The organism is Serratia sp. Res13-Sevr-LER1-36-b, assembly GCF_015673035.1.
Classification (GTDB): Bacteria; Pseudomonadota; Gammaproteobacteria; order Enterobacterales; family Enterobacteriaceae; genus Chania; species Chania fonticola_C.
The window spans coordinates 1-57,671 of sequence record NZ_JADACK010000044.1; the positions used below are offsets into that span (position 1 = coordinate 1).

48 protein-coding genes (1 of these 48 running past the window's edge) are annotated in these 57,671 nt (G+C 54.6%); 15 read left to right on the plus strand and 33 right to left on the minus strand.

The annotated features are described in order from the left end of the window. Positions 1-68: 68 nt before the first annotated feature. Entirely contained in the window at positions 69-632 is a 564-nt protein-coding gene (gene gmhB, locus IMQ33_RS23880) for a D-glycero-beta-D-manno-heptose 1,7-bisphosphate 7-phosphatase (RefSeq protein ID WP_065685548.1), read from the minus strand. A gap of 186 nt (positions 633-818) precedes the next feature. Between gmhB and metN the strand changes: the two genes are divergently transcribed. The 7 genes from metN (at position 819) to IMQ33_RS23915 (ending at position 7,403) form a co-directional block, all read left to right on the plus strand. Then, positions 819-1,850, plus strand: coding sequence for a methionine ABC transporter ATP-binding protein MetN (gene metN / locus IMQ33_RS23885; RefSeq protein ID WP_021806092.1), 1,032 nt, complete (start codon positions 819-821; stop codon positions 1,848-1,850). Beyond that, positions 1,843-2,496 carry a methionine ABC transporter permease MetI gene (locus tag IMQ33_RS23890; RefSeq protein WP_021179942.1) on the plus strand — a complete coding sequence of 218 codons (654 nt, stop codon included), beginning with the start codon at positions 1,843-1,845 and terminating at the stop codon, positions 2,494-2,496. Before metN ends, IMQ33_RS23890 begins: the two co-directional genes overlap by 8 nt. Positions 2,497-2,594: 98 nt before the next feature. Next, entirely contained in the window at positions 2,595-3,410 is an 816-nt protein-coding gene (locus IMQ33_RS23895; protein WP_024485561.1) for a MetQ/NlpA family lipoprotein, read from the plus strand. A 117-nt stretch (positions 3,411-3,527) separates the two neighbouring features. After that, on the plus strand, positions 3,528-3,932 hold the full coding sequence (gene rcsF, locus IMQ33_RS23900; protein WP_024485562.1) for an Rcs stress response system protein RcsF: 405 nt from the start codon (positions 3,528-3,530) through the stop codon (positions 3,930-3,932). Then, positions 3,929-4,636 carry a tRNA (N6-threonylcarbamoyladenosine(37)-N6)-methyltransferase TrmO gene (gene tsaA / locus IMQ33_RS23905; RefSeq protein WP_065685547.1) on the plus strand — a complete coding sequence of 236 codons (708 nt, stop codon included), beginning with the start codon at positions 3,929-3,931 and terminating at the stop codon, positions 4,634-4,636. The genes rcsF and tsaA overlap by 4 nt, the downstream gene beginning before the upstream one ends. Before the next feature lie 122 nt (positions 4,637-4,758). Then, positions 4,759-6,477 (plus strand): proline--tRNA ligase, encoded by a 1,719-nt coding sequence (gene proS / locus IMQ33_RS23910; protein ID WP_024485564.1) that lies wholly within the window; start codon positions 4,759-4,761, stop codon positions 6,475-6,477. Positions 6,478-6,542: 65 nt separating this feature from the next. Further along, complete coding sequence (locus IMQ33_RS23915) at positions 6,543-7,403, plus strand: YaeF family permuted papain-like enzyme (protein WP_196062803.1); 861 nt, start codon at positions 6,543-6,545, stop codon at positions 7,401-7,403. A 119-nt stretch (positions 7,404-7,522) separates the two neighbouring features. Here IMQ33_RS23915 and nlpE read toward each other — a convergent pair whose 3' ends face one another. The 3 genes from nlpE to IMQ33_RS23930 are packed head-to-tail and all read right to left on the minus strand — an operon-like array spanning position 7,523 to position 9,213. Then, positions 7,523-8,206 (minus strand): envelope stress response activation lipoprotein NlpE, encoded by a 684-nt coding sequence (nlpE, locus tag IMQ33_RS23920; RefSeq protein ID WP_024529523.1) that lies wholly within the window; start codon positions 8,204-8,206, stop codon positions 7,523-7,525. A 41-nt stretch (positions 8,207-8,247) separates the two neighbouring features. Beyond that, positions 8,248-8,661: an alternative ribosome rescue aminoacyl-tRNA hydrolase ArfB gene (gene arfB / locus IMQ33_RS23925; RefSeq protein ID WP_024485567.1), complete on the minus strand. Its 414-nt coding sequence runs from the start codon at positions 8,659-8,661 to the stop codon at positions 8,248-8,250. Between the two features lie 3 nt (positions 8,662-8,664). Beyond that, positions 8,665-9,213, minus strand: a complete 549-nt coding sequence (locus IMQ33_RS23930; protein ID WP_065685544.1) for a YaeQ family protein — start codon at positions 9,211-9,213, stop codon at positions 8,665-8,667. Between the two features lie 214 nt (positions 9,214-9,427). On the opposite strand from IMQ33_RS23930, the gene IMQ33_RS23935 reads away from it, so the two are divergent. Continuing rightward, the gene (locus IMQ33_RS23935; RefSeq protein WP_024529521.1) at positions 9,428-9,628 is read left to right on the plus strand and encodes a YaeP family protein; all 201 of its coding nucleotides are present in this window, start codon (positions 9,428-9,430) and stop codon (positions 9,626-9,628) included. Further along, positions 9,621-9,878, plus strand: a complete 258-nt coding sequence (rof, locus tag IMQ33_RS23940; RefSeq protein WP_223499701.1) for a Rho-binding antiterminator — start codon at positions 9,621-9,623, stop codon at positions 9,876-9,878. The genes IMQ33_RS23935 and rof overlap by 8 nt, the downstream gene beginning before the upstream one ends. Before the next feature lie 51 nt (positions 9,879-9,929). Here rof and IMQ33_RS23945 read toward each other — a convergent pair whose 3' ends face one another. The 25 genes from IMQ33_RS23945 to rpsB all read right to left on the minus strand — a co-directional run bounded on the left by IMQ33_RS23945 (position 9,930) and on the right by rpsB (position 41,508). Further along, a complete protein-coding gene (locus IMQ33_RS23945; RefSeq protein ID WP_098929934.1) occupies positions 9,930-10,244 on the minus strand; it encodes a cytochrome c in 315 nt (104 codons plus the stop codon). Between the two features lie 10 nt (positions 10,245-10,254). After that, on the minus strand, positions 10,255-11,580 hold the full coding sequence (gene tilS, locus IMQ33_RS23950) for a tRNA lysidine(34) synthetase TilS (protein ID WP_186529050.1): 1,326 nt from the start codon (positions 11,578-11,580) through the stop codon (positions 10,255-10,257). A gap of 56 nt (positions 11,581-11,636) precedes the next feature. Then, a complete protein-coding gene (gene dtpD / locus IMQ33_RS23955) occupies positions 11,637-13,097 on the minus strand; it encodes a dipeptide permease DtpD (RefSeq protein ID WP_065684176.1) in 1,461 nt (486 codons plus the stop codon). 59 nt (positions 13,098-13,156) lie between these two features. Then, entirely contained in the window at positions 13,157-15,295 is a 2,139-nt protein-coding gene (cadA, locus tag IMQ33_RS23960) for a lysine decarboxylase CadA (RefSeq protein WP_021806099.1), read from the minus strand. 96 nt (positions 15,296-15,391) lie between these two features. After that, positions 15,392-16,738: a cadaverine/lysine antiporter gene (cadB, locus tag IMQ33_RS23965; protein WP_024485571.1), complete on the minus strand. Its 1,347-nt coding sequence runs from the start codon at positions 16,736-16,738 to the stop codon at positions 15,392-15,394. Positions 16,739-17,152: 414 nt separating this feature from the next. Then, entirely contained in the window at positions 17,153-18,703 is a 1,551-nt protein-coding gene (gene cadC, locus IMQ33_RS23970; protein WP_186581101.1) for a lysine decarboxylation/transport transcriptional activator CadC, read from the minus strand. Positions 18,704-18,792: 89 nt separating this feature from the next. After that, positions 18,793-19,182 carry a VOC family protein gene (locus tag IMQ33_RS23975; RefSeq protein ID WP_098929928.1) on the minus strand — a complete coding sequence of 130 codons (390 nt, stop codon included), beginning with the start codon at positions 19,180-19,182 and terminating at the stop codon, positions 18,793-18,795. Positions 19,183-19,359: 177 nt separating this feature from the next. Further along, positions 19,360-21,498, minus strand: a complete 2,139-nt coding sequence (locus tag IMQ33_RS23980; protein WP_173408833.1) for a lysine decarboxylase LdcC — start codon at positions 21,496-21,498, stop codon at positions 19,360-19,362. A 112-nt stretch (positions 21,499-21,610) separates the two neighbouring features. Further along, on the minus strand, positions 21,611-22,570 hold the full coding sequence (gene accA / locus IMQ33_RS23985) for an acetyl-CoA carboxylase carboxyl transferase subunit alpha (protein ID WP_021806103.1): 960 nt from the start codon (positions 22,568-22,570) through the stop codon (positions 21,611-21,613). Between the two features lie 12 nt (positions 22,571-22,582). Further along, positions 22,583-26,071, minus strand: a complete 3,489-nt coding sequence (gene dnaE / locus IMQ33_RS23990; RefSeq protein ID WP_065684172.1) for a DNA polymerase III subunit alpha — start codon at positions 26,069-26,071, stop codon at positions 22,583-22,585. Positions 26,072-26,223: 152 nt separating this feature from the next. Beyond that, a complete protein-coding gene (rnhB, locus tag IMQ33_RS23995; protein WP_161712819.1) occupies positions 26,224-26,832 on the minus strand; it encodes a ribonuclease HII in 609 nt (202 codons plus the stop codon). Beyond that, positions 26,829-27,977 (minus strand): lipid-A-disaccharide synthase, encoded by a 1,149-nt coding sequence (gene lpxB / locus IMQ33_RS24000; protein ID WP_024529512.1) that lies wholly within the window; start codon positions 27,975-27,977, stop codon positions 26,829-26,831. The genes rnhB and lpxB overlap by 4 nt, the downstream gene beginning before the upstream one ends. A gap of 3 nt (positions 27,978-27,980) precedes the next feature. Continuing rightward, the gene (gene lpxA, locus IMQ33_RS24005) at positions 27,981-28,769 is read right to left on the minus strand and encodes an acyl-ACP--UDP-N-acetylglucosamine O-acyltransferase (protein ID WP_021179920.1); all 789 of its coding nucleotides are present in this window, start codon (positions 28,767-28,769) and stop codon (positions 27,981-27,983) included. Between the two features lie 3 nt (positions 28,770-28,772). Then, positions 28,773-29,228, minus strand: coding sequence for a 3-hydroxyacyl-ACP dehydratase FabZ (fabZ, locus tag IMQ33_RS24010; protein WP_021179919.1), 456 nt, complete (start codon positions 29,226-29,228; stop codon positions 28,773-28,775). 161 nt (positions 29,229-29,389) lie between these two features. Continuing rightward, complete coding sequence (gene lpxD / locus IMQ33_RS24015) at positions 29,390-30,412, minus strand: UDP-3-O-(3-hydroxymyristoyl)glucosamine N-acyltransferase (RefSeq protein WP_065684171.1); 1,023 nt, start codon at positions 30,410-30,412, stop codon at positions 29,390-29,392. Positions 30,413-30,416: 4 nt separating this feature from the next. Then, complete coding sequence (gene skp / locus IMQ33_RS24020) at positions 30,417-30,914, minus strand: molecular chaperone Skp (RefSeq protein ID WP_098929925.1); 498 nt, start codon at positions 30,912-30,914, stop codon at positions 30,417-30,419. Positions 30,915-31,077: 163 nt separating this feature from the next. After that, complete coding sequence (gene bamA / locus IMQ33_RS24025; RefSeq protein WP_065684169.1) at positions 31,078-33,501, minus strand: outer membrane protein assembly factor BamA; 2,424 nt, start codon at positions 33,499-33,501, stop codon at positions 31,078-31,080. Positions 33,502-33,536: 35 nt separating this feature from the next. After that, entirely contained in the window at positions 33,537-34,892 is a 1,356-nt protein-coding gene (rseP, locus tag IMQ33_RS24030; protein ID WP_065684168.1) for a sigma E protease regulator RseP, read from the minus strand. A 32-nt stretch (positions 34,893-34,924) separates the two neighbouring features. Next, the gene (gene cdsA / locus IMQ33_RS24035) at positions 34,925-35,773 is read right to left on the minus strand and encodes a phosphatidate cytidylyltransferase (RefSeq protein WP_065684167.1); all 849 of its coding nucleotides are present in this window, start codon (positions 35,771-35,773) and stop codon (positions 34,925-34,927) included. 9 nt (positions 35,774-35,782) lie between these two features. Continuing rightward, positions 35,783-36,541 carry a (2E,6E)-farnesyl-diphosphate-specific ditrans,polycis-undecaprenyl-diphosphate synthase gene (ispU, locus tag IMQ33_RS24040; protein ID WP_021179913.1) on the minus strand — a complete coding sequence of 253 codons (759 nt, stop codon included), beginning with the start codon at positions 36,539-36,541 and terminating at the stop codon, positions 35,783-35,785. A 370-nt stretch (positions 36,542-36,911) separates the two neighbouring features. Continuing rightward, on the minus strand, positions 36,912-38,108 hold the full coding sequence (gene ispC / locus IMQ33_RS24045; protein WP_065684165.1) for a 1-deoxy-D-xylulose-5-phosphate reductoisomerase: 1,197 nt from the start codon (positions 38,106-38,108) through the stop codon (positions 36,912-36,914). Positions 38,109-38,266: 158 nt separating this feature from the next. Next, positions 38,267-38,824 carry a ribosome recycling factor gene (frr, locus tag IMQ33_RS24050; RefSeq protein WP_024484316.1) on the minus strand — a complete coding sequence of 186 codons (558 nt, stop codon included), beginning with the start codon at positions 38,822-38,824 and terminating at the stop codon, positions 38,267-38,269. A gap of 126 nt (positions 38,825-38,950) precedes the next feature. Further along, entirely contained in the window at positions 38,951-39,676 is a 726-nt protein-coding gene (pyrH, locus tag IMQ33_RS24055; RefSeq protein ID WP_021179910.1) for a UMP kinase, read from the minus strand. 134 nt (positions 39,677-39,810) lie between these two features. Continuing rightward, positions 39,811-40,665: a translation elongation factor Ts gene (tsf, locus tag IMQ33_RS24060; RefSeq protein ID WP_021179909.1), complete on the minus strand. Its 855-nt coding sequence runs from the start codon at positions 40,663-40,665 to the stop codon at positions 39,811-39,813. Between the two features lie 117 nt (positions 40,666-40,782). After that, positions 40,783-41,508, minus strand: a complete 726-nt coding sequence (gene rpsB / locus IMQ33_RS24065; RefSeq protein WP_021179908.1) for a 30S ribosomal protein S2 — start codon at positions 41,506-41,508, stop codon at positions 40,783-40,785. A 360-nt stretch (positions 41,509-41,868) separates the two neighbouring features. Between rpsB and map the strand changes: the two genes are divergently transcribed. The 4 genes from map (at position 41,869) to IMQ33_RS24085 (ending at position 46,830) form a co-directional block, all read left to right on the plus strand. Next, complete coding sequence (gene map / locus IMQ33_RS24070) at positions 41,869-42,663, plus strand: type I methionyl aminopeptidase (RefSeq protein ID WP_021179907.1); 795 nt, start codon at positions 41,869-41,871, stop codon at positions 42,661-42,663. Positions 42,664-42,723: 60 nt separating this feature from the next. Next, the gene (glnD, locus tag IMQ33_RS24075; RefSeq protein ID WP_065684164.1) at positions 42,724-45,387 is read left to right on the plus strand and encodes a bifunctional uridylyltransferase/uridylyl-removing protein GlnD; all 2,664 of its coding nucleotides are present in this window, start codon (positions 42,724-42,726) and stop codon (positions 45,385-45,387) included. Positions 45,388-45,429: 42 nt separating this feature from the next. After that, positions 45,430-46,254, plus strand: coding sequence for a 2,3,4,5-tetrahydropyridine-2,6-dicarboxylate N-succinyltransferase (gene dapD / locus IMQ33_RS24080; protein ID WP_021179905.1), 825 nt, complete (start codon positions 45,430-45,432; stop codon positions 46,252-46,254). Positions 46,255-46,440: 186 nt separating this feature from the next. After that, positions 46,441-46,830 (plus strand): DUF3461 family protein, encoded by a 390-nt coding sequence (locus IMQ33_RS24085; RefSeq protein ID WP_021179904.1) that lies wholly within the window; start codon positions 46,441-46,443, stop codon positions 46,828-46,830. Between the two features lie 251 nt (positions 46,831-47,081). Here IMQ33_RS24085 and IMQ33_RS24090 read toward each other — a convergent pair whose 3' ends face one another. Beyond that, entirely contained in the window at positions 47,082-47,531 is a 450-nt protein-coding gene (locus IMQ33_RS24090) for a flavodoxin (protein WP_196062804.1), read from the minus strand. A 33-nt stretch (positions 47,532-47,564) separates the two neighbouring features. Next, positions 47,565-48,323 carry a tRNA pseudouridine(65) synthase TruC gene (gene truC, locus IMQ33_RS24095; RefSeq protein WP_196062805.1) on the minus strand — a complete coding sequence of 253 codons (759 nt, stop codon included), beginning with the start codon at positions 48,321-48,323 and terminating at the stop codon, positions 47,565-47,567. 218 nt (positions 48,324-48,541) lie between these two features. Between truC and IMQ33_RS24100 the strand changes: the two genes are divergently transcribed. Both IMQ33_RS24100 and IMQ33_RS24105 read left to right on the plus strand, forming a co-directional pair. Further along, entirely contained in the window at positions 48,542-49,621 is a 1,080-nt protein-coding gene (locus tag IMQ33_RS24100; protein ID WP_370573041.1) for a linear amide C-N hydrolase, read from the plus strand. Between the two features lie 285 nt (positions 49,622-49,906). Continuing rightward, positions 49,907-51,226 (plus strand): alpha/beta fold hydrolase, encoded by a 1,320-nt coding sequence (locus tag IMQ33_RS24105; protein WP_196062806.1) that lies wholly within the window; start codon positions 49,907-49,909, stop codon positions 51,224-51,226. Positions 51,227-51,401: 175 nt separating this feature from the next. Here IMQ33_RS24105 and pbpC read toward each other — a convergent pair whose 3' ends face one another. Together pbpC and IMQ33_RS24115 are read right to left on the minus strand one after the other, a co-directional pair. Beyond that, positions 51,402-53,765 (minus strand): penicillin-binding protein 1C, encoded by a 2,364-nt coding sequence (pbpC, locus tag IMQ33_RS24110; RefSeq protein WP_174332938.1) that lies wholly within the window; start codon positions 53,763-53,765, stop codon positions 51,402-51,404. Between the two features lie 55 nt (positions 53,766-53,820). Beyond that, on the minus strand, positions 53,821-57,671 hold the 3' portion of the coding sequence (locus tag IMQ33_RS24115) for an MG2 domain-containing protein (RefSeq protein ID WP_196062807.1). It continues 2,146 nt past the right edge of the window; only the last 3,851 of its 5,997 coding nucleotides appear in the window; its start codon lies beyond the right edge, outside the window; the stop codon is at positions 53,821-53,823.

Sequence of the window (57,671 nt, forward strand, 5' to 3'; positions counted from 1 at the left end):
TGGTTCAGAATGACAAGAGTTAATATGCACTTTTCTTCCGACCGCTCACTATTCATGCATAACGCTGCTTAAACCCGCTTTTTAATCGCTGCAGGCAGCTCTTGCAGGCTGTTTAGCACCCAATCTGCCGCTTTTTCGCCTTCTTCCGTCACTGGCTTGCCGGTGCGCACCAATACTTTAGTGCCTACCCCTGCCGCCGCGGCTGCCTGCATGTCCTCGATTTTGTCGCCAACCATATAAGAAGCGGCCAAATCAATATTCAGTTCTTTCTGCGCCTGTAGCAACATGCCCGGTTGCGGTTTGCGGCAATCACAAACCTGGCGATACTCTTCTATTACTGCTTCAGGATGATGTGGGCAGAAATAGATGCCGTCCAGATCGACATCGCGGTCGGCCATCGACCAGTCCATCCATTCTGTCAGACGCATAAACTGCTCTTCGCTGAATTTACCACGGGCAATGCCAGACTGGTTGGTGACCAGCACCAGCGCGAAGCCCATGCTTTTCAGTTCACGACAGGCGTCAATCACGCCATCGATAAACTGGAAATCATCTATTTCATGGACGTAGCCATGATCGATATTAATCGTGCCGTCACGATCTAAGAAAATTGCTGGAACGCGTTGTGTCACCGGTATGCTCCTGAAAGCCTGAAAACCGCCACAGTATCGCATGTTTTCGCCGAGACTGAGAATGATGAAGAATAGCGTTAACGTTGACTTGGACGTCTAGACGCCTTAACATCTGATCCAGACCTTGGCGCTGATCAAGGTCTCTCTTTATTAAGCCATGGCAACCAAGCTAAAAATAAGAAGAATATGATTAAACTTTCCAACATCACCAAAGTGTTCCAGCAGGGGTCGCGTTCCATTAGCGCACTCTCTGACGTGACTCTTCACGTTCCTGCCGGACAGATTTATGGCGTCATCGGTGCCTCCGGCGCCGGTAAGAGTACGCTGATCCGCTGCGCCAACATGCTTGAGCGCCCAACGTCAGGTACTGTTCTGGTTGATGGCCAGGATCTTACCTCCCTGTCTGAAGGTGAGCTGACGCGCGCACGCCGCCAGATCGGCATGATCTTCCAACACTTTAATCTGCTCTCTTCACGTACGGTCTTCGGTAACGTTGCCCTACCATTAGAGTTGGACAATACGCCACGGGCGGAAATCAAAAAACGCGTGGTCGAGCTGCTAGAGCTGGTTGGTCTGTCTGACAAGCACGATGCCTACCCTGCCAATCTGTCAGGCGGCCAAAAGCAGCGTGTGGCCATCGCCCGTGCGCTGGCTAGCAATCCTAAAGTGCTGCTGTGCGACGAAGCGACCAGTGCGCTGGATCCAGCCACCACCCGTTCCATTCTTGAACTGCTGAAAGACATCAACCGCCGTTTGGGGCTGACCATCCTGCTGATCACCCATGAAATGGACGTAGTGAAACGTATCTGCGATCAGGTCGCGGTGATCAGTCAGGGTCAATTGATTGAGAAAGACAGCGTCAGCGAAGTGTTCTCACATCCGAAGACACCACTGGCACAGCAGTTTATCCAGGCTACGCTGCATCTGGATATCCCGGACGACTACGCCGCGCGCCTGGTGCCTGAGCGTACCGGAGGCCGTCAACCGCTGTTACGCCTGGAATTTACCGGCCGCTCGGTCGATGCACCGTTACTGTCAGAAGCGGCTCGTCGCTTTAACGTGAACAACAATATTATCAGCGCACAGATGGATTACGCTGGCGGCGTGAAGTTCGGCGTGATGCTGGCTGAACTGCACGGCTCCGATGAAGATGCACAGGCAACGATTAAGTTCCTACAAGAAAATCAGGTAAAAGTAGAGGTTCTGGGTTATGTCTGAGGCAATGATGTGGTTAATGGCACGTGGCGTGTGGGAAACCGTTACGATGACCTTTGTCTCCGGCTTCTTTGGCTTTGTTCTTGGCTTACCGGTTGGCGTACTGTTATATGTGACCCGCCCCGGGCAAATCATTGCCAACAATACCGTCTATAAGGTGTTGTCCGGATTGGTGAACATTTTCCGTTCCATCCCGTTCATTATCTTGCTGGTCTGGATGATCCCGTTCACTCGCATGATCGTTGGCACCTCTATCGGTTTGCAGGCGGCTATCGTTCCACTGACCGTAGGCGCGGCACCCTTTATAGCCCGTATGGTAGAAAACGCCCTGTTGGAAATTCCGTCAGGCCTGGTTGAAGCCGCTCGTGCCATGGGTGCGACCCCAATGCAAATCATCACCAAAGTGCTGCTGCCTGAAGCGCTGCCAGGTTTGGTGAATGCCGCTACCATCACGCTGATCACCCTGGTGGGCTATTCTGCAATGGGCGGTGCCGTCGGTGCCGGTGGCTTAGGTCAAATTGGTTATCAGTATGGTTATATTGGTTATAACGCTACCGTGATGAATACGGTATTAATATTACTGGTGGTGCTGGTGTATCTGATCCAGTTTGGTGGCGACCGTATCGTGAAGGCCGTTACCCACAAATAGCTTTACCCACGCGCTGACATCTACTCGATAGCTTTGCTACATCTGGCAGGATAAAGAGTAAGGCGTATTTCATATGCGAGTCTAATTGAGGAAGGGATATGTCGTTAAAATTTAAATCCATCGCAACAATCGGCGCACTGATCGGTACTCTGGCTCTGGCCGGTTGTGGCCAGGATGAAAAAGATCCAAACCATATCAAAGTGGGCGTTATTGTTGGTGCTGAACAGCAAGTGGCTGAAGTGGCACAAAAAGTCGCAAAAGATAAGTATGGCCTGGACGTTGAGCTGGTCACCTTCAACGACTACGTGTTGCCAAACGAAGCCCTGAGCAAAGGCGATATCGATGTCAACGCCTTCCAGCACAAGCCTTACCTGGATCAGCAGATCAAGGATCGTGGTTATAAGCTGGTTACGGTGGGTAACACCTTCGTGTACCCGATCGCCGGTTACTCCAAAAAGATCAAATCCATTGATGAGCTGCAAGAAGGTTCACAGGTAGCACTGCCTAACGATCCAACCAACCTGGGCCGTTCACTGTTGCTGCTGGAAAAACAGGGTCTGATCAAGCTGAAAGACGGTGTTGGCCTGCTGCCAACCGTGCTGGACGTGACCGAGAACCCGAAAAACCTGAAGCTGGTTGAGCTGGAAGCACCACAGCTGCCACGTTCACTGGACGATCAGCAAATCGCGCTGGCCATCATCAACACCACTTACGCCAGCCAGATTGGTTTGACGCCGGCCAAAGACGGCCTGTTTGTTGAAGATAAAGACTCACCTTACGTCAACATCATGGTTGCCCGTGAAGATAACAAAGACGCGGAAAACGTGAAGAAATTCGTTCAGGCTTACCAGTCTGACGAAGTTAACGAAGCGGCCAACAAGATCTTTAACGGTGGCGCAGTAAAAGGCTGGTAATCGTTCAATAGCCATTTTATTCCGATAATTGCAAGACGGGCTACGGCCCGTCTTGTTATTTGCGCCAGAGATTGATTCAATAGCGCCACTTTGATTATAAAATGGCAGGGACTCTCAATGCGTGTTTTACCTCTCTGTTTGTTAGCGCTCGCGCTGACTGGATGCTCAACGCAGCACACGGCTCCATCCACAACAAACAGCACAACAACTACGGCCGCTCCCGCTCCGGTAAAAGCCACACCAGCAGCCCGCCCGGCCCCGGTAAAACTGTACAAGAGTGCAGAAGAACTGGTCGGCAAGCCTTTCCGCGATTTAGGTGAGGTTTCTGGCGAATCCTGTCAGACCACGGTTCAGGACTCACCGCCAAATCTGAATACCGCACGTAAGCGTATGCAGACCCGAGCTTCCTACATGAAGGCCAATGCGGTGCTACTGCATGACTGCCAGATTGTCAGCGGCGTCGCCGGTTGTTACCAGCAGGCCATCTGCCAAGGCTCTGCGCTTAACGTCTCAGCCAAATGACCGATTTTGTTTTTGAGCAGATCGGCACCATCCGTTCTCCGTATAAAGAGAAATTCGCGGTTCCCCGTCAGCCAGGGCTAGTTGAAGACGGCGGCGGTGAACTGTTGCTGTTGCCGCCTTACAATCAGCCCGAAGCGGTACGTGGCCTCAGCGAGTTCAGCCATCTGTGGGTGATGTTTGTGTTTCATCAAACCATGGAAGGAGGATGGCGTCCTACCGTGCGGCCTCCTCGTCTGGGCGGCAATGCGCGTATGGGCGTGTTCGCCACCCGTTCGACCTTTCGCCCTAACCCGTTGGGTATGTCCTTGATCGAACTGAAAGGCATACGGACTCAAGGGGGCGAGGTGGTACTGGAGCTGGGCAGCCTGGATTTGGTTGACGGTACGCCGGTGGTCGATATCAAACCCTATTTGCCGTTTGCCGAAAGCCATCCGCAAGCGCGAGCCGGGTTTGCTCAGGCGGCTCCTGCTGGTGATATGCCGGTGTATTTCTCGCCCGAAGCGGAACAACAGCTGCAGCAACATGTGCGGCGCTATCCCAACCTGCGCCGTTTTATCACTCAGGTTCTGGCGCAAGATCCTCGCCCCGCCTATCGAAAAGAAGAAGCCAGCGGGCGCGAATATGCGGTATGGTTATTGGAGTTCAACGTGCGCTGGCGGATCGTTGATAGTCAAAGCGAAGTGTTGTCGCTCGACGCCCGTTAAAATTCCGCCCGCTCTCTTTTGACAACCGGCTTGCGCTGGTAAACTAAGCCACTTTTTGAAAATTTTGGCGGCCAACCCTGGCAGCCCGATGCAATTTGCAGTTCTAACGGAACCAAAACACCATGCGTACAAGCCAATATCTGCTCTCCACACTGAAGGAGACACCTGCCGACGCCGAAGTGATCAGCCACCAGCTGATGCTACGCGCCGGGATGATCCGCAAGCTGGCCTCCGGTCTTTACACCTGGTTGCCGACCGGCCTGCGCGTTCTGAAGAAGGTTGAAAACATCGTTCGCGAAGAAATGAACAATGCTAACGCGATCGAAGTTTCCATGCCGGTTGTTCAGCCCGCAGACCTCTGGCTGGAAAGCGGCCGCTGGGAGCAATATGGCCCGGAATTGCTGCGCTTTGTCGATCGCGGCGAGCGTCCCTTTGTGCTTGGTCCAACCCATGAAGAAGTGATCACCGATCTGATCCGCAACGAAATCAGCTCCTACAAGCAGCTGCCGCTGAATTTCTTCCAGATCCAGACCAAATTCCGTGACGAGGTTCGTCCACGTTTTGGCGTGATGCGCTCGCGTGAATTCCTGATGAAGGATGCCTATTCCTTCCACACCACCCAGGAATCTTTGCAGGTTACCTACGACGCGATGTACGAGGCCTACAGCAAGATCTTTAACCGCATGGGTCTGGATTTCCGTCCGGTGCTGGCCGATACCGGTTCTATCGGTGGCAGCGCTTCACATGAGTTCCAGGTGCTGGCAGACAGCGGTGAAGACGATATCGTGTTCTCAACCGGTTCCGACTATGCTGCCAACATCGAGCTGGCCGAAGCGGTTGCCCCTGCACAGCCACGTGCTGCGGCAACGGAAGAACTGCGTATCATCGATACGCCGAACGCCAAAACCATCGCCGAGCTGGTAGAGCAATTCCAACTGCCAGTAGAGAAAACGGTGAAGACCCTGATGGTGCACGCCCGTGAAGAGAGTGGCCACAAGCTGGTTGCCCTGCTGGTGCGCGGCGATCACGAGCTAAATGAAATCAAAGCCGAGAAACTGCCACAGGTCGCGGTTCCACTGACTTTCGCCACGGAAGAAGAAATCCGTGCAATCGTCGGCGCAGGCCCAGGATCCCTTGGTCCAGTCAATTTGCCGATCCCAGTGGTTGTCGATCGCAGCGTAGCCGCTATGAGCGACTTCGGCGCGGGTGCCAACATCGATGGTAAACACTACTTTGGCATCAACTGGGAGCGTGATCTGCCGCTGCCACAGAGCGCCGATATCCGTAACGTGGTGGAAGGCGATGCCAGCCCAGACGGGAAAGGTACGCTGCTGATCAAGCGCGGTATCGAAGTGGGCCACATCTTCCAGCTGGGTACCAAGTATTCGGAAGCGATGAAAGCCACCGTTCAGGGTGAAGATGGCCGTAATCAGGTGCTGACCATGGGTTGCTACGGCATCGGCGTGACGCGCGTGGTGGCTGCTGCCATCGAACAGAATCACGATGACCGTGGCATTATCTGGCCAGACGCAATTGCCCCGTTCCAGGTAGCGATTCTGCCAATGAACATGCACAAGTCATTCCGCGTGCAGGCACTGGCTGAAGAATTGTACGATACCCTGCGTTCACATGGCATCGACGTGATCCTGGACGATCGTAAAGAGCGCCCAGGCGTGATGTTTGCCGATATGGAACTGATCGGCGTACCTCACTCCATCGTGATCGGCGATCGTAACCTCGACAGCGAAGAAATTGAGTATAAAAATCGCCGTGTTGGCGAGAAGCAGATGATCAAAACCGGCGAAATCGTTGATTTCCTGCTGGGCCAGATCCAACGCTAATCGCTAGACAAAGCCCCCCAGATGGGGGGCTTTATTGATGGATGTTGTTGTTAAAGGATTAACTTATGCCATTACGCAGCCCCTCGGCTACCCGCCTGTTTGCTTTGCTTTCGGTGTTTTTGACCGGTTGCACCATGGATGTAGGCTTATCCGACCGTGAAAAACACTCCATCAATCCCGTCAACGTTCAGTTCCAATCGTTAAGCTCCGCCCCTGGAAAAACTCTGCGAGAAATCAATCAGGCCGATCTGCAAGAGGGAGACCTGCTGTTCTCCTCAACTATCGGTTTGAAATCACTCGGGATCCGTATCTTGAGTACTTCGTCAGTCAGCCATGTGGCCGTGTATATTGGCGAAGGCCAGGTTGCCGAAGCGGTAGGGGAAGGCGTGCAGATTATCAGCCTGAAAGACGCGCTGACCCATAGCGACAAGATGTTTGCTTTGCGCATCCCCGATCTGACACCGGAACAGGCTAGCCAAATCCGCCAATTCGCCAGCAAAAAAGCCGGCAGCCGGTATAACTATCTGGGCATTGCCGAGATGGTGCCCTTTATGATGACCAAGCAGCTGTGTTCGCTGAACCCCTTCTCTGCCGATTTCCGCCAGCAATGTGTCAAAGGCCTGGCCGCAGCCCAGCTCAAGGCGCCGACCGGTGCCGAGTCGTCGTATTTCTGTTCGGAGTTTGTCATTGCCGCGTTTGAAAACGCGGGGCATCCGTTGACGTTGGCCGCCCCAGGCTGGGTCAGTCCGGGCGATTTACTGCATATGCGGGAAGGGGATATTGCCACGCTGGCACCTAGCAAAGCGCTGGTTTACGTTGGCCATATCAAGCCGGGGATCTATTTACGCTCGCGGGCGTTGGCAAAAAATCAGGCCCCTCACCCTAACCCTCTCCCACAGGAAGAGGGAACCGATCGAGTTCGCTGATTATTCTGCGTAATACCTTATCTTTTTGTTCCTACTCCCTACATTCCGAAGCCGCACGAACTCATCAAGAACTCCGGGCAGCTCCCTCTCCCTGTGGGAGAGGGTTGGGGTGAGGGGGATCAGTTACAGCTCTTGCTGCTGTCGAAAGTGATCTTGCCACCGGGTTCCGGGATCAGCGCTTTTTGCATCTGCCCTTCTTCCATGGAAGGCTGCACGCTGAAATGCCCGTTCAACATCAGGAATACTGGTTCGCCCGGCGCCCGCTGAGCCTTCAGATAGCCCTGCTCCAGCGCGATATTATTCGCTACCGGGAAGGTTTTGCCAGTGGCACAATCCTTAAATACCGCCGCGTCGGCCATATAGGTATACAACCCGGTCAACGGCATCGGCGTTTTCGGCAAGGCCTTGGTCACCGGCGACAGCACATAATTAAGCTGGGAGACAATCGGTGCTCCACTGCGGTCCAGCATTCTCAATTGCTTACCTTCCGGGTGGAAATAACGTTTTTCACCGTTGCTTTCGGTCAGCACCAGCTTGTCTGCCGTACGCGCCCATGTGCCGTAGCTGGCAAAGGTTTGATCGCCATCTTTAGCGCCACGATAGGTTTCCTGCAACACAAAGGTGCCGTCCTCATCGAGGAACAGCGATGTGTCCAGCCCGGAGCAGTCCGCACAAGGCAATAAGCCCTGATAGCTCTGCTGCATCGGCTGAAGCGCTTGTTCTTTTGGCTGGTATTGATTGTTACATCCCAGCAATGAAAGGGCTCCTGCCGCTAAAAACAGGGCGATAGTTATTTGCTTCAAGTTATTCTCCTGTTGTCATCCATTGATATCCACGGCGTAGGCTAAGGCTGAACCTTGCCGCGCAGTGCCTTGGTGGCACCTTTGCGCACCTTGCCTTCAAGACGGCGTAATTTGGCCCCTTTGCTGGGTTTGGTTGCCCTACGCGTCTTTTCGACCACCATCGCCTGCTGGATCAGCGCCACCAGCCGGGCCAGTGCCGCTTCACGATTCATTTCCTGGCTGCGATATTCCTGCGCTTTGATAATCACCACCCCATCACCGGTCACTAAATGATGATTAAGCGCCAACAGCCGTTCTTTATAGTACTCTGGCAGGCTGGATGCCCGGATGTCAAAGCGCAAATGGATAGCCGTTGAGGTTTTATTCACATGCTGACCACCCGCACCCTGCGCACGGATCGCCGTTAATTCTATTTCGTTGTCCGGTATGGCTACGTTTCTTGACAGTTCCAGCACCGGTTATTCCTGCGCCTGCTGCCATTCGGCAAATTGAATTTCCAGACTATTCTGAAGGTCTGACAGCCAGATGGTCCCTTCCTGCAGCGTGGCCTGTAGCGTCATATTGCGGCTGGCTAAGGCGGTCAAGCGGGACAGTTGTTCATCATCGAGAAAACGAATACTCAGGTTCTTGTGGTTGGCGACTTTGCTCTGCATAGACTGCCACCAGACATGCCCGGCGCGATCACCATAGGCGTAAAGCACCACCCTAGGTGACTGATTGCAGGCCTTTTTGATGCGTTTCTCGTCCGGCAGCCCCAGCTCTATCCACATTTCCAGCCCGTTATGGTCGTTGCGCCGCCAGATTTCCGGCTCGTCTTCCGCACTCAGCCCCTTGGTAAACACCAGGCGCTCATCGGCATGGCAGATCCAGGCCAGCAGGCGCAGCATCATGCGCTGTTCGGTTTCTGAAGGATGCTGGGCCAGGGTGAGTGTGGTATCACAGTAAAAGTGACGATCCATATCAGCGATATTGAGCGTGGCTTTATAAATTGTTGCTTTCAGCGCCATGGGTAACCTCATTATTAACAGGCCACATTGTACTTGATCAGGGCAGCCCGCAGCCAGCACGGGGAGCATCAGGAGTGGACTAATGCCCAAAAAGAGGAACTAATAACTCCCTAACACCTGTGCTATAGTCCTTTAGATAGGATTTAACCCCGAGTGTCTGTGCCTTATTGCAGCCTGCGTGGCGATAATGCAGAGATCCTAAAGGGAGGCCATTGTGCAACAATACTGTGAGTTAGTACGACGTTTTTACGCTCAGATCGGCAGTGGAGATCTAGGCTACGTGCCGGATGCACTAGCATGTGTGTTAAAGGCATTGGACGAGGTTGCCGCGAATAGCGAGCTACCGTCCTCCGTTAGGGAACAGGCGGCATTTGCCGCCGCTAACTTATTGGTGAGCGACCATGTTGATGAATGATGAGTACCAATCCATCAATTGCGATGACTATGAAAGCCTGGAACTCGCCTGTCAGCATAACTACATTCTGAAGCTAGAGTTACGCGACGGAGAGAAGTTCGAAGGCATTGCCACCGAGTTGAAATTTACCAAGGGCGTTGAGTACCTGATTGTCGATCAGGCCGGAAGTGCTCTCAGCTTGCGTCTGGATCATATCCTCAGTTTCAGTCATCCGGAAATCGGTACCGTGGTTGTCAGCCTGTCAGACTGACTTTGCGGTAACGCCATCTCCACAGGGCAGCCCACGGGCTGCCCTCGTCATTTAAGGCCTCAGGCTGGCGTAATAGGCCGCCAGGTCGGCAATATCCTCATCCGACAGACCCGAGACATAGGCCTTCATCACTTCCGCCTGCCCGCCAGAGCGCTCCCCTTTCTTGTAAGCCTGCAAAGAGTGCTCCAGGTACATTTGATTCTGCCCGGCCAGGTTCGGGTACATAGGTACCGAAACCTTGCCTTCCGCGCCGTGGCAGGCCATGCAACTGGCCGATTTATTCTTCCCTGCTGCCGCATCGCCCGCCGCCATGGCGGAAAAACTCAGCACGCTGGCCATCACTACCATTACGCTCACCAATTTCATTGCCCACTCCTCACAGCAGATTGTTATTATTTTTTTTCCAGCCAAGCCGCCAGGCCGGTTGCCCCGCAGACGCTTGCCCTTCCTCAGTAATAAATACGCCCACGGCAGCGATTAACTGCTCATCATAATAGAGCAACGGGATACGTTCACGCTGCCACGGTGGAATAGCCAACTCTTGCCACAGTTTTTTGATCGGACGTGAACCGGCACGGCCAACAATCCGCGCCCTGCCCTTGGCGGTAAAGCGCACGCTGACCGACTCATGCTCTAAAGGGGCGCGTACCAGGCATTCACCTTCGCCCACGTACAGAGTACCCAGTCCGTCTGGTAACGCCAGTGGAGCCTCATTAGGCCAGGGCAATCGTGTGCCGCTCAGATCAGCCATCAGCGGTAGCAGGTACAAGCGCTGGCGAAAACGGCGGACCTGGTAGTTCCCGAGTTGCAGCTGCGGTTCGGCATCTTCCCGGCTTAATGCCACTTCCTGCCATAGCCGATGCAAACCATCTCGCGCTGGCATGGTGACGCCAAACAGCCCAATCCAGCGCCGTAGCAAAGCATAGCGCCTGGCAGCAGAGCTGGTAGCCAATTCGGCGATAGCGAGCGAGTTTTCGCCATCCAGCAGTTGGGTTAATTGCTCGGCCAGCAGCTCATCAAGCAGTTGCTCCTGCTCGGCACATAATTCAGCGCTGCGTGCGGTGGCGGCAGCAAAATGCGGCCAACGTTGATTCACTATCGGCAAAACGTTCAGACGCAAGAAGTTGCGATCGAAGCGGGGATCCTGATTGCTGTCATCCTCGATCCACTGCAGTTGATGCTGGTGTGCGTAGGCTTCTAACTGCTGGCGCGATATTCCCAACAGCGGGCGCAATAAGGGATTGTTACCCAAACGGGTTTGTGCGGCCATGGCAGACAATCCCGCAGGGCCGCTGCCCCGTTTTAAGGCCAGCAAGAAGGTTTCACATTGATCGTCAAGATGCTGCGCCGTCAGCAAAGTCTCGTCTACGGCCAACGTTTCTGCGAAAGCAGCATAGCGGGCCGAACGGGCCGCTGCCTCAATACCGCCAGGCCGTCCCTCAAGCAGTACACGTTGCACTACCAGCGGAACCTGCCAAAGTTCACATTGCTGCTGGCAGTGTGCCACCCAATTATCGGCAAAACGGCTCAGGCCATGGTGTACATGCACCGCGCGCAGGGCAATGTCCGGTTGCTGCTGGCGTAACAGCACCAGCAGGTGCAGCAGTACGCTGGAATCCAGACCGCCGCTGAACGCCAGCAGCAGTTGGCGCTCAGCCCCTAGATGGTCGGCAATCTGTGTCAGGAGGTGGTGGGTCTTCATCAATTGAGCTTAGTGACATCTACATAACTGCACGTTAACCAGCCCACCGCCATCAATCAAGCATTAACCGCGCTATCATTGCGCCGGGTCATTCCCCACCACAGCACCAGAGCCGCCAGCACCAAGGCCGCACAGCCTGCGGCTCCCCAGCCAATCTGGGTAAAAACCTTGCCGTAAGCTTCAATCATCGCATTACCCAGTTGGCTTTCAGTGGTCTGGTTGGCAATCAGGCCCGCGAGATAATTAGCCACCGAGCCCGTCGCCAGCATATAAATACCGGTCAGCACGCCGGTGACACCAGGAATATCCAAGCGGGTGATTTGGGCCATCGCCACCGGATCGATAAACAGTTCGGCAAATCCCATCACCGCCAGCCCGGCTACCATCATCCCCATCGATGCCTGACCATGCAATTGCCCCCAGCGCGCATTTAATGCCATCAGCATAAAGCCCACGGCAATCAGCAGCAGGCCAAAGGCAAACTTGCACCAGATGCGCACGGTCTGAGCGTTTCCCTGGCTGCTACGCATCAGCCAGGCCAGCAACACGCCGCCGAGCATCACAGCAAAGGCGTTTATCGACTGGAACAGCGCCGTAGGCACCGACCAAGAGAACCATTGCCGGTCAACAAAGTGATCGATAAACAGGCTGATCGAACTGCCGCCCTGTTGGGCAAAGGCCCAAAACAGCGTCCCCAGCAGCATCAAGATGATGATTTGCCATAACGCTCGCCGTTGCTCACCACTCACCCGCCAGAGGATACGCATGACGATCACCACTGCAGCGGCGCACACCACGCCAAGCAGATACCCGGCCCAGTTGTGAATGAACAACAGCGCGAAAAACAGCGGAGCACACAGTACCCCAGCCACCAGCCAGAACCAATGCGGCAAACATAGCGTAGTGGACTGTATCAGCGGGATATTCACCCCGCGCGTATGCCGAAAGTGCTTGTTCCCCGACAGGAAAATCATCAGCCCGGCAAACATCCCTATCCCCGCCAACGCAAAGCCGACGTGCCAGCCATAGCGTTCAGCAGCCAACCCACAGGCGATCGGAGCCAGGATCGAGCCAACGTTCCCCGCGGCATACAGCAGAGAAAACCCGCCTTCCCGCCGTGGATCCTGCGCCTGGTACAGCTCTCCCAGCAGACAACTGATATTGGATTTAAACAGGCCATAGCCGCAGATGATGATGCCCAGCGCCAGATAAAGGGAGTTGGCCGACACCGCCCCCAGCCCCAATACGATATGGCCCAAGGTCATCAAGGCCGCCCCGGCAATCACCGAGACGCGGTTGCCCAACAGGCGATCGGCCAGCAGGCCGCCCAGAATGGGGGTGACATAAACCAAAGAGGCATAAGCGCTGAAAAGGGTGATGGCGTGGCTATCGGAGTAGCCTAGCTGGTGGGTCAGGTAGAGGATCAGTAACGCGCGCATGCCGTAAAAACTAAAATACTCCCAGATTTGGATCGCAACGACATAGTAGATAGCGCGCGGCTGTGAGGGTGTTTTCATGGTGTACTCCCATCAGGATAACCAAGGGGAAAGCGTCTGTGCTTTCCCCTGTGATGCCATTATTCCGCTTTCAACACTTTCACCGTGTAGCGGCCATCCGGCTGGCGGTAAGCCCCGTGAATATCGGTCTCAAAGCCCGGATAATGCGCGCCGATTTCACACAGCATTTGCAGGAACTCGAGCACTGGGCGGCTTTCTTCGGTCAGCATTTCACCCGGCATCACCAACGGCACGCCTGGAGGATATGGCAAGATCATATTGGCATTGACCTTGCCGACCATATCCTCCAGATAGACTTCTTCCACTTCGCCGTGCAGTTCTTTCTGGAAGGCGTGGTAAGGGTTCATCACCATGGTTGGCAGCACTTCAAACGCACGGTACATCAGGTCCGGCAGGTTGTGATGCTCGACCAGGCGATGGATGTTCTGCGCCAGATCCTGGATGCGCATGTTTTCATAGAACTCAGGCGCTTCCTGATACAGCGATGGCAGCATGTTTTTCACTCGCAGGTTCAAATCGAACGAGCGTTTGAAATCGGTCATCGCACGCAGCAGGCTCAACGCTTTGGTTTTATCGATACCAATGCTGAACAGGAACAGCAGGTTGTACGGGCCGGTTTTCTCCACGATGATGCCGCGTTCATCCAGGTACTTGGCTACCAGGCTGGCTGGGATACCGAACGGCTGCATCTCACCTTCTTTGCTCATCCCTGGGGTGAGGATGGTCACTTTGATCGGGTCGAGATACATGTGTTCGTTATCGATGTTTTTGAAGCCGTGCCAGGCGCTGTCGGAACGCAGCGGCCAGCATTCTGGCTCATCGATATGCTCCGGCTGCCAGACGTCAAAGAACCAGCCTTCGGACTCCACTTTCAGCCGTTTGATCTCCTTACGGAACTTGATGGCACGCTCGATGGAACCGTTAATCATGCGCTTACCGGCGTTGCCCTTCATCATCGCAGCGGCGGTTTCGGTGGACGCCACGATGCCATAATGCGGCGAGGTGGTGGTGTGCATCATATAGGCTTCGTTAAAGGTCTCTTCGTTGATGTCACCCTTAACGTGGATCATCGAAGCCTGCGAGAACGCCGCCAGCAGTTTGTGGGTCGACTGGGTTTCATAGATCACCTTGCCTTCAACCCGGCCGCCGCTCATGCCGCATTTGCCTTTATAGATCGGATGGAAGTTGGTGTAAGGCACCCAGGCAGAATCGAAGTGGATCGATTTAACATCCAGAGTCTGTTTGATGAAATCGGTGTTGTACAACAAGCCGTCGTAGGTGGAGTTGGTGATCACCGCGTGCGCTGGCCAACTGGCGTTCGGCGTTTCTTTCACCCGTTTGGCGATGGTGGCACGGCTGAATTCGCTCTGCGGGATGCCACCGAGAATACCGTAGGCATTACGGGTTGGCCGGAAGTAGATCGGCGTGATGTCACTCATCATCATCAGATGGGTCAATGATTTGTGGCAATTACGGTCGATCAGCACGGTGCTGCCGGCCGGAGCGGCATACATGCCGACAATCTTGTTGGCGGTGGAGGTGCCGTTGGTCACCATGTAGCTTCGTTCGGCATTGAACACGCGGGAAATGTACTCTTCAGCCTCTTTGTGCGGGCCGGAGTGATCCAACAGCGAACCCAGTTCGGAAACCGAAATGGAGATGTCAGACTTCATGGTATTCGGGCCGAAGAAGTCATAAAACAGGCTGCCTACCGGGCTTTTCTGGAAGGCAGTGCCGCCCATATGGCCTGGAGTACAGAAAGTATATTTGCCTTCACGCACGTATTTGAACAGCGCCTTGGTCAGCGGCGGCAGGATGGCATCGATATACTCGTCGGTGTTCTGTTTGATCTTGGCGGCGATATCTTTTGCCGCGCCCAGCGCATATTCGAAGAAACGCACCTGCATACGCAGATCGTTGAGGCTGACATCGAGCGTCGAATAAGTGTTGGCGAAGGCATACAGCGGCATGTATTCATTGAGCTGGCTGATCTCTTCGCACAGCTCAAGGTTGTATTTGTCCCAGTCAAAAATCACGCCGCACAGGCGGGCATTGTTTTCGATCAGCTTTAATAAATCTTCACGGTCATTAGGGTAGACGATGCGGAAGTCCAGGCTTTCCAGCGCCTGATGCAGTTCGCGGATCGGCTCTTCTTTGAAGTAGACACCCATGTGATTCATGATGGCAATAACGTTCATAATCATTTCTCCAGGCAAAGCGGGCCCCTTCCCGTCGCGGCTGACAGGTCGGAAAGAAAGGGGCTGGGTAAATTCAGTGGGTCAGAGCACGCAATCTCAGTGCGCTTTGGCCGTGGCGCTGTCGTTGACCGCTGCGGCTGCTTTGGCAACCTGGCGGGTATTCATTTTGCGGGCATAGAACATCAGGATGATCAGGCTGACGATAAAGGTGCCGGACAGCTCGAAGGAGTTGGCGCCCATCAGGGCGATAAAGCAGAACCCACAGCCCAGTACCGACGCCACCAGGCTCAGCAGATTACGCACGTTGACACCTTCAAAGCGGATCAGGTCAACGCAGGAGTAGAAGTAAGGCAGCATGGTCAGCAGCACCGCAATCCCGGTCAGTTCGCCGAACAGGTCGGAAGCTTTGCCGCCGCTGGAGTTCATCACGGTGATCAACACCATCAGCGCGGTCATTTTGCAGCTTGCCAACAGCAGGCCCTTCTTCGGAATGCCGTTTTTATCCAGTTCGCCATACACTTTCGGGAAGTTGCCGTCGTTGGCCGCACGCACCCCGGCCTGACCTACCAGCATCATCCAGGAACCCAACGAGGTCAGGCAGGCAAAGGCGGTGAAAGCGGATACCATCGGAGCTGCCCAGTTGCCCATAATGGCGGAGGCACTGATGGCGAAAGGAGCACCGCTGGCAGCCATTTGCGCTGCAGGGAACATCCCGCTCATCACCTGAGTGGCGGCAATATAGATAATCCCTGCCAGGCCGGTACCCAGCATGGTCGCCAGCGGCACGGTACGTTTGGGGTTTTTCACCATCCCGGTGCTGACGGCGGCGGATTCAACGCCGATAAACGCCCACAGGCAGAGCAGGATACTTTTCACCACTGCATGGCTGTCGGTGGTACCCGAGGTATTCCAGTTGGCTTGATAGGTTGCAACATCGAACCAGTGCCAACCGGCCACGGCGGTGATCACTATCGGGATCAAGACCAGTACCAGACCCAGCGTGGTCAAGCGGCTGACCCAGGTACCCCCCAGCAGATTGACAAAGGTGAATATCCAGACGATGGCGATACAGGCAATCCCGGCCGGTACCGGATTATTCAACGCGGGGAAGAAAGTCGAGAGATAAGAAACGGCGGTAATACCGATTGCCAGGTTACCGATCCAGTTGGCATGGTAGTAAAGCACGCCAGTCTGGAAACCAAACGCCGGGGAGATTTCCCCCGCATAGGCAATTGGCCCGCCTTGCTGTGGGTTTTTAGTCGCCAGGCGGGCGTAAACATAAGCCAATGACATCGCGCCGACGATAGAAATCACCCATCCCCAGATGGCGATAGATCCCAGACTTGCCAGGTTTGCCGGTAATAAGGCAATCCCGCTCCCCATCATATTACCGGCGACAACGCCGGTGCAGGCAATAAGCCCTATTTTCTTGGATGAAGCCATGGTCAGTTTCTCCTGATTATCGATGCTGATAAGTGCTGAGCATTAAGAAGCGAGATTAATGAACAGACTTGATAATCAGGATGCTAACGATAGGCCAAAATAAAGTCCTAAAGATAAGGTGAAATTACGCTCATGATCCTACAAATGACAACTTGAGGTTTATGGTGAAAATATCAAGGTGGCAGCATGAGCTAAAGAAAAGATAAACATTGTTTATAAACAACAGGATATTGGCACGAAGTGGCGGTAGTCAAGAGGGAAGCCGATGGGAGTCATGCAGAACGCCGATACGCCGTAAACCCATCCCTGGTGGCTCGAATCGCGCATCCCTGCGCTCAACGGTCGTAACCGTATGGCTCCCACCGGCCTTAGCTATTAGTGTCGCTGTATTTGTGCCAACGGTTGGCAATAGAGTTACTTTTGCGTGTCGTAGTTGTCTAAATAAGGAACAACTGCGGTGACTGAGGTCTGGAATACGCCATTACGGATCCAATGCAGCGTATTTTCACCAGGGCGAAGGTTGAAGGCAGTAATATAAGAATCCGCAGCCTGATGGTTATGGCCCTGCATTTCATAGACTTTGCCTAGTAATACATAGTTCAACCATGACATCTGTAGATCGATAGCTTTATTAATGGCGCGGTAAGCCTCATCCGTTTTCCCTTGGGAAAGCGCATCGACGGTCACTATCTGCTGCAAGATGGGGGAATCAGCCAATATCGGCAACGCCTCCAGGCGGGTAATTTCCGTTCGTAGCTGTGCCAGTTCTGCCTCATCAAGAGGTTGGTAGGAATTACGCAGCAAATCCACCAGCGCTTTTTCGGCAACGGCATACTCAAAATCCGGCGAGGCTTTGATTATCGCCTCCAATTGGCTGCTGGCGCGGATCAGTGAGTCCGCATCTCCCTGTACCAGCAATTGATGTGCCTGATAGAAACGCTGCAGCGCCGGGCCATTTTGCGGCAGCAGCAGCGCCAAACGCTGTGCCAGCTGCTGCGGCCAAGGTTGTTTCAACGCCGCCGACAGGCTGGTAAGGAAATCCTGCTGAATTTTTAGCTGATTATCGGTGGTAATAAAGTAGCGCTTATCCAGCATGATCGAGCTGTCGGCATTATCCACCAGCCGCACCGACAGGAAGCATTGCTGGGCACGGTAATGGCGTTGATTGACGAACTCGATATACAACGACTTGCCGGAGCTGCTCGGCCCGGCAAAGTTGTAGTTGGTCTGATCGTGCACCAGGAACGTGGAATAGGTATTCAGCGCGTCGGTGACCAGTTCACTCACGCCAACCACATAAGAGAGCTGTGGCGTCCAGTTGCTGCAGCTGTTACCCCCCTGGATACGAATATCGATATCACGCGGGTTGAGCAACACCGGCATGGTGGACACAGGTATGCGCTGAGACAGTGTCGCAATACCGACAAAGGCGACGCAGGCAGACAGCGCCGCCAGGAAAGTCAGCCAGACCCAAAAGGGTGAGCGTTGATAAAAACGACCTGCCGCAGTGGGTAACAGGGTCTTTGGCTTGGTAGCCGGACGCGGCGGGACATAGGCGGGAGCCTCTTCCTCGCTGCCATCTTCCGGCTCATGCATTACCACGGCCACCTGAGGTACCAACGGCGGCGCGTCTTCCCCCTCTTCACACCACATGACCGGTGCCGTCAGTTTATAACCGCGCTTGGGGACGGTGATGATGTATTCAGGGCTGTCTGGATCGCCGTCTTTCAGATATTTGCGCAGTTCGGAAATGCACTGGGTCACCACATGGTTGGTGACGATATTGCGCTTCCAGATGTTATCAATCAACTCGTCACGGCTGAGCACCACGTCCGGGTGCTGAGCGAAGTACTGCAACATATCGATCAGGCGCGGTTCCAGCGTCCGTTGACGCCCATCACGGCTTATGCGGTTGTCGGCCGGGGTGATCAGCCACTCCCCGACGCGGAAAACAGGCTCTTGCATGGCGGAAATAACTCTGTGGACACTGAGGGCAAGGGCGCGATGATAGCATAACGACCCATAACTTGGGCCGTTCTCAGCAGATTAAGCATTCATAGTTCATATAATTCGAGCGGTAATCCGTCAGGATCGCTGAAAAAGGTAAAACGGGATTGGGTATAGGGATCGACCCGAACCGGCTCGCAAACGACCCCAGCGGCCTGTAAATGCGCGATCGACGCCTCGATATCCTCTACGCTGAATGCCAGGTGACGCAGGCCACAAGCTTCCGGGCGGCTCGGCCTGGCTGGGGGAGATGGGAAGGAAAACAGTTCAATGACGTATTGACCGTTCAGCGCCAGATCGGCTTTCCAAGAGTCACGTTCTTCGCGGTAATATTCCGCTAGCAAGGTGAACCCCAAGATATCGCAGTAAAAGTGCTTACTGGCGGCGTAATCAGAACCAATCACCGCTATATGGTGAACCTGTCGTAATGCCAACATGGATGAACTCCGTAAGTTAATTTGTGCCCCCTCACCCCAACCCTCTCCCTGTACAGAGCCGTAGTCAGGTATGGGAGTCGATCTGTAGCACGTTTTATTTCCCCTCCAACCCGGATACAAAAGTCAGGATGTGGCACGATCGGTCCCCACTCCCTGTAGGAGAGAGGACATTCTTATCTAATCGGTTTTCAGCACCTTCACCAGATAGCGCCCATCCTCGGTCAGTTTAGCGCCGTGGATGTCGGTTTCAAAACCTGGATAGTGTTCGCCGATCGAACACAGCATCAGCAGGAAATCGAGCACCGCGCGGCTCTCTTCGGTGATCATCTCCCCCGGCATCACGACCGGCACGCCCGGCGGATAAGGCAGGATCATGTTCGCCGCCACCTTGCCGACCAACTGGTCGATCTCGCAGGTTTCTACATTGCCGCGCACCTGCTGCTGGAACATCTCATAAGGCGTCAGCTTCATCTCCGGCAGGACGTCAAACGCACGCAGCATAAGGCCCGGTAAATCGTGCTGGCGGATCAACTGGTGGATCCCGGCAGCCAGATCCTGAATGCGCATATGGCGGTAAAAATCCGGATCTTCAGCATACAGATCCGGCAGCATGTTTTTCACCCGCAGGTTAAGATCGTAAGCTCGTTTGAAATCCGTCAGGCTGCGCAGCAGGCTCATCGCCTTGGTCTTGTCGATGCCAATGCTAAACAGGAACAGCAGGTTGTACGGACCGGTTTTCTCCACCACGATCCCACGCTCATCCAGGTATTTCGCTACCAGCGCGGCAGGGATCCCGCTCTCCTCCAGCTCACCCAGTTCGTTCATCCCCGGCGTCAAAATGGTGACCTTGATCGGATCCAGATACATATGATCGCTGTCGGTCTGGCCAAAGCCATGCCAGTTATCGTCCGGGTTCAGCGGCCAGCACTGTGCCTCGTCAATCTCTTCTGGCTGCCAGATATCGAAGAACCAGGTATCACTCTCGGCACGCAGGCGTTGCACTTCACGGCGAAAATGCAGGGCTCGCTCCACGGAGCGGTTAATCATGCGCCGCCCCGGATTACCCCGCAGCATCGCCGCAGCAGTTTCCATTGAGGCCACAATGCCGTAATGCGGCGAAGTGGTGGTGTGCATCATGTAAGCTTCGTTAAAGGTGTTCTCGTCATAATCCCCTTTAATGTGGATCATCGAAGCCTGAGAGAACGCCGCCAGCAGCTTGTGGGTTGATTGAGTTTCATAGATCACCTTGCCCGGGATGCGATCGCCACTCATGCCGCTTTTGCCGTCATAAATCGGGTGGAAATTGGTGTAAGGCACCCAGGCCGAATCGAAGTGGATCGACGCTACGTCCAGCGTTTGCTTGATATAATCGGTGTTATACAACAGGCCGTCATAGGTAGAGTTGGTGATCACCGCATGTACCGGCCAACTGGCGTTGGCAGTGCTTGCCACCCGCTCGGCAATGCTGTCGCGGGTAAATTCGCGCTGGGGAATGCCGCCTAAAATACCGTACGCATTTCGCAACGGGCGCAGGTAAATCGGCACGATGTCACACATCATCAGCAGGTGACACAGCGACTTATGGCAGTTACGGTCAATCAATACCGTGCTACCGGCAGGTGCCGAATACATGCCGACAATCTTGTTGGCGGTAGAGGTGCCGTTGGTCACCAAGTAGCTCTGCTCCGCGTTGAACGTGCGGGCAATGTACTCTTCCGCCTCCAGATGCGGGCCGGTGTGATCCAGCAGCGAGCCGAGCTCCGTCACCGAGATGGAAATATCCGCCTTCAGGGTGTTGGCACCAAAGAAATCATAGAACAGGCAGCCCACCGGGCTTTTCTGGAACGCGGTGCCCGCCATATGGCCCGGCGTACAGAAGGTATATTTCCCCTCCTTCACATAGGTGAACAGCGCCTTGGTCAGCGGTGGGGTGATGGTGTCCATATACTCATCGGTATACTGGCGAATGCGCTGGGCGATATCGTCGGCAGCGTTCAGACCATACTCGAAGAAATAGAGCACCATACGCATTTCGTGCAGGTGGACATCGAAAGTGGAGTGAGTGTTGATAAACGCATACAGCGGCAGGTATTCATTCAGCTCGTTGATTTCGCTGCACAGCTCCAGGCTGTATTCGTCCCAGTCAAAGATCACCCCACAGATACGCGCATTGTGCTCAATCAGCTTGAGCAGATCGCCGCTGTTCTTCGGGAACACCAACTGGAAGCCCATTGAGGCCAGCGCCACGTGTAGCTCGCGGATAGGCTCGTCTTTGTAATAAACGCCCATCGGGCTCATGATCGCAATGATATTCATCGCAGCTATCCTTTAGTTAACTACCAATAGCTTATAACAACATAAAAAGCCGAGGCTGTCTTACGCGCATAAAAAAACCGCCCGGAGGCGGTTAGTCATCAGGCGTACAAACTCAGCAATAGCCGTAGTTCATCAGCCGTTGATAGCGACGATTGAGCAACTCTTCGTTGTTCAGGCCATCCAGATCCGCCAGGTCCGCCAACAGTTGGGCTTTCAACGAAGCCGCCATTGCCGGTACGTCGCGGTGAGCAGAGCCCAAAGGCTCTGGGATCACAGAATCGATCAGCTTCAGCTCTTTCAAGCGCGGTGCAGTGATGCCCATTGCTTCTGCGGCAATCGGTGCCTTATCGGCACTTTTCCACAGGATCGAGGCGCAGCCTTCCGGCGAGATCACCGAATAGGTGCTGTACTGCAGCATATTCACTTTATCGCCAACGCCGATCGCCAATGCCCCGCCGGAGCCACCTTCGCCGATCACGGTGCAGATCACCGGGATATTCAGGCGAGACATTTCACGCAGGTTGCGGGCGATCGCCTCAGATTGACCACGCTCTTCCGCACCCACGCCAGGATAAGCACCTGGGGTGTCGATGAAGGTGATCAGCGGCATCTTGAAGCGGGAGGCCATTTCCATCAGGCGCAGCGCTTTGCGATAGCCTTCCGGTGCCGGCATACCGAAGTTGCGGCGGATTTTCTCTTTGGTTTCACGCCCTTTCTGATGACCAATGATCATCACCGGGCGGCCATCGAGGCGCGCAATACCACCGACAATGGCTTTGTCATCGGCATAGGCGCGATCGCCTGCCAGCTCTTCAAAGTCGGTAAAGATGTGTTTGATATAATCCAGGGTATAAGGACGGCGCGGGTGGCGTGCCAATTGGGCAATCTGCCAGGCCCCAAGATCGGAAAAAATCTTGCGCGTCAGCTCAACGCTCTTCTCACGCAGGCGCTGAACCTCTTCGTCCAGATTAATATCTAATTTTTCGTCTTGACGGCTGACTGCGGTCAGCGAGTCAATTTTCGCTTCCAGCTCTGCAATCGGCTGTTCAAAATCAAGAAAATTCAGACTCATAGCATTCCTATTTTAGTCAAATTCCAGTTCCACCTGCTCATTACCTACCAAGGTCCGCAAATCTATCAACAAGCGGTCGGTCGGCGTCACGCGCCAAGTTGCACCAAAGCGCAATCTTGCCCGTGCATCTTCCCGTTGATAGTAGAGATGCACTGGAATCGTCCCCGAGCGATGGGGTTCCAAAGACTGACGGAGACGGTTCAAAAGCTGGTCATCAATTTGCCTGTCCGTCAGCGAGATAGCAAGCCCGCGAGCGTATTTTTCACGTGCTTCACTGATGTCCATTAATTCACGAGCGGTCATTTTAAGCCCGCCGTTAAAGTCATCAAAGCTGACCTGTCCAGTCGCGATCAGGATACGGTCTTTTTCCAACAAATGCTGGTATTTTTCCAAGGCATCGGTGAATAACATGATGTCCAGACGGCCAGAGCGGTCATCCAGCGTACAAATGCCGATGCGGTTGCCGCGTTTGGTCATCATGATCTTGGAGGCAATCACCAACCCGACGGCGGTAGTCATCTTGCCGCGATCCGTCGGGTGCATATCTTTCAGACGCTGGCCACCGGCATAGCGTTCAATTTCTTTGAGGTACTGGGTGATGGGGTGGCCGGTAAGATACAGCCCCAGCGTTTCCCGTTCACCATCCAGCACTACCTGTTCCTGCCAAGGGGGAACGTTAGCGTAGGATTGTTCCACCTGCTCCGGCGCTTCCGCCAACACGCCAAACATATCTGCCTGGCCGATGGCTTCGGCTTTGGCGTGCTGATCGGCCGCTTTAAGCGCATCCCCCAGGGAGTTCATCAACGCGGCACGGTGTGGCCCCAGGCGATCGAACGCCCCGGACATGATCAGCTTTTCCAGAATACGTCGGTTGAGCTTTTTAATATCGGAGCGGGCGCACAGGTCGAACAGATCTTTGAAATACCCCTGCTCGCCGGAATTACGCGCTTCGATAATCGCTTCGATCGGCCCTTCCCCTACGCCTTTAATGGCGCCGATGCCATAGACGATCTCGCCCTCGTCATTAACGTGGAAGTGATACTGCCCGCTGTTGATGTCCGGCGGCAGAATTTTCAGGCCCATGCGCCAGCACTCATCCACCAGCCCCACCACCTTATCGGTGTTATCCATATCGGCGGTCATGACCGCAGCCATAAACTCGGCCGGATAGTGGGCCTTCAGCCACAGCGTCTGGTAAGACACCAACGCATAGGCAGCGGAGTGCGATTTGTTAAAGCCGTAACCCGCGAACTTCTCTACCAGATCGAAGATTTTTACCGACAGTTCGCCGTCAATGCCGCGCGATTTCGCACCATCTTCAAAACCGCCACGCTGCTTGGCCATCTCGACCGGGTTCTTTTTACCCATGGCGCGACGCAGCATGTCCGCGCCGCCCAGCGTATAGCCAGCCAACACCTGAGCGATCTGCATCACCTGTTCCTGGTACAGGATGATGCCATAGGTCGGCTCCAGCACTGGCTTCAGCGATTCATGCTGCCACTGGATATCAGGGTAGGAGATCTCTTCGCGCCCGTGCTTGCGGTCGATAAAGTTATCTACCATGCCGGACTGTAACGGGCCGGGACGGAACAGCGCCACCAGTGCGATCATGTCTTCGAAGCAGTCTGGCTTCAAACGTTTGATCAAATCCTTCATGCCGCGCGATTCAAGCTGGAACACCGCTGTGGTTTCCGAGCGTTGCAGCATGTCGAAGCTTTTCTTGTCCTCGAGCGGAATGGCCGCGATATCTATCGGCTCCAGCCCGGTTTTGGCTCGCCGGGCATTGATCATCCCCAACGCCCAGTCGATGATGGTCAGGGTACGCAGACCGAGGAAGTCGAACTTGACCAGCCCGGCGTATTCCACGTCGTTCTTATCGAACTGGGTGACCGGGTGGTTACCTTCGGCATCGCAATAAAGCGGGGCAAAGTCGGTGATCTTGGTTGGCGCAATCACCACGCCCCCGGCGTGCTTACCGGCGTTACGCGTCACACCTTCCAGCTTGCGCGCCATGTCGATCAGCGCTTTGACCTCTTCGTCTGCCTCATAGATTTCCGGCAGCTGCGGCTCTGCAGCAAAGGCTTTTTCCAGCGTCATACCCGGATCGGGCGGCACCAGCTTGGAGATACGGTCGACAAAGCCATAAGGATGGCCCAGCACGCGCCCCACGTCGCGGATCACCGCTTTCGCCGCCATGGTACCGAAGGTGATGATCTGCGATACCGCCTCACGGCCATACATGTCCGCCACATGCTCAATGACCAGATCGCGTTTTTCCATGCAGAAGTCGACGTCGAAGTCGGGCATCGAAACACGTTCCGGGTTCAGGAAGCGTTCGAACAGCAGGTCAAATTCCAGCGGGTCGAGATCGGTGATTTTCAGCGCATAAGCCACCAGCGAACCCGCACCGGAACCACGCCCCGGGCCTACCGGCACGTCGTTATCTTTCGACCACTGGATGAACTCCATTACGATCAGGAAGTAACCCGGGAATCCCATCTGGTTGATCACTTTCAGTTCCAGATCCAGACGCTCATCGTATTCAGGACGGCGCTCGGCACGGACTTCCGGATCCGGGAACAGGAACTCCAGGCGTTCTTCCAACCCCTCTTTGGACTTGAGCACCAGAAAATCTTCGGTGGTCATATCGCCGGTGGGGAACTGTGGCAGGAAATATTCGCCCAGACGGATGGTGACATTACAGCGCTTGGCAATTTCCACGCTGTTTAGCAACGCTTCCGGGATGTCGGCAAACAGCTCGCACATCTCCTCTTCGCTGCGCATGTACTGTTGCGGGCTGTAGTTTTTCGGGCGTTTGGGATCGTCAAGCGTGAAGCCATCATGGATCGCTACGCGGATCTCATGGGCGTCAAAGTCATCTTCCACCAGGAAACGGACATCGTTGGTGGCGACTACCGGCAACCCACGTTCGGTCGCCAGGGCTACGGCGGCGTGCAGATAGTTTTCTTCATCCCCACGGCCGGTGCGGATCAGTTCGAGATAATAGCTGTCCGGGAAATGCTGCTGGTAAAACTCCAGGCATTGATCGACCAGGGCCTGGTTGCCACGCAGCAGAAACTTGCCGACGTCGCCCATGCGTGCACCGGAAAGCAGGATCAACCCGCTGCGGTGTTCTATCAGCCAGTCGCGATCGATCACCGGGCCTGCCGGGCCATAACCGCGCTGATACGCCCTGGAGATTAATAGTGTGAGGTTTTGATAGCCAACGTTATCGGCTGCCAGCACGGTAAGCTGTGCCAGCTCATCGCCCAGCTCTTCGCTTTGCACATGGAAATCCGCACCGATGATCGGTTTGATCCCGGCACCGTGCGCACTGCCATAAAACTTCACCAGACCACACATATTGGTGAAGTCGGTGACGGCCAAGGCTGGCATGGCTAACGCGGCAGCTCTTTTCACCAACGGGCCAATCTTGGCTAATCCATCAATCATGGAGTAGTCACTGTGCACGCGCAGATGAATAAAACGAGGTTCGGCCATATCCAGATACCAACGTGTTGGGGTTCAGCTTACTGAACCGGGGTTACATTAGGGTGTAGGGAAGATCACCGTAGCCATTTCCCCTCACCCCGACCCTCTCCCAAAAGGAGAGGGGGCGTAATTTTAAGCATCGTGTGAACTATGCGGCTTGGTTACTTAGCTGACGAACCAGACTCCAGCGCCCGTCTTACCGGGGCAAAACTGCGGCGATGATGCTCGGTAGCCCCCAACACGGCCAGCTTTTCCAGATGGAACGCAGTGGGATAGCCCTTGTGTTGGGCAAAGCCGTAATCCGGGAAAATCGCATCCAGTTCGGTCATTTCGCGATCGCGGGTCACCTTCGCCAGAATCGATGCGGCACTGATTTCCGCCACCCGGCTATCCCCTTTCACTACCGCTAACGAGCGCATCGGCAATTTGGGGCAACGGTTGCCGTCAATCAACACCATGTCCGGTGCGATATGCAAACCCGCTACCGCGCGCTGCATCGCCAACATCGTGGCATGCAGGATATTCAGTTGGTCGATTTCGATCGGCTCAGCTCGCCCCAGGCTCCAGGACAGCGCCTTTTCCACGATCTCGTCGTATAACGCCAGGCGACGCTTCTCACTGAGCTTTTTGGAATCCGCCAGGCCAACAATCGGCCGTGCCGGATCGAGGATCACCGCAGCGGTCACAACGGCACCCACCAAAGGCCCGCGCCCCACTTCGTCCACACCGGCAAACAGCCGGGCGGCAGGGTAAACAAAGGGTTCCATCATGCTTTTGCCAGCTCCAACACAGCCTGAGCGGCCTGTTCATCGGCACCACAGCGAATGCTCTGATGCAATTCAAGGAAGGTCTGTTTCAACAGCTCCGCCTGCGGGCTGTCTTCCAGCAGCGGCAATAACGCCGCGGCCAGCTTATCCGGTACACAATCGTGTTGCAGCAGTTCGGTGACGATTTCACGCCCCGCCAGCAGGTTAGGCAATGAGACATACGGGGTTTTCACCAACCGCTCCGCCAGCCAGAAGGTAAATGGCTTCATGCGGTAGCCCACCACCATCGGGCATTTTGCCAACATGCATTCCAGCGCTGCGGTGCCGGAAGCCAGCAGTGCCGCATCGCTAGCCACCATCGCCTCACGCCCTTTGCCATCCAGCAGGTGAACCTTAAGCTCCGGTGCGACCTCTGCCTTGATGCGCTCAAACTGCTCACGGCGCTTGGCGTTGACCAAAGGCACCACCACTTCCAGATCGGGATAATGCTCGCGTAGCAGTTGGGCGGTGCGCAGGAAGTCACCACTGAGCATTTCCACTTCGGCATTACGGCTGCCGGGTAGCAATGCCAAACAGCGAGCGGCCGGGTCAATGCCCAGCGTAGCGCGTGCGGCCAGCTTATCCGCCTGCAATGGCATCGCATCGGCCATGGTATGACCGATAAAGCGGCAAGGAACGTTGAAACGATCGTAAAACGCTTTTTCGAAAGGGAGGAACGCCAACACCAGGTCGGTCGCTTTACCAATTTTGAAAACACGTTTCTGACGCCAGGCCCACACGGACGGGCTGACATAGTGAATAGTGCGGATACCGCGCTGTTTCAGGCGGCCTTCCAGCGTGAGGTTGAAGTCTGGCGCATCGATACCGACAAACACGTCAGGCTTCAGCTCACTGAACCGGCGGGTCAGATCCTTGCGGATCTTCAACAGGCGTGGCAGACGCTCAAGCACCTCTACCACGCCCATCACCGCCAGCTCTTCCATTTCGTACCAGGTTTCACACCCTTCGGCCTGCATCAGCGGGCCAGCAACACCGACAAAGCGGGCGCTTGGGTAGTGCGTCTTAAGCGCACGAATTAATCCGGCACCCAGAATATCACCGGAGGTTTCCCCGGCGACCAATCCGATAGTCAATGGACGATTTGGCATAACTCAGCGAATAATCCCACGGGTAGAACGCGCAAAGAAATCGAGGAACTGCTGCACCACGGGCTGCTGTTGCGCCAGGGTTTCGATCTCTGCTTTAGCCTCGTCGAAGGTCTTCTCGCTGCGATAGAGGATTTTGTAGGCATTACGGATCGCCTGCATTTCATCCTTATCAAAACCACGACGTTTCAGGCCTACGGCGTTGATACCAAATGGCGTCGCGTGGTTACCCTGCGCGATGACAAAAGGCGGTACGTCCTGAGCGACACCGGAGCAACCACCGACCATCACATGGGCACCAATCACACAGAATTGGTGGATCGCGGTCATGCCGCCAATGATGGCGAAATCGTCGATCTCCACGTGACCAGCCAGCGTGGCGTTGTTGGCCAACACGCAGGAATTGCCCACCACGCAGTCATGAGCAACGTGCACGTTGACCATCAGCAGGTTGTCATTACCGACTTTGGTCAGGCCCGTTCCCTGCGCGGTACCGCGATGAATGGTGACGCTCTCACGAATGCGGTTACGATCGCCGACTTCAACCCGAGTCGGTTCGCCAGCGTATTTCAGATCCTGATTCACTTCACCGATAGAGGCAAACTGATAGATCTCGTTATCGCGGCCAATCTTGGTGATACCGTTCACCACCACATGCGATTTGAGGACCGTACCCGCGCCGATTTCCACCTGGGAGCCGACGTAACAGAAGGGACCGATATGCGCACCAGCGCCGATGACGGCGCCTTCTTCAACGATCGCACTTGGATGGATAAAGGCGGTTTTATCAATCACGGATTATGCCTCCCGGCTGCGGGCACACATCATGGTTGCTTCGCAGACAATTTTTCCATCGACGGTCGCCACGCCTTTAAAGCGGGTCAAACCACGACGGGTTTTTTCGAAAGTGACTTCCATAATCATCTGGTCGCCAGGCACCACAGGGCGCTTGAAGCGAGCTTCGTCAATACCGGCGAAATAGTACAGCTCGCCCGGTTCCAGTTTACCCACGCTCTTAAATGCCAGGATACCCGTGGCCTGAGCCATAGCTTCCAAAATCAGCACGCCTGGAAAAATCGGTTTACCAGGGAAATGCCCCTGGAAAAACGGCTCATTAACGGATACGTTCTTCACTGCACGCAGATATTTATGCTCTTCGAAATCCAATACACGGTCAACCAGCAAGAATGGATAACGGTGAGGAAGCAGTTCCAGAATTTCTGCAATATCTAGAGTATGAGTGTCAGTAGTCAAAATACTCTTCCTGTCTCTAAAAACTGATGGCATCAACAACACGGCCTGCGTTGACCCCAAAAAGGAGATCATCAGGCAGGCCGCAAATTAACAACTCTTTGCGCTTTTGGCATCATTGCCAACGCGTTTCGTTTTATACCCAGCATCCCGGGCCGTGGTGATTAGTCTTTTCCGACTTTTCGTTCGACAGCTTTCAAGCGCTTGCTAATCTCATCGATATTCATCACCAACGCCGCGGTTTTACGCCAAACTTTGTTGGGTTGTAACGGAATGCCAGAGGAGTATACCCCAGGTTCGGTGATTGGTCGCATAACCATTCCCATCCCGGTGACAACTACCTGGTCAGCAATCTCCATGTGACCGTTGATCACACTGGCGCCGCCAATTTGGCAATAGCGCCCGATTTTCAGGCTACCTGCCATGATCACACCGCCCGCGACGGCGGTATTCTCGCCAATCACCACGTTGTGTGCAATCTGACACTGGTTATCTATGATAACACCATTCCCAATCTGGGTGTTATCCAACGCGCCGCGATCGATGGTGGTACAGGCACCAATCTCAACGCGATCGCCAATAATCACCGTGCCAAGCTGCGGGATCTTGATCCAGTTGCCACGCTCGTTGGCGTAGCCGAAACCGTCCGCACCAATCACCGTTCCCGATTGGATCAGGCAGTGCTGGCCGATTTCCACTTCATGATAAATCGTCACGTTGGCCCACAGACGCGTACCTGCGCCGATGCGTGCCTGCTTGCCGATAAAGCAACCCGGGCCGATGACCACGTTATCGCCCAGTTCAACACCGGATTCGATAACCGCGTTCGCCCCAATAGCAACGTTCTGCCCCAGCTTGGCCTGCGGAGAAATCACCGCGCTTGGCGCGATATCTGCTGCGGGTGCTGGCGTGGTGTCCATCAACTGCGCCATACGCGCATAGGTCAGGTAAGGGTTTTTAACCACCAGCGCTGCGCTACGGCAGTGTGGTAGGTCTGCTTCAGTAAGTACCACGGCACTCGCCTGGCAGGAAGCCAGCTGCTCTTGGTAGCGGCTGTTTGACAAAAACGTGATTTGGCCAGGCTGTGCGGAATGCATAGAAGCAATGCCGGTGATGGCGAGATCGCCATCACCGTGCAATTGTGCATCCAACTGCTGCGCTAAATCAGCCAGTCGAATTGAAGGCATGGCGTTATTTAACCTGTTTCAGCACGTCTGCAGTAATATCTTTGCCTGCCGCGAAGTAAGCAGTAGCGTTAACATCGACGACGACGTCATAGCCTTCTTTGCTAGCAATGACTTTCACTGCATCCTGAATACGGCTCAGGATCTTGTTACGCTCTTCCATCTGGCGACGACGATTGTCCTGCTCGAAAGCCTGCGCTTTCTGAGAGAACTGCTCACGCTGAGCCATCACGTCTTTTTCCATCTTGGTGCGATCGCTGGCTTTCATGGTAGAACCATCACGCTGCAGTTTCTGCATTTTGGTTTGCAGATCGCGTTCCATGTTCTGGAGTTCGCTTGCACGGCCTTTGAATTCGCTTTCCAATTGCTTGGCTACGGTTTCACGAGCTGGCAGCTGTTGGAAAATGCTAGAAACGTTAACAACAGCAATCTTGTCAGCTGCCTGAACGCCTGCAGAAGCAGCCATTGCTAAACCGAGGCCTGCGGCACATAACCACTTTTTCACTATAAACTCCTTACCATCACCCATTTGTGTCACATGACACTTTTGAAAGTACACAATCTGCCAGACTTATCACAGTACACAATGAGATTTCTCTCGCTATGAGCTGGTTTAAGCCTGGCATTTGCGATTCTTGTACCGCTATGCCCACAGGTGAAACCGGTTATTACCAGGTTTTACCGATGTTAAACTGGAACTGCTCCGACCTGTCGCCGTCGTATTTCTTGATCGGATCCGCATAGGAGAAGACCAACGGCCCCAGTGGAGACATCCACTGCAGCGCAAGACCGGCAGACACGCGAATGTTGCTCGCCTTGCTGTAGTCTGGTACCCCGTACATCAGCGTCTGATCGGTGTTTTCCCAGTGGGTATCCCACACGGTACCGGCATCGACAAACAGTGAAGTACGCACCGAGTTGGCGTATTTCTCGCTGAGGAACGGCGTAGGCGTGATCAACTCCATGCTTGCCACGGCCATGGCGTTACCGCCCACCGCATCGTTCGAGCTACAAATCGGCTGAGCGGTGCTGGTGCCTGGCGCGTACTGGCACGAATACGAGTTGGAGTTGTAGTACACGGCTTTTGGACCAATGGTGTTGGACTGGAAGCCACGTACGGTACTTGAACCACCCGCATAGAAGTTTTCATAGAACGGCATTTCTTTACCGCCCAACCCATCGGCATAGCCCAGACGGCCACGACCCAGCAACACCCAGGTCTTGTCATCGTTAAGCGGCATATACTGCGCGGTGTCCAACGTCATCTTGTAGTATGAGTTGTCGGAGCCCGGCACGGTCACCTTGGTGTTGAACGTAGTGCGGTTACCCTGGGTAGGGAAGTAGCCACGGTCCAGATTATTATAGGTCCAGCCCAGGTTCAGCGTGAAGTCGTCGGCTGTAAAGCTGGCGCGATCCTTAAAGTCAGGATAATCACCCATCGAGTTCAGATAGCGCCACATGGCGATCTGCGGCTGCATTTCTGACAAGGAGTTATGGACGTAACCCAGGCCAGCACGCAGCGAGTTGTTCTCGTTGATTGGGAAGCCCAGCGTGCCGTCAATACCATAACTGCTGTTGGTATAGTCGGACAGATCGGCATTATTCGCTTTAAAGTCGTTATAGAAGATACGGCCGCCCAGACTCACACCGTCAACGGTGAAGTACGGGTTGGTCACCGACAGCTCGGTATAGGTCTGGTAGTCGTTCTTGGTGCCGCTGATGCCAACAGAGTAGCCCGTACCCAGCCAGTTATCCTGCTGGACACCCGCCTGGAAGCTGACGCCACTTTCGGTACCGTAACCTACGCCAAAGTTCAGCGTCCCGGTGTTACGTTCTTTCACCTTATAGGTGATATCAACCTGATCGGGGGAACCCGGTACACGCTGGGTTTCAACATCGACCGTCTCGAAATAACCCAGACGATTCAGACGCTCTTTACCCTGCTCGACCTGATCGTTACCCAGCCACGCCCCTTCCATCTGGCGCATTTCGCGGCGCAGAACGGAATCTTTACTGGTGTCGTTGCCTTCGAACTTGATGCGGCGCACATAGAAACGGTTACCCGCGTCAATGTTGATGTTCAGCTTCACGGTTTTATCCGCGTCGTTGATTTCAGGTTGAGTCTGTACGCGAGGATAGGCGTAACCATAACGGCCAAACATCTTCTTGATGTTATCTTCCATTTTGGTCACTTTGGTGCCGTTAAACAGCTCACCCGGCTCAATCTTGGTCAACTGAGCCACTTCTGCCGAATGACCGGCAAGGTTGCCATTTACCACCACGCCAGAAAGCTTGTACTGATCGCCCTCGGTGATGTTAACGGTGATATAGATGCCTTTTTTATCTGGCGTCAGGCTGACCTGCGTCGAATCAATATTGAAACGGGCATAGCCGCGATCCAGATAGAAGCTGCGCAGGCTCTCAAGGTCCCCCGCCAACTTTTGTTTCTGGTATTTGCGATCGGCCACTACGTTCCACCACGGAACATCATCACGCAACTGGAAGTGTGCGATCAGCTCATCGTTGGTGAAGGCATGGTTGCCGACAATGTTGATTTGTTGAATCTTGGCGGAAACCCCTTCCGTGAACACCAGTTTCAGGTCAACACGGTTACGCGGCAACGGCGTGACAACGGCTTTCACCGAGGCACTGTATTTACCGACGCTGTAGTAGAAGTCTTCCAACCCTTTTTCAATGCTGGATAAGGTGGTGCGGTCGAGTGCTTCACCAACCCGGACGCCAGAGGCTTCCAGGTTTTGCTTGAGCATGTCATCTTTCACCGATTTGTTACCGGAGAAAGTGATGCTGGCAATGGTAGGGCGTTCCTTAACCTGAACAATCAGCGTATCACCATCGCGCAGTACGCGAACGTCCTCGAAGTTGCCAGTGGCAAACAAGGCACGGATGGTATTACCGATATCATCATCAGAGACGGTATCGCCTACGCGAACCGGCATGTTGAGTAACGCCGCACCGACGGCGACTCGTTGCAGGCCTTCGAAATGAATATCCTTCACTACGAACCCGTCTGCACCGTATACGGTGGCGCTGCCAAACAGCAGCGACGCTATGAGCAACTTTTTCATCGCCATCGTTGTTATGCGTTCTTCCTAACCTGTCCCCGCCCCTAAAGACGAGAAAAATCATTGAAAAGTGCAAGACCCATCAGCAGTACCAACAAGATCGAACCAATGCGGTAGCTGTAGTCCTGTACTCGCTCAGAAACTGGCCCCCCCTTCAGCTTTTCTATCGCCAGGAAGAGGAGATGCCCACCATCTAATACCGGTAATGGGAAGAGGTTGATGATCCCTAAGTTGACGCTAATCAACGCTAGAAACATCATATAATACACAAAACCCACCTCTGCTGATGCCCCTGCTCCCTGTGCAATGGAAATCGGGCCACTCAGGTTGTTCAGCTTCACATCACCGGTAATTAATTTACCTATCATGCTGACCGTAAGATGCATCAGCTGCCAGGTTTTGTCCCCCGCCTGATACAGCGCAGAGAACGGCCCATATTGACGGATGGTCTTGTACTCATCCGGCAGAGGGATAACTTTAGGTATAATCCCGGCAAACCCCACCGCTTTGTCTTTTCCCACCGGCTTTGTATCTGGTATCAGCGTTAAAGACAAGGGGGCGCCGTTTCTTTCTATCTCTAAAACCAGCGGAAGCCCTGGAGCATTGTGGATACGTTTAACCAACGTAACCCAACGGCCAAGTGGCTGACCATCGACTTTAACGATCCTGTCCCCCGCTTGTAAACCTGCCTTTTGCGCAGCCGACCCGGCCTGCACTTCTGCCAGCACGGATTCAATCTGCGGGCCACGCGGGATCATGCCTAGAGAACGCACGGGATCTTCTTTGTCCGGCTCAAAGCTCCAGTGGCGCAAATCCAGGGTCTTGCTCAGCTTTTGTGAAGAACCAAACGGAGCAATTTCTACCTCGGTTTGCGCATCACCGATTTTGGTCACCAACGCCAGACGAACAGATTCCCAATCAGGCGTTTCGATACCGTCAACGGACTTAAGTTCCATTCCCGGAGAAATTTCAGCATGAGCGGCAATGGATTGCGGAGTAATTTCACCGATGACCGGGCGGTAACTCGGCACGCCGATGATAAAGACGATCCAATAGGCAAGAATGGCAAACAGGAAATTGGCAATGGGGCCCGCGCTGACAATCGCCGCGCGCTGCCAGACGGTTTTATTGTTGAACGCCTCATGACGCAGCTCGGGAGCTACCGTTTCGACGCGCTCATCGAGCATTTTGACGTAGCCGCCAAGGGGGATCATGGCGACGACAAATTCGGTGCCCTGGCGATCGGTGCGGCGCCATAGCGCACGGCCAAAGCCGATAGAGAAACGCTCGACACGGACGCCACAGCGGCGGGCCACCCAAAAGTGCCCGAACTCATGCACGGTGATCAATATACCCAGAGCGATAATAAACGCGACCAAGTTCCAGAGTACGCTGACCATAGAATCCCTTTACTCCCCCCGCCGATGACGGATTAAAACACTAACAGCATCAAGCAGGCAAATACCGGTACCGCTGCGGTCAGGCTATCGATACGATCCAGAATGCCACCGTGCCCCGGGATCAGATGACCACTGTCCTTGATACCGGCTTCACGCTTGAACATGCTTTCCGTCAGATCGCCCAACACCGAAGCCAGGGCAGCAATCACCGAACAGACCAATAGGGTCATAGGCACCACGTTCAGCGGCGCATAGCGGCCAAACAGCCACGAAATCACGGCAGACGTCACCAGCCCGCCGACCAGCCCTTCCCAGGTTTTGCCCGGGGAGACCTTCGGTGCCAGCTTGTGTTTGCCAAACAGCTTGCCGAACATGTAGGCGCCGGAATCTGCGCCCCAGACCAACAGCATAACGTACAGCAACCACCAAGCACCGGTAAAATGATTCTCTTCATAGCCGAATTGACGCAGTGCCAGCATGCCCCAGAAAAACGGCACGATGGTCAACAGGCCAAAGACCAGCCGTAAGGTGCGCGAATTACGCCACAGCGCAGCCGAGCCTGGATAGAACAGCACCAGCAGCAGGGCCGCCAGCCACCATCCCAGCGACAACCACAGCGGGCCAGCGATCTGCAATTGGTGAACAGACTGATGGTAGGCAGGCACGCTGAGCATCATCAGCGCCAATAGGAAACCGCATAATATCGCCAGCCAGATACGTTGTGGGCGGGCAGCAAAGCCAGCCAGCTGCCCCCATTCCCAAGCGGCTAACATGCACACAGCGAGTGTTACCAGGGCAAAACCCATCGGCGGCAGCAAGAACAACGCTGCGATAACAATCGGAATTAAAATCAGAGCCGTTATGATGCGAGACTTCAGCAAAAGTTCCCCCTAGGACGCATTGGCGTCGATAGGTGTTGTTCCTCCGAAGCGACGCTCGCGTTGTGCAAATGCATTCAGCGCACCTTCAAAGACAAGTTCATCAAAATCTGGCCAGAGTACATCAGTAAAGTAAAGCTCGGCGTAAGCAATTTGCCACAACAAAAAGTTACTGATGCGATGTTCGCCGCCCGTACGGATCACCAGATCCACCGGAGACAAATCGCTCATGCAGACGCGCTCGCCCAGTAACTCCTCGCTGATCTGGTCCACGCACAGCGTACCCTGCTGCACTTGCTCAGCCAGATCCTTCACTCCCTGAATAATATCCCAACGGCCACCGTAATTGGCGGCTACGTTAAGCGTCAGGCCATCGTTATTTTCTGTCAGCTGCTCCGAGCGGCGGATACGCTCTTGCAAACGTGCGCTGAACCGGCTGACATCGCCGATCACACGCAACCTGACATTATGTTTATGCAGGCTTTTTACTTCGCTGTCCAGTGCGCGGACAAAAAGCTCCATCAACGCGGAGACTTCCTGCGCCGGGCGGTTCCAGTTTTCGCTGCTGAAGGCATAAAGCGTGAGTGCATCTAAATGGTGACTGGCGGCAAAACTGACCGCACGGCGTACCGATTTCACCCCTGCTTTATGACCGAAGACACGTAACTTGCCCTGGCGTTTAGCCCAACGCCCATTGCCGTCCATAATGATCGCGACATGACGTGGCCCATGAGCAGAAAGATTAGCTTCTTGTTGGTTTGCGGACGACATAACTCGTACTTATTTCCTCGGTAGAAACGCCTTGCCATGCCGGAATATCGGACCTTACGCGCAAAAAAAGCCGTGTGCCTGACACAGCTTTTCAGCCTGCCTGCCTGGTGCCCACAAGGAGCGCCCGGCAAAGATTGGCGTAAGTTTCCCCCGTTTTCTGGCTTGGCACTGCCCTATTGGCCGCGCTTGTCAGGTAAAAAGGGCTGCCAATCCGGCCATTATTCAACGGTATAACCGGTGATTATGGCGCAGACTATAACACCTCCGTGAAGCCTGAACAAACGGCCACACCGCGGCCTGGCGAGTTTACCAGCAAATTCAGACAATGTAGCAGAGCCGAATTTGCCCGCGGTATAACCCGCTCAAGTGATTAACCCCGCAGGTTACGAACCAAACCGCCAGCCACCTCACGCGCCTGGCGATCGATCTCCAGCACCATCTCAATGCTGGTGGGCTCAGGCAGCGCCATACATTCAACAACCTTTTGGTTCACGGCTGAAATATCAGTGAAACGAATTTGTTGCTGCAAAAATGCCGCTACGGCAATCTCATTGGCCGCGTTGAGTGCGGTGGTCGCCGCCTGGCCTGCATCGAAGGCTTCGATTGCCAAATACAGGCAAGGATAGCGCTCAGGTTCCGGCTCAGAGAAGGTCAGCGCCCCGATACGGCAGAAATCGAGCGCTGCCACCCCGGAGTGGACCCTCTGCGGATAAGCCATGGCATGAGCGATAGGCGTGCGCATATCCGGCGTGCCCAGTTGGGCCAGCACGCTACCATCGGCATAGCGCACCATGGAGTGGATCACCGACTGCGGGTGGAGGATCACTTCCATCTGCTCTGCCGAGGCGTTGAACAGCCAGCGAGCTTCGATATACTCCAGCCCCTTGTTCATCATGGTGGCGGAATCTACCGAGATTTTGCGCCCCATCGACCAGTTGGGATGCGCACAGGCCTGATCCGGCGTCATGGTGGCGAACTGTTCCATCGGCGTAGTACGGAACGGGCCACCGGAACCGGTCAGCACGATGCGCGAAACGCCGTGGGCTTCCAGCGAGCTATAACCCAGTTGGCGTTGAATGCTTTCTGGCAGGCTCTGGAAGATAGCGTTGTGCTCGCTGTCCAGCGGCAGCAGCTGGGCCTGGCTCTTTTGCACCGCGTCCATAAACAGGCGGCCACAGGTGACCAGCGACTCTTTGTTCGCCAGCAGCACCTGCTTACCGGCACGGATCGCGGCCAGGGTAGGCAACAGCCCAGCGGCCCCGACAATGGCTGCCGTCACCTGGTCTACGTCGTCTAATGCGGCTAGCTCGCAGGCTGCCTTTTCACCTGCCAGCACTTCGGTTTTCACACCGTTTTCTGCCAGCACGGCGCGTAACTCATTGGCGGACTGCTCATCGGCCATTGCCGCATAGCTCGGGCGGAACTCTATGCACTGCTGCGCCATGACCGCCACATTACGGCCAGCTACCAGTGCCTTGATCGCGAAAAGGTCGGGATTTTCCCTGACCACGGCCAGGGTGCTGGTGCCCACGGAACCGGTGGAACCCAGAATTGTCAGTTGCTTCATGAGATCGCTCTGAATCTACTGCGTGATGAGATCGGAGGTACACCACAGTGTAACTTGCATCACGGCTGGTTTACGCTCTGTGCGTACGATAAAACGAGATCTACACCACAAAAAATAAAGCGCCGCCAAGGCGACGCTCTATTTCAAGGCGATGGAGATTAGAAATCCATCAGTTCTTTTTCTTTATCGGCCAATGCCGCATCAAGCAGTTTGATGTAGGCATCGGTCATTTTCTGGATGTCGTCTTGTGAACGGCGATCTTCATCTTCGCTGATTTCTTTGTCTTTCAGCAGTGCCTTCACTTTATCGTTGGCATCGCGGCGCACGTTACGCACGGCCACACGGCCCTGCTCGGCTTCGCCACGTACGACCTTGATCAGATCCTTACGGCGCTCTTCCGTCAGCGGAGGAAGCGGAACGCGGATCACGGTGCCAGCCGAGCTTGGGTTCAGGCCCAGATCGGAAGACATAATGGCTTTTTCTACCGCCGACCCCAGAGAACGGTCAAACAGGTTGATCGCCAGCGTACGGGAATCTTCTACCGTGACGTTGGCCAGTTGGCGCAGCGGCGTTGCTGCACCGTAGTATTCCACCATGATGCCGTCCAGGATGCTTGGAGAAGCACGGCCAGTACGGATCTTGCTGATTTGGTTTTTGAATGCTTCGACGCTTTTTTCCATGCGTGAATCAGCATCTTTTCTGATTTCATTAATCACGTTGCGAACCCTTGGAAGCTGGTTACTTGGCAGGCTGTACTGAAAAGTATAGCCCGTGAATTTTACTTATCAGAAGCACACAACGCCTGGCGTTACCCGCTCCTGGGAAATTTGGCCAAACAGCCGTTATTTGGTGATCAGAGTACCTTCGTTCTCACCCATCACCACGCGACGCAGTGCGCCCGGCTTGTTCATGTTGAATACGCGGATCGGCAAGCCATGGTCGCGAGCCAGCGTAAACGCCGCCAGATCCATCACTTTTAACTCACGCTCCAACACGTCCTGGTAGGTGATCTGTTCGTACAGCGTTGCGTCCGGGTTTTTCACCGGGTCAGCGGAGTATACACCATCCACTTTAGTCGCTTTCAATACCACATCGGCTTCAATTTCGATGCCGCGCAGGCAGGCCGCAGAATCCGTGGTAAAGAACGGGTTACCCGTACCGGCGGAGAAAATCACCACGCGGTTGTTACGCAGCAGGCTGATCGCCTCTGCCCAGCTGTAGTTGTCACACACGCCATTCAACGGAATGGCAGACATCAGGCGGGCGTTCACATAGGCACGGTGCAGTGCATCACGCATAGCCAGGCCGTTCATCACGGTAGCCAGCATTCCCATGTGGTCGCCCACTACGCGGTTCATGCCGGCTTGTGCCAGACCTGCACCACGGAAAAGATTGCCACCGCCAATAACTACACCGACCTGGATGCCCAGCTCGACCAGCTCTTTTACTTCCTGAGCCATGCGATCCAAAACGCTAGCGTCGATCCCAAAGCCTTCTGCACCTTGCAGGGCTTCACCACTCAGTTTGAGCAGGATACGCTGATAAACGGGTTTTGCATTGGTTGCCATGGTGTTCTGTCCTAAGAAGCAGTAGTTATAGTATTGGGGTTTTCAACCGATTAGCCTGGGCACGCGGGGCCCACCATCGGCATTTCTCTGGCTGGATAAAATGGAGCCGCCTCGCGGCGGCTCCATTAACAGCATTAAGACTGTTTGCTCATTGCTGCAACTTCAGCAGCAAAGTCAGCTTCAACTTTCTCAATGCCTTCACCCACTTCAAAGCGGATGAAATTGGTCACGTCAGTGTTGTGCTCTTTCAGCACCTGAGCAACGCTCTTGCTTGGTTCGATCACGAAAGGCTGACCGGTCAGAGAGACTTCGCCGGTGAATTTCTTCATGCGGCCTTCAACCATCTTCTCTGCGATTTCTTTCGGCTTGCCAGACTGCATGGCGATGTCCAACTGAACTTGGTACTCTTTCTCTACCACTTCAGCAGACACATCTTCAGGCTTGACGAATTCAGGCTTGCTAGCGGCAACGTGCATTGCCAGCTGCTTAACCAGCTCTTCATCCGCGCCTTTGGTAGCGGCAACCAGAACACCGATGCGAGCACCGTGCAGGTAGCTACCCAACACGTCGCCTTCCAGGGCAGCAATGCGGCGAATGTTGATGTTCTCACCGATTTTTGCCACCAGCGCAACGCGCTCTTCTTCGAACTGCGCTTTCAGCACGTCAACGTCAGTGATTTTGCCAGCAAAAGCCGCATCCAACACTTTGTCAGCGAAAGCCTGGAAACCGCCGTCTTTAGCAACGAAGTCGGTCTGGCAGTTAACTTCCACGATCATGCCGAAGTTGCCTTCGATCTTGGTTTTGATCACGCCGTCAGCAGCTACGTTGCCTGCTTTTTTCGCCGCTTTGATCGCGCCAGATTTACGCATGTTTTCGATTGCCAGCTCGATGTCGCCGTTAGATTCGATCAGCGCTTTTTTGCAATCCATCATACCTGCGCTGGTACGCTCACGCAGTTCTTTTACCAGGGCAGCGGTAATATCAGCCATTTCTTTTTCCTCGGTTATCTCGCTCGGAGATAGTTCTCATTCAGATAAGCAAAGGGGGCCCTTAAAGGCCCCCCTAACCAACATATTCAATACCTGGTTAATAAGGGCTTGACCTTATTATTCAGCTTCTACGAAGCTTTCTTCCGCCTGAACGGCCAGATCTTGAGAACGACCTTCACGGATGGCGGCAGAAACGGCGGTCAGGTACAATTTGATTGCACGGATTGCGTCGTCGTTACCAGGGATGATGAAGTCAACGCCGTCTGGATCGGAGTTGGTATCAACGATAGAGAATACCGGGATACCCAGGTTGTTGGCTTCTTTGATCGCGATGTGTTCGTGATCGGCATCGATAACAAACAGAGCGTCTGGCAGACCACCCATGTCCTTGATACCACCCAGGGAGTTTTCCAGCTTGGCCAGTTCACGAGTGCGCATCAGCGCTTCTTTCTTGGTCAGCTTGTCGAAGGTGCCGTCTTGGGACTGGATTTCCAGATCTTTCAAACGTTTGATTGACTGACGAACGGTTTTCCAGTTAGTCAGCATGCCGCCCAACCAGCGATGGTTCACGAAGAACTGATCGCAGCCGTTAGCATATTCTTTTACCGCTTCGCTTGCTGCGCGCTTGGTACCAACGAACAGGATCTTACCTTTACGGGAAGAGATCTTGGTCAGTTCAGCCAAAGCCAGGTTGGCCATTGGTACGGTTTTTTCCAGGTTGATGATGTGAACCTTGTTACGTGCGCCGAAGATGAAAGGCTTCATTTTCGGGTTCCAGTAACGGGTCTGGTGACCAAAGTGTACACCAGCCTGGAGCATGTCGCGCATGGAAACAGTTGCCATGATTAAAACCTCTATTAGAGTTGATTGGGGTTATGCCTCCACGTATCCCATAACGCCGACCCGGACAATGACGTGAGTCATCTCAAGGCACCCCGGCGGATGTGTCGATACGTGTGTGTTATTTACACAATGTGAGTGCAGTTAAAACTACTTCGGTCATTTCCTCACTGGCACTCAAGGCCGAATGCGGATCTGCCGGCGCGCTTTATACCATAAACCCGCCCCAGACACCAACTTTTGTTGCAGTTGGCCTGGCCCTTCACAAATGAAATTTGGCAGCCTCAAGCCGGGCTGATACCATAACTCAATGCCTTATCTTTCTACCTTGTCGACCATAACGACACCTGCGGACTAACTTTCATGGCAATTTCAATTAAAACACCTGATGACATTCAAAAGATGCGCGTTGCGGGCCGCCTGGCCGCAGAAGTGCTGGAAATCATCGAGCCCCACGTTAAACCCGGCGTCACCACCGGCGAGCTGGACAGGATCTGCCACGAGCATATCACCAATGAACAGCAGGCGATCTCGGCCTGCCTGGGCTACCACGGCTTCCCAAAATCGGTCTGTATCTCGGTGAACGAAGTGGTGTGCCACGGCATCCCAAGTGACGACAAGGTGCTGAAAGACGGTGATATCGTCAATATCGACGTAACCGTGATCAAAGACGGCTTCCACGGCGACACCTCCAAGATGTTCATCGTCGGTAAACCGACCATTCTGGGCGAGCGCCTGTGCCGCATCACCCAGGAAAGCCTGTATCTGGCCTTGAAGATGGTCAAACCGGGTATCCGCCTGCGCACTCTGGGTAAAGCCATCCAGCAGTTTGTTGAAGCAGAGAAGTTCTCCGTAGTGCGCGAATATTGCGGCCACGGTATAGGTGAAGGTTTCCACGAAGAGCCTCAGGTACTGCATTACGATGCCGATGACGGCGGCGTGGTGCTGCAGGCCGGTATGGCCTTCACCATTGAACCCATGGTCAATGCCGGTGATTACCGCATCCGCACCATGAAAGACGGCTGGACGGTGAAAACCAAAGATCGCAGCTTGTCGGCACAGTATGAGCATACTATTGTGGTGACTGATAACGGCTGCGAGATAATGACGTTGCGCAAGGATGACACCATCCCCAACATCATTACGCACGAGATGTAAGAACCACAGGGTTCTTGTGACAAGCCGGCCTATGCCGGCTTTTTTTATGGGCGGCGAAACATGTCTGAAAATTATCGTGAGCTAGAGACCCCGGCCGTACCCAATAAGCCGGATGCTCCCAGCACCTATGGCGATGAAGAGATCAATTGCCTGGTCCTCAAACAGCGGCTTGAGCAGTTTCAGCAGTGGCTGGCAGCGGCCTTCAATGCCGGCGCCAGTGCCGAAAGCCTGGTGGCGGCGCGCAGCAAGTTTATCGATCGGCTATTGCGGCGGCTGTGGCTGTTTTACGGCTTTGACACTATTCCCGAAACGGCGCTGCTGGCCGTCGGCGGCTATGGCCGTGGTGAACTGCACCCGCTGTCTGATATCGACGTGCTGGTGCTCAGCCAGACTCGCCTGAACGATGAACAGGCCGCTCGCGTCGGTGAATTCATTACCCTGCTGTGGGATCTCAAGCTGGAAGTCGGCCACAGCGTGCGCACGCTGGAAGAGTGCCTGCTGGAAGGCTTGGCGGACCTGACCGTTGCCACCAACCTGATCGAATCCCGCATGATCTGTGGCGACGTCGCCCTGTTCCTGCAATTGCAGAAGCACATTTTCAGCGACGGCTTCTGGCCTTCGCCCAAATTCTTTGACGCCAAACTGATCGAGCAGCAACAACGCCACCAACGCTATCACGGTACCAGCTACAACCTGGAGCCGGATATCAAGAGCAGCCCCGGTGGCCTGCGTGATATCCATACGCTGATGTGGGTGGCCCGCCGCCATTTCGGCGCCACCTCGCTCGATGAGATGGTCGGTTTTGGCTTCCTGACCCAGGCCGAACGCAACGAATTGAACGAATGCCAAAGCTTCCTGTGGCGTATTCGTTTTGCCCTGCACCTGGCGCTGCCGCGTTATGACAACCGCCTGCTGTTCGATCGCCAGCTCAGCGTAGCCCAGTTGTTGCGCTACGAGGGGGAAGGCAATGAGCCGGTAGAGCGCATGATGAAGGATTTCTATCGCATGACGCGCCGCGTCGGCGAGCTGAACCACATGCTGCTACAACTGTTCGATGAAGCGATCCTGGCATTGGACACCACGGAGAAACCCCGCCCGCTGAACGATGATTTTCAACTGCGTGGCGATCTGATCGATTTGCGCGACGAAACGCTGTTTATCCGCCAGCCCGAAGCCATTATGCGCATGTTCTACCTGATGGTACGCAACCGCGAAATCAAAGGCATCTACTCCACTACCGTGCGCCAGTTGCGCCATGCGCGCCGCCACCTGAAACAGCCGCTGTGCAACATTCCCGAGGCCAGGGAGCTGTTTATGGCCATTCTGCGGCACCCTGGCGCGGTCTCACGGGCGTTGGTGCCAATGCATCGCCACAGCGTGCTGTGGGCCTATATGCCGCAATGGGGCAGCATCGTCGGCCAGATGCAGTTCGACCTGTTCCATGCCTATACCGTCGATGAACATACCGTGCGCGTGCTGCAAAAGCTGGAAAGCTTCTCCGATGAGGAAACTCGCCCACGCCATCCGCTGTGCGTGGAGCTTTATCCTCGTCTGCCTCACCCAGAATTGCTGTTGCTGGCAGCGCTGTTCCACGATATCGCCAAAGGGCGCGGGGGCGATCACTCCATTTTAGGCGCCCAAGACGCCTTGGAGTTTGCTGCATTGCATGGCTTGAACTCACGCGAAGCACAGCTGGTTGCCTGGCTGGTACGCTGCCACCTGCTGATGTCGGTGACCGCACAACGGCGTGATATTCAGGACCCGACTGTGATCCAGCAGTTCAGCAGCGAAGTACAAAGTGAAACCCGGCTACGCTACCTGGTTTGCCTGACGGTCGCCGATATCTGTGCCACCAACGAGACCTTGTGGAACAGTTGGAAACAGAGCCTGTTGCGCGAGCTGTACTTCGCCACGGAGAAGCAACTGCGCCGTGGCATGCAGAACAGCCCGGATCTGCGTGAGCGGGTGCGCCACCATCGTTTACAGGCGCTGGCCCTGTTGCGCATGGACAATATCGATGAAGAGGCGCTGCACCATATCTGGAGCCGCTGCCGCGCCGACTATTTTCTGCGCCACTCACCGAATCAGCTCGCCTGGCACGCCCGCCACCTGCTGGCCCATGACTCAACCAAGCCACTGGTGCTGGTCAGCCACCAGGCCACGCGTGGCGGCACCGAGATCTTTATCTGGAGCCCGGATCGCCCTTACCTGTTTGCTGCCGTTGCCGGTGAGCTGGATCGGCGCAATCTCAGCGTGCATGACGCCCAGATCTTCACCAACCGCGACGGCATGGCCATGGACACCTTTATCGTGCTGGAGCCGGATGGCAGCCCGCTGGCCCAGGATCGTCATGCCGCGATCCGTCATGCGTTGGAACAAGCTATCACCCAGCGAGATTATCAACCGCCGCGCGCGCGACGTCCGTCGTCCAAGCTACGCCATTTCAGCGTACCGACCGAGGTCAGCTTCCTGCCAACCCACACCGATCGCCGCAGCTATCTGGAACTGATCGCCCTCGATCAGCCCGGCCTGCTAGCGCGTGTGGGTGAAGTTTTCGCCGATCTGGGCCTGTCGCTGCATGGCGCACGTATCTCCACCATCGGCGAGCGGGTCGAGGATTTGTTTATTTTGGCCGATGCCGATCGCCGGGCGCTGGATCCGCAAACACGCAGAAAATTAGAACAACGGTTGACAGAGGCACTCAATCCAACCGATAAAATGTGATAAAAGTAACCTTTCGTAAATAAAATCAGGACAGAGAACAGCATGCAGCAATTACAGAACGTTATTGAAAGCGCCTTCGAACGCCGCGCGGATATTACCCCGGCCAACGTAGACACCGTAACGCGTGAAGCGGTAAACCAGGTGATCGCCCTGCTGGACAGCGGCGCCCTGCGCGTTGCCGAGAAGATCGAGGGGCAATGGGTTACCCATCAGTGGCTGAAAAAAGCCGTCCTGCTGTCTTTCCGTATCAACGACAACAAGGTAATGGACGGTGCAGAAACCCGCTATTACGACAAAGTGCCGATGAAATTCGCTGACTACGATGAAGCTCGCTTCCAGAAGGAAGGCTTCCGCGTGGTGCCACCGGCAACCGTGCGTCAGGGGGCATTTATCGCTCGTAACACCGTGCTGATGCCTTCTTACGTCAACATCGGTGCCTACGTCGACGAAGGCACCATGGTAGATACCTGGGCCACCGTAGGCTCTTGTGCGCAGATCGGCAAAAACGTTCACCTGTCCGGCGGTGTCGGCATCGGTGGCGTGCTGGAGCCGTTGCAGGCCAACCCAACCATCATCGAAGACAACTGCTTTATCGGCGCGCGTTCAGAAGTGGTTGAAGGCGTGATTGTCGAAGAAGGTTCGGTGATCTCAATGGGCGTTTATCTGGGCCAAAGCACCCGTATCTACGATCGTGAAACCGGTGAAGTGCACTATGGCCGCGTACCTGCTGGCTCCGTGGTCGTGTCCGGTAACCTGCCTTCCAAAGATGGTTCCTACAGCCTGTATTGCGCAGTGATCGTCAAGAAAGTGGACGCCAAGACCCGTGGCAAAGTCGGGATTAATGAGTTATTGCGCACTATCGACTAAGCTTGAACGGCGGGTGTATCACCCGCCATTTTTTTGCCTTCAATACGCGGGCCGTCACAGTCTGTGACGGGCGTTTTCGCCATACTCTCTGGCAGTGGAATATTCCTGATGTATTTCGATTTGCAGCTTACAACACTGCATATTGGCTAATCAGGCAAATATAGTTGATTAAAAGGTGGCGCTATTATGTATGACAACCTGAAAAGTTTGGGTATCAATCAACCGGAAGATATCGATCGCTATAGCCTGCGTCAGGAGGCCAATAACGACATCCTCAAGATTTACTTCCGCAAAGATAAGGGCGAGTTCTTTGCCAAGAGCGTGAAGTTCAAGTATCCGCGCCAGCGCAAAACCGTGGTGGCTGACAATGCCGGCCAGGGTTACAAAGAGATCCATGAGATCAACCCCAACCTGCGCTACGTGATCGATGAACTGGATCAACTCTGCCAGCGCGATCAGGTGGAAGTGGATCTGAAACGCAAGATCCTCGATGACCTGCAGCATCTGCAAAACGTGGTCACCAACAAGATTGCCGAGATCGAATCCGATCTGGAAAAGCTGACGCGCGGTAAATAACAGCAACCCTTGGCGATAATTTGATCGCCTGTGTGCCAGCGGGTTCACATTTTGCCAGTTTTCCGTGTGATAGGGTAAATCGGTAATCGATAGGGTTGTTACTGCTCCGGCAGGCAAAACCTAATTCTTTAACGCTTGCTGGCTGTGGCCTTGAGTGCTTAAGGGATTAGGTTTTTTTTTGCTTTATCTTCACCACAGGAGATAGCAGGAATAAAGTCGTGCCTGGCTGCTCGCCACCAGGCATCGAGAGGCTATTTCAACAAGGCGCCCCACTGCTCTACCCACGGGCAGGAAACCACTTCCGGTTCAGGTTGCTCGATCGCATCGATCTCCAGTACATCACCTACACGCGTCGCCCCCTGCTCTTGCAGCAAAGCATCAAAGGTACGCCCGGCACCGCAGAAGTTGTCATAGCTGCTATCGCCCAGTGCAATCAAGCCATAACGCAGCTCCGGCTGATAGCCCACCTGGTCGCGGATAGCCTGGAACAGCGGTGCAATACTGTCAGGCAAGTCCCCTTGCCCGGTGGTGGAAGTCACGACCAGCGCATAATGCTGGCGGTAAAACTGCCACTCTGCCAGCGTCCCTTCCTCAAACACTTTGGCCTCATGGCCCTGTTGTTGCAGGATATTTTCTGCCTCTTCCGCCACTAACAAAGAGTTACCGTAGACCGTTCCAACGAAAATGCCGACCTGAGCCATCGTTGCTGCTCCCTTATGACCGTTAAAAAATGATTAGCTATCCTGACCGCTAGCCTGCTGAAACTCAAGTTCTGGCAGCACGTTATGCCAGCCAAATTGTGACATGACACCTTGCCAATCCGCTTCCCAGGGCGCGGAAATATGCAGCGGTTGGCCGCTCACCGGATGAGTAAGTTGAACATGGCTGGCGTGTAACATCAGGCGTGAACAACCAAAATGTTCGGCCATCCCACGGTTTTGCCGCAAATCACCGTGAGCGGTATCACCAATAATCGGATGGCGCAGATGCACCATATGACGGCGCAGCTGATGCTTACGCCCAGTCTCTGGTTTCAGCTCAACCAGGCTATAGCGCGAGGTGTCATAGCGGCCAATCGAAACCGGCATCTCTACCGTTGCCAAGGGTTGATAATGGCTTACCGCCGGTTTTGGACCTTTGTCCGGGGTGGCATGTTTATCCGCCAACTTATCCAGCTCTTCCGTCAGCGCATAATCAACGGTGCCCCCCTCTAAAACATAGCCCCGCACCACCGCGTGATAGGTTTTCTGTACCTGATGCAGTTCAAACTGTTGCGACAATAACCGAGCCACATCGCTGGACAACGCCATCAGCAATACACCGGAAGTAGGACGATCCAGACGGTGTACGGTAAATACGTGCTGGCCAATCTGATCGCGCACGGTTTGCATTACAAACCTCGTCTCGTGACGATCCAGCCAGCTACGATGCACCAGCCAACCTGAGGGTTTGTTAACGGCGATCAGATGTTCGTCCTGGTACAACACCTTCATAGAGTGATTTTTTCCATAGATTAATCATGCATTTTATCTCCTCCCCCCTGCAAGCTGCAGCCTGCTGGCCAGTTTGCAGGGGGAGAAAATAGGTAATTGATTGATTCTATCGTCAAACATAAATAATGACGAAACGAAAATCCCGTTTGGCGCTCTCGTTTTTGCCCCACGGGTCAGTAGTGCCTACACTGTACAAAAAGTAGCAAGGAGAGATAACATTGAATTGGAATATAACGCTTTTGATAACCCCCCTTTTACTGTCTATGTGCGGCATTCTGTTTTCACCCCAGTTGGCAATGGCCTGTACTCGCGCGGTCTACCACGGCGAAGATAACCTGGTGATCACCGGCCGCACTATGGACTGGAAAGAACAGTTGCACTCTGACCTGTGGATTTTCCCACAAGGAATGGAGCGCAGTGGTAATGCAGGCAGCAACTCAATCAAATGGACATCCAAATACGGCAGCGTCGTGACTTCCGCCTATGGTGTTGCAACCACCGATGGGATGAATGAAAAAGGCCTGGTAGCCAATATGTTGTGGTTGGTTGAATCTCAATACCCGGCATTCGATGGCCAGCAGCCAACCTTATCATTGGCAGCATGGGCACAGTATGCATTGGATAATTTCGCCACGGTGCAAGAAGCGGTTAACGCACTGGAAAAGGCTCCTTTTATCGTTCTGACCGGCGGCGTACCTGGCCAGGAACGTTTGGCCTCCCTTCACTTGTCGTTGTCCGATGCCAGTGGGGACAGTGCTATTTTCGAATACATTAACGGCAAATTAGTGATTCACCATAGCCGTGACTATCAGGTCCTGACCAATTCCCCTACCTTCGAGCAGCAGTTGGCCATCACCAAGTACTGGCAAGGGATTGGGGGTAACGTCATGCTGCCTGGCACAAACCGTGCTGCCGACCGTTTTGTACGCGCACAGTTTTATATCAACGCTATCCCGAAATATCATCAGGCCAGGCTGGCAGCCTCTAGCGTGCTGAGCGTTATGCGCAATGTTTCTGTGCCCTTTGGCATCACGACCCCTGAAGAACCCAATATTTCTTCCACTCGCTGGCGCACCTTGGCCGATCAAAAGAACAAGCTGTACTACTTTGAATCGGCACTGGGCAGCAGTACTTTTTGGGTAGACCTGAAACGGGTCGACTTTGCTGCTGGCGCTCCGGTTAAAAAGCTGGCGCTGGGTAAAGATGAGATGGCAGATTTTACCGGTGAGGTTTCCGCTGAGTTTAAAACCAGCCCTCCCTTTGAGTTCCTTGCTGCCGACGTCATAGATAACGCCTGAGCCCGATCGATGTTGACTGGTGGCTCCCCGCCACCAGCCCTCATTTTGTATTCATCAGTCAAGAATACTTATTCAGTCACATTCTCACACAAATTGACTAAAATTTAATCATTTGTGCATTTGCTAAGTTCCTTCCTCCTGTTACGCTGATGTTCACTCTTCAAACTCTGGACCATTGTGGCTTATCGATAAAATAGAGTAGATCTGAACGCTCCAGGTAAACACCGATATGGCATTAAAATAACCGGCAGAAAAAAAAGAACACCATAACAGGGAGAGAAAAACATGAGCGTTGAACGAGAATATTTGTTGCCAGCGATCTGGGTACGTGAACACCTGGTCCAGGTCCCGCTGAATTGGTTCGATAACAAGGATACCCGCACCATTGAGATCTTTGCCCGTGAGTTGGTTGACCCGTTACGCCGTGATGAACAACTCCCTTGCCTGCTGTTTTTACAAGGTGGTCCCGGAGGAAAAAGCCCACGCCCTACGGCACGCAGCAGTTGGATTGCCGAAGCCCTCAAAAGTTATCGGGTGATCCTGCTCGATCAGCGTGGCACCGGGCGCAGTAGCCGAATTGAAGGCAAGAGTCTGGCCGGGCTAACCGCCCACCAGGCAGCAGATTACCTGGCCTGCTTCCGCGCCGACTCGATAGTGAGCGATGCCGAATATCTGCGTAAAAACTGCTTTGGCGATCGCCCGTGGAGCACGCTAGGGCAAAGCTATGGCGGCTTTATCACGCTGACCTATCTTTCTCAGGCTCCAGAAGGCCTACACTGCTGCTTTATGACCGGCGGCCTGGCCAGCCTGCAGCCCGATGCCGATGAAGTCTACGCTCATACCTATCCGCAGGTGATCGCCAAAAATCGCATCTTCTATAAGCGTTACCCACATCTGGAGCCGTTGCTTGGCCAGATTGCCGACAAGTTGGAGCAGGAAGAAGTGTTGTTGCCCGATGGCGACCGGCTGACCGTACGCCGCCTGCAAAGCCTGGGGATCGATCTTGGCATGAGTGAAGGTTACGAGCGGCTACTTTGGCTGTTTGACGAAGCCTTTAACCCAGACGGTGAATTCAGCGACACCTTCCTGTCGCAGGTGATGGCGTTGACCAGTTACGCGGAGAATCCGCTGTTTGCCGCGCTGCATGAAAGTATTTACGCGCAGGATAAGGCCACCAACTGGGCCGCCGAACGGCAACGGGGCAACTTCAATGCTTTCGCCGAGGATCGGCGTCCGCTCTACCTGACCGGGGAAATGATCTATCCCTGGATGTTCACCGAGATCGCCGCTCTGCGCCCCTTCAATGAGCCCGCCAAGCTGCTGGCCGATCGCCGCGTGTGGTCACCGCTGTATAACAGCGATCGCCTGCTCGACAATCAGGTACCGGTATTTGCCGCCATTTATTTCAGCGATATGTATGTCGATTTGAAGCTCTCGCTGGCGACGGCGCAACAGGTGGGTAATTTGACGCCGTGGATCACCAACGAGTATGAGCATAACGGCTTACGCGTTGGTAATGTTTTTGGTCATTTGCAGACAATGGCGCAGAAAGCGGGCATTTACGCCCCCTCATCCCAATCCTCTTTCGCAAGGATAGCGAGCTGATGGGCCCTGCTCTTTTGCAAGTAAAGCGATAATCTCAAGCAAACTCTAAAGCTGTTTTGGAAGTAGAAGCAAACTCAATAACCTTCTTTATCCAAGGTAAGTCACTACCATTTCAAACACGCTCGATCTGTCCCCTCTCCCTGTGGGAGAGGGTTAGGGTGAGGGGAGAGGTATCTTAGTTCACCAACTCAATGGTGATCAGGCGGCTATCGGCCCGCCCATGATCGTCCACCGCCCGAATGCGATACTGGCCATTGTTGACTGGCCGCCAATCGATGGCGGTTTTACTGGCGCTGCTGCCTAGATAAATATCATCGACAAACCAATACACCGTTTTACTGTCCGCGTCCGTCACCGCATTGAAGGAGATTTTGTCACGCCCCTGTTGAGATTGCCGCAAGGTATAGGTGGTATTTTTCAGCGGCGAGGTAATGCGCGGCGGGCTGCCACCGATCGCCACCGCATTATCCTTGCAATGGTTTACCGGCGGAGCCCGCTTGGGTAATCCAGCCTGCGCAAACACGTTAGCCAGATCGGAAGGCCAGAACTCAAACACTTCGGTACGGGTTTGTGTTTCATCATACGGCGGGCAGGCCACCTCACCGCTGTTAATATCCAGCACCACCGGACGATAGACGGTATCGACCTTGATCGGCGACTTGCCGGGGATAAACCAGGTTTTGCCTTTCTGCTGGCACCATTGCGTTGGCAGGTTGCCGCTGGCCAGGCAAATATCCACCCGCTTCAACTGTTTCGGGAAGGGGTGTTTCGGCTCCTGCAAGGCCGGATAGCTGGCGTTAATGCTGTCGATAATATTGAAAAATAGCGGGGCTGCCGCATCGGCCCCCACAAACACGTTGTTGCCTCTGCTGTCAAAATTCCCTTCCCATACCACCAGCACGTAAGGCCCGAAGATCCCGACGCTCCAGGCATCGCGGAAGCCCCAGGAGGTCCCGGTTTTCCAATAGACCGGCAGGGATGACGAGCGTTGTGCCAAAGTGTCACCAGGCCGGCGGTGCTGGCGCAACATATCCAGCGTAGTGAAGCTGGCTTCTTCACTAATCAAACGGATTGGTGGCGGATAGGCATCACTCTTTTGCATCCGTAATGGGCGCAATGCGCCCCGGTTGGCCAACAGCGCATACAGCTTCGCCAGTTCCTGGGCTGTGATTTCACCGCCCCCCAACACCAGCGACAACCCATAATGGTTTTCACTGGCCAGGTTGGCGATGCCGGACAGGCTTAAAAACTGATAAAACGTCGGCTGCCGTAGCTGGGAGGCCACGTACACCGCTGGAATATTACGGCTGAAATTCAACGCGTCTGTCGCCGTTACCGGCCCCAGGAAACGTCGGTCAAAGTTTTCTGGCGCATAGGCGCCAAAGGACGAAGGCACGTCCTTGAGGATGGTCATCGGATGCAGCACGCCCTGCTCCATCCCCAAGGCATAAATAAAGGGCTTGAGAGTCGATCCTGGGGAGCGCTTGGCATTGGTCCCGTTCACCTGCCCCTGGATCTCGCGATTGTAATAATCGGCAGAGCCCACCAGCGCCCTTATCCCCATATCACGGCTGTCCACTAACAGCACCGAGGCATTATGGATCCCCCGGCTCTGGTTACGGACAATAAACGCGTTCACCTGCCTTTCGATCAGCCGCTGGAGCCCGGCATCCAACGTGGTATCTACACGGGTATCCAACTGCACTAACTGCTGGGTCTGTTGGCGCAACTGTTCGATAAAGTGTGGAGCAATGTACGGCATCCGTTCTGGCTGGCGCAGTGCCAAAGGGAGTTGAAACAGGGCACGCTGACTGCTGTCGGTGCTATACACACCTTGCCAGCGTTGAAACAGGCGGTTACGGGCCTGCGTCAGGGCTTGCCCCAACACGCCGGTTTTAGGGTCGATACGATAGCTGGGTGACTGCGGCAACACCGAGAGCGTCAGCGCCTCCGGCAAGGTGAGATCCTGCGGTGCCTTGGCAAAATAGATCAGGCTGGCCGCACCGATGCTTTCAATATTGCGGCCATAGGGGGCGTAATTGAGATAGGCTTCCAGAATATCGTGCTTGGAATAGCTGAGTTCTAACTGAACGGCCCGCAGTACCTGCATCAGTTTACCGCCAGGTGTACGGGTATTCAGATGCCAATGCATGCGCGCCAACTGCATGGTGATGGTCGAACCGCCCTGCATTTTGCCACCGGCTACGTAGCTGCGCCAAAAGCCACGCAGCAGGCTGACGGGGTTAAATCCGGGGTTGTAATAGAACCAGCGATCTTCATGCAGCAAAATACCCTGCACCGCCAACGGCGAAATCTTTTCCAGCGGCGTCCACAGGCGATAGCGATCGTCATTGGCTAACGTGAGGCGCATCAGCGTCCCGTGGCGATCGTAGTAAACCGTGGAGAAGGGCACGCCCTGCGAAAGAGGAGGATGCGGCCACAGCCGCGCTCCTACCAGGCCCAGCGCCAGCAGAAATACCGCCATCAAGATATTTTGCAGCCAGCGTTTTGCCACAGCAGATGCAGGAAGGATTCTCATGGAGTCTCGGTACCCACGAACCCCGCAGCTCAACGCTGCGGGGTATCGCGATGGCTTATTGACTTTCCGCCGGTACAACCACCAGTTTACCGCTGCTGGCAGACATGGCCTGCACTTCACGATCGTACATGGCTTCACCATAAGCCGGAGGGATCACAAAGCTACCGGTGTTGGTTGCTTTAATCTGGTAGACAAACTCCTGCACGTCGGTGCTGGCGCTACCATAGATGATCACTCGGTCTTCACGGATATCGCTGTAATCAGGAGCCCAAGTGGAACCCGAGGCTGCCAGTGGCGACTGCCACCCGGCGTCCGTATTCTCGTTGGCTTCACCGTCTTCACCGGTCGATTCTGGCTCTGGTGCCGTTTGCTGCACCACTTCAAATCCGCCAGGCAGCAGATCGACAATCGCCAGGTTGCTCTGCCCTTCTTTCGAATTGGCGCGGATTTTCAGATGAACGTTGATCTTCTGCCCCAACGTTACCTGAGTCACAGGTTTACCCTGTTCATCGGTGTAATCACGGGTAATTTCCAAACCGCGAGCAATGGCTTTCTGTGGAGCAGCCAGATCGTAACCAGCCTGAGTGACCACATACCAGGCCGGAGCGTCGGCGCTGTTGGTAAAGCGAATAGCCTTGGACTCGGCGGTAAACTGACCTTTGGCAAACAGCCCTATCATCTCTGAAATCACCTGCGGATCGACGTTACCTTGCTTGCCAAGCTGCGCAATCGTCAGCGAATCTGTGGCATTGGCCTGCGCCGCCACCTGAGCCGAGTAGCTTTCCAGCGCCAGGATACTCATCGCCGAAGAATAGGTGGTGTAGCGCTCTTCTTTCAACGCCTTGACCATGTTCTCCAGCACCTGCGGAGGGATGGAAGAGACCTTCTCCGGGAAGTGACGAGCGATCAGATACAGACGCGTCGCGTCCTGCACCAGCGGATCGAAGTAATTCTGCGTCCACCAGCCTTTGTCATAGGCTTTGCTCAGTTGCTTCCAGCTAGGCTGCAACAAGGCATTAGCCTCATCGTCCATTTTCAGCAGACGGTAAGACGATGCCAGATACAGGGCGCTCAGATCGGTTTTCCAGCTGTCTGGATACAGTTTCTGCAACGTATCCTGCACCGAGGCCAGCGAGTTGGTGGTAATTTCGCCCTGCAAGGTCAGCAGGTAGACCGCCCAGGTACGCAGACGCAGATGATACATATCATCATAACGGTTGGCTGCCAGCTCACGCAGCGCGCCGTTGGCATCTTCCAGCATCCCTACCGGCAAGGCATAACCCGCCGCTTTGGCTTCCAGCAGGTATTGCACCACGTATGGCGTGACGAAAGGATCGGTCTCCGGCGATGAACGCCAGGCACCAATGGCCCCGCTGTCGTTCTGGCGGGAACGCAGTACGCCGAGCAGGTTTTTCAGCTGTTTGCTGACTTCGGCCTGGCTCAGGCTGCTTTTCATTTCCGGATGCTGGCTTTGCATGATCAGCGGAATGGAACGGCTGACGATCTGCTCAGAACAGTAATACGGATAATCCGCCAGATACTGCGCCAGGCCGTTGGTCAGCACCAACGGGGAGTGAGAGACCGCCGCGCTACGCTGCGCATAGGCATCAAACATCTGCCGCAGATTATCAATATTCTGGCTACTGCCGCTCATGCGGCCCATCACCGTCTGGGTGCGGTAAGGCATTGCCGGACGTACCGAGGTGCTAATGGTACGGCGGCTGGTTTTATCACCATAACGCGCATCAAACACCAGCGGAGCATCACCCAGTGCCGCCTTGGCACGCAGGCGGAAGTTGATCACGCCTTCACGCTTCTCCGCCAATGACAGGCTTTGCTCGGCCTTACCCACCACTTCCAACTGCGGCGGTGGCGTCAACTGCACGGCGATCGCCACAGATTTACCGTTCAACCCTTCGAGATTATTGCTAACCCCTACGCTGACATCAAACTCATCCCCCGGAGCCACCATATAAGGCACGTTCGGCGTCATGATGAAGTTGTCACGTACCGTCGCGGAGGTTTGGGCCTTGCCAATTTTGCTTGGCGTAACCGAAATGGCCATCACGCGGATCTTGCCGTTGAAGTAATCCGGCACTGGATAGGTAAACTGCTTCTCGCCGTTGACTTCGGTAATGCCAGACCAGTAGGCCACCGGCTTGTCGCGCTTGCGTTTGAACGGATTCAGGTTGAGATCCAGCCCTTCACCCGCATCACCGCCCGGTGCCGCCGAAAGCGCCATCAGCTTGCTGAATTCCGGCAGGATCAGATCGAGGATCTGCGAGCTTTCCACGCTCAGCTCACGCTTACGGAAGAAGTACTCCAGCGGATCTTTCAGGCGGTAACGCGCTACCTGCAAGATCCCTTCATCTACGGCAAACAGTGCCACCTGCTGAGGACCATCGGTTTTCACCGTCATCGTCAGGTTTTCACCCGGCTTAATTACCTCAGGTGTTACTATTTCCAGGCCGTTTTGCCGGGCTTTGGTGCTGATTTTAAACGGCATGACGCCATAGCTCAGCGGGCTCATAAAGATCTCGCTGGAGTTCACGTCGCGCACAAACTGCACGTTGATATAACCGTTGCCTTCCATCCCGGCCGGAACCCGGATTTTCTGCACCGAGCTGGTAGTGTCGGTGTGGAACCACTGCCAGGCATAGACACGGTCTTTTTCGATGGTGATCAAACCGCTGCCGGTATAAGGCGCGTTGATCGCCACTTCAATTTCTTCACCCGGCTGATATTCCGCCTGATTCAGTTTCAGCTTCAGTTCGGCATTGCGATCCAGCGAACGGCTGAGGTTGGCATTGCCCGCCACGCTATAGGCGATACGGTTGAGCACCTTGCCCTGTGCATCTTCGATCACCAGGACGAAGTCACCCGGGGTGTCGGTTGCCAAGGTCAGATCGGTGCCCTGCTCGCTCAGCGCCAACGGCTGCTCGGACAACTGCACCTCTTTCATTTTCGACTGGTATTTATAAACGCCAGAATCCTGCTTGGTCAGCACCGAGATGTATTTCTGCTCGATCAACACCTGCTTCAGATCGGCGAGCGCAATCTGTTTCAGAGCAGGATCGACGGCAATCACGTTCAGATTTCGCGCCGAACCCCGGTTGATGTAGCCTAAATCACCGTCTGGCTTCACGCCCACCAGATAGTCATACGGCGATACCAATACACGAGCGGTGGCGGCAACGGAACGTCCACCGCCGGCCACAAAGGCTTCCGACAGCAGTTGCAGCTGATAGGTGGCATCGGCATAGGACTTCAGGTCCAGCGGAATGTTCGCCACGCCCTGCTCGTTGGTAGTGCGGTCTTCCAATTCAGTTTCAAAACCGTCGCTATTCTGGCGGTTCTCAAAGAAGGCGTAATCCGGGAAGCGATCAAAGCTTGGGTACATCGGGCGCAGCGTCAGCTTCGAGGTAACTCGGCGATCCTGAGCAGGTGTGCCAAACAGGTTCTGCACATCGATGTTCGCCTGCAGCTCAGAAGGTTTTACCCACCCTTGCTGCCGGTTCGGCGTCAACTCCAGCTTCACCTTCAGTTGGTCTGGCTCAAACTCTTTCACGTTGACCGCGGTATGGCCGAGCAAGGTCGAAGTGTCGTTATTTTTGCCAATCAGATACAGGTAGACGTTCCACTCACCCGTTGGCGAGTTCTCATCTGTGGTGTAACTCAACTCATTGAAACCGCTGCCACCGAGAGTCAGCGGCACCGTCGTCATAAGTTTGTCACGCGGATCGCGGATCTCGGCACGCACTGGTACGCCAGCCAGGGCAACGCCCCAATCGGCCGCACGGGTAATCAGACCAATATTGAAGGTATCGCCCGGACGGTACACGCCACGATCGGAGAACAGGTAACTGCTCAGGGTGCGTGGATCGATCGGAGTTTCTTCGCCTTCAA

Bases quoted from the DNA above. Each gene is read 5' to 3' on its own strand.
- IMQ33_RS23975 (WP_098929928.1), bottom strand. From the start codon at position 19,182: ATGTTGGCATTACGACAGGTTCACCATATAGCGGTGATTGGTTCTGAT.
- truC (WP_196062805.1), bottom strand. From the start codon at position 48,323: ATGAAGGTGTTGTACCAGGACGAACATCTGATCGCCGTTAACAAACCC.
- IMQ33_RS23895 (WP_024485561.1), top strand. From the start codon at position 2,595: ATGTCGTTAAAATTTAAATCCATCGCAACAATCGGCGCACTGATCGGT.
- dnaE (WP_065684172.1), bottom strand. From the start codon at position 26,071: ATGGCCGAACCTCGTTTTATTCATCTGCGCGTGCACAGTGACTACTCC.
- tsf (WP_021179909.1), bottom strand. From the start codon at position 40,665: ATGGCTGATATTACCGCTGCCCTGGTAAAAGAACTGCGTGAGCGTACC.
- metN (WP_021806092.1), top strand. From the start codon at position 819: ATGATTAAACTTTCCAACATCACCAAAGTGTTCCAGCAGGGGTCGCGT.
- rof (WP_223499701.1), top strand. From the start codon at position 9,621: ATGAATGATGAGTACCAATCCATCAATTGCGATGACTATGAAAGCCTG.
- cadC (WP_186581101.1), bottom strand. From the start codon at position 18,703: ATGCAAGAGCCTGTTTTCCGCGTCGGGGAGTGGCTGATCACCCCGGCC.
- accA (WP_021806103.1), bottom strand. From the start codon at position 22,570: ATGAGTCTGAATTTTCTTGATTTTGAACAGCCGATTGCAGAGCTGGAA.
- lpxD (WP_065684171.1), bottom strand. From the start codon at position 30,412: ATGCCTTCAATTCGACTGGCTGATTTAGCGCAGCAGTTGGATGCACAA.
- bamA (WP_065684169.1), bottom strand. From the start codon at position 33,501: ATGGCGATGAAAAAGTTGCTCATAGCGTCGCTGCTGTTTGGCAGCGCC.
- glnD (WP_065684164.1), top strand. From the start codon at position 42,724: ATGTCTGAAAATTATCGTGAGCTAGAGACCCCGGCCGTACCCAATAAG.
- pbpC (WP_174332938.1), bottom strand. From the start codon at position 53,765: ATGAGAATCCTTCCTGCATCTGCTGTGGCAAAACGCTGGCTGCAAAAT.
- rpsB (WP_021179908.1), bottom strand. From the start codon at position 41,508: ATGGCAACTGTTTCCATGCGCGACATGCTCCAGGCTGGTGTACACTTT.
- tsaA (WP_065685547.1), top strand. From the start codon at position 3,929: ATGACCGATTTTGTTTTTGAGCAGATCGGCACCATCCGTTCTCCGTAT.
- lpxB (WP_024529512.1), bottom strand. From the start codon at position 27,977: ATGCCAAATCGTCCATTGACTATCGGATTGGTCGCCGGGGAAACCTCC.
- cadA (WP_021806099.1), bottom strand. From the start codon at position 15,295: ATGAACGTTATTGCCATCATGAATCACATGGGTGTCTACTTCAAAGAA.
- IMQ33_RS23915 (WP_196062803.1), top strand. From the start codon at position 6,543: ATGCCATTACGCAGCCCCTCGGCTACCCGCCTGTTTGCTTTGCTTTCG.
- dtpD (WP_065684176.1), bottom strand. From the start codon at position 13,097: ATGAAAACACCCTCACAGCCGCGCGCTATCTACTATGTCGTTGCGATC.
- IMQ33_RS24085 (WP_021179904.1), top strand. From the start codon at position 46,441: ATGTATGACAACCTGAAAAGTTTGGGTATCAATCAACCGGAAGATATC.
- IMQ33_RS23945 (WP_098929934.1), bottom strand. From the start codon at position 10,244: ATGAAATTGGTGAGCGTAATGGTAGTGATGGCCAGCGTGCTGAGTTTT.
- IMQ33_RS23980 (WP_173408833.1), bottom strand. From the start codon at position 21,498: ATGAATATCATTGCGATCATGAGCCCGATGGGCGTTTATTACAAAGAC.
- dapD (WP_021179905.1), top strand. From the start codon at position 45,430: ATGCAGCAATTACAGAACGTTATTGAAAGCGCCTTCGAACGCCGCGCG.
- map (WP_021179907.1), top strand. From the start codon at position 41,869: ATGGCAATTTCAATTAAAACACCTGATGACATTCAAAAGATGCGCGTT.
- rseP (WP_065684168.1), bottom strand. From the start codon at position 34,892: ATGGTCAGCGTACTCTGGAACTTGGTCGCGTTTATTATCGCTCTGGGT.
- pyrH (WP_021179910.1), bottom strand. From the start codon at position 39,676: ATGGCAACCAATGCAAAACCCGTTTATCAGCGTATCCTGCTCAAACTG.
- ispU (WP_021179913.1), bottom strand. From the start codon at position 36,541: ATGTCGTCCGCAAACCAACAAGAAGCTAATCTTTCTGCTCATGGGCCA.
- tilS (WP_186529050.1), bottom strand. From the start codon at position 11,580: ATGAAGACCCACCACCTCCTGACACAGATTGCCGACCATCTAGGGGCT.
- IMQ33_RS24105 (WP_196062806.1), top strand. From the start codon at position 49,907: ATGAGCGTTGAACGAGAATATTTGTTGCCAGCGATCTGGGTACGTGAA.
- IMQ33_RS24090 (WP_196062804.1), bottom strand. From the start codon at position 47,531: ATGGCTCAGGTCGGCATTTTCGTTGGAACGGTCTACGGTAACTCTTTG.
- proS (WP_024485564.1), top strand. From the start codon at position 4,759: ATGCGTACAAGCCAATATCTGCTCTCCACACTGAAGGAGACACCTGCC.
- rcsF (WP_024485562.1), top strand. From the start codon at position 3,528: ATGCGTGTTTTACCTCTCTGTTTGTTAGCGCTCGCGCTGACTGGATGC.
- IMQ33_RS23890 (WP_021179942.1), top strand. From the start codon at position 1,843: ATGTCTGAGGCAATGATGTGGTTAATGGCACGTGGCGTGTGGGAAACC.
- rnhB (WP_161712819.1), bottom strand. From the start codon at position 26,832: ATGATGGAACCCTTTGTTTACCCTGCCGCCCGGCTGTTTGCCGGTGTG.
- ispC (WP_065684165.1), bottom strand. From the start codon at position 38,108: ATGAAGCAACTGACAATTCTGGGTTCCACCGGTTCCGTGGGCACCAGC.
- IMQ33_RS23930 (WP_065685544.1), bottom strand. From the start codon at position 9,213: ATGGCGCTGAAAGCAACAATTTATAAAGCCACGCTCAATATCGCTGAT.
- cadB (WP_024485571.1), bottom strand. From the start codon at position 16,738: ATGGCTTCATCCAAGAAAATAGGGCTTATTGCCTGCACCGGCGTTGTC.